Source organism: Ruegeria sp. YTSC325 (assembly GCF_059609525.1).
The window spans coordinates 57672-113655 of the sequence record NZ_JBXWLY010000013.1 but is presented as its reverse complement, the minus strand read 5'-3'; the positions used below and the strand labels follow the sequence as shown (position 1 = coordinate 113655).

The 55984-nt window shown below is 55.6% G+C and carries 56 protein-coding genes and 1 pseudogene (2 of these 57 only partly in view); 33 read left to right on the top strand and 24 right to left on the bottom strand.

The genetic code is table 11. From position 1 onward, the window contains the following. Nucleotides 1–436, bottom strand: partial view of an amidohydrolase family protein gene (locus AC2FF7_RS17450; RefSeq protein ID WP_496906031.1) — the 5' portion only. 194 nt of this gene lie to the left of the window's left edge; only the first 436 of its 630 coding nucleotides appear in the window; it begins with the start codon at nucleotides 434–436; the stop codon falls past the left edge of the window. A 48-nt stretch (nucleotides 437–484) separates the two neighbouring features. After that, on the bottom strand, nucleotides 485–1204 hold the full coding sequence (locus tag AC2FF7_RS17445; protein WP_496906030.1) for an amidohydrolase family protein: 720 nt from the start codon (nucleotides 1202–1204) through the stop codon (nucleotides 485–487). Nucleotides 1205–1346: 142 nt separating this feature from the next. Between AC2FF7_RS17445 and AC2FF7_RS17440 the strand changes: the two genes are divergently transcribed. Continuing rightward, entirely contained in the window at nucleotides 1347–2351 is a 1005-nt protein-coding gene (locus tag AC2FF7_RS17440) for an AraC family transcriptional regulator (RefSeq protein ID WP_496906029.1), read from the top strand. A 70-nt stretch (nucleotides 2352–2421) separates the two neighbouring features. On the opposite strand, the gene AC2FF7_RS17435 is transcribed toward AC2FF7_RS17440, so the two are convergent. The 4 genes from AC2FF7_RS17435 to AC2FF7_RS17420 are packed head-to-tail and all read right to left on the bottom strand — an operon-like array spanning nucleotide 2422 to nucleotide 5529. After that, nucleotides 2422–3225 (bottom strand): ABC transporter permease, encoded by an 804-nt coding sequence (locus tag AC2FF7_RS17435; RefSeq protein WP_480869593.1) that lies wholly within the window; start codon nucleotides 3223–3225, stop codon nucleotides 2422–2424. After that, nucleotides 3180–3926, bottom strand: a complete 747-nt coding sequence (locus AC2FF7_RS17430; protein ID WP_480869595.1) for an ABC transporter permease — start codon at nucleotides 3924–3926, stop codon at nucleotides 3180–3182. Before AC2FF7_RS17430 ends, AC2FF7_RS17435 begins: the two co-directional genes overlap by 46 nt. Before the next feature lie 9 nt (nucleotides 3927–3935). Next, the gene (locus tag AC2FF7_RS17425) at nucleotides 3936–4700 is read right to left on the bottom strand and encodes a transporter substrate-binding domain-containing protein (protein WP_480869598.1); all 765 of its coding nucleotides are present in this window, start codon (nucleotides 4698–4700) and stop codon (nucleotides 3936–3938) included. A 34-nt stretch (nucleotides 4701–4734) separates the two neighbouring features. Continuing rightward, the gene (locus AC2FF7_RS17420) at nucleotides 4735–5529 is read right to left on the bottom strand and encodes an ABC transporter ATP-binding protein (RefSeq protein WP_480869600.1); all 795 of its coding nucleotides are present in this window, start codon (nucleotides 5527–5529) and stop codon (nucleotides 4735–4737) included. Between the two features lie 93 nt (nucleotides 5530–5622). On the opposite strand from AC2FF7_RS17420, the gene AC2FF7_RS17415 reads away from it, so the two are divergent. Genes AC2FF7_RS17415 through AC2FF7_RS17400 form a run of 4 tightly spaced genes read left to right on the top strand, consistent with a single transcriptional unit; the run spans nucleotide 5623 to nucleotide 9838 of the window. Further along, the gene (locus AC2FF7_RS17415) at nucleotides 5623–6270 is read left to right on the top strand and encodes a TetR/AcrR family transcriptional regulator (protein WP_170755717.1); all 648 of its coding nucleotides are present in this window, start codon (nucleotides 5623–5625) and stop codon (nucleotides 6268–6270) included. After that, the gene (locus tag AC2FF7_RS17410; RefSeq protein ID WP_480869603.1) at nucleotides 6267–7451 is read left to right on the top strand and encodes a pyridoxal phosphate-dependent aminotransferase; all 1185 of its coding nucleotides are present in this window, start codon (nucleotides 6267–6269) and stop codon (nucleotides 7449–7451) included. The genes AC2FF7_RS17415 and AC2FF7_RS17410 overlap by 4 nt, the downstream gene beginning before the upstream one ends. After that, on the top strand, nucleotides 7448–9052 hold the full coding sequence (locus tag AC2FF7_RS17405) for a 5-guanidino-2-oxopentanoate decarboxylase (RefSeq protein WP_480869605.1): 1605 nt from the start codon (nucleotides 7448–7450) through the stop codon (nucleotides 9050–9052). The genes AC2FF7_RS17410 and AC2FF7_RS17405 overlap by 4 nt, the downstream gene beginning before the upstream one ends. A gap of 3 nt (nucleotides 9053–9055) precedes the next feature. After that, nucleotides 9056–9838, top strand: coding sequence for an arginine deiminase family protein (locus tag AC2FF7_RS17400; RefSeq protein ID WP_480869608.1), 783 nt, complete (start codon nucleotides 9056–9058; stop codon nucleotides 9836–9838). A 76-nt stretch (nucleotides 9839–9914) separates the two neighbouring features. On the opposite strand, the gene AC2FF7_RS17395 is transcribed toward AC2FF7_RS17400, so the two are convergent. Next, complete coding sequence (locus tag AC2FF7_RS17395) at nucleotides 9915–10694, bottom strand: MOSC domain-containing protein (RefSeq protein WP_496906028.1); 780 nt, start codon at nucleotides 10692–10694, stop codon at nucleotides 9915–9917. Between the two features lie 399 nt (nucleotides 10695–11093). On the opposite strand from AC2FF7_RS17395, the gene AC2FF7_RS17390 reads away from it, so the two are divergent. The 10 genes from AC2FF7_RS17390 to AC2FF7_RS17345 all read left to right on the top strand — a co-directional run bounded on the left by AC2FF7_RS17390 (nucleotide 11094) and on the right by AC2FF7_RS17345 (nucleotide 21581). Continuing rightward, nucleotides 11094–12413: an ABC transporter substrate-binding protein gene (locus AC2FF7_RS17390; protein WP_170724798.1), complete on the top strand. Its 1320-nt coding sequence runs from the start codon at nucleotides 11094–11096 to the stop codon at nucleotides 12411–12413. 78 nt (nucleotides 12414–12491) lie between these two features. Beyond that, nucleotides 12492–13439: a carbohydrate ABC transporter permease gene (locus tag AC2FF7_RS17385; RefSeq protein ID WP_170332156.1), complete on the top strand. Its 948-nt coding sequence runs from the start codon at nucleotides 12492–12494 to the stop codon at nucleotides 13437–13439. Continuing rightward, on the top strand, nucleotides 13436–14374 hold the full coding sequence (locus AC2FF7_RS17380) for a carbohydrate ABC transporter permease (RefSeq protein ID WP_170755712.1): 939 nt from the start codon (nucleotides 13436–13438) through the stop codon (nucleotides 14372–14374). Before AC2FF7_RS17385 ends, AC2FF7_RS17380 begins: the two co-directional genes overlap by 4 nt. Continuing rightward, complete coding sequence (locus AC2FF7_RS17375) at nucleotides 14371–14559, top strand: hypothetical protein (RefSeq protein WP_155150119.1); 189 nt, start codon at nucleotides 14371–14373, stop codon at nucleotides 14557–14559. The genes AC2FF7_RS17380 and AC2FF7_RS17375 overlap by 4 nt, the downstream gene beginning before the upstream one ends. 2 nt (nucleotides 14560–14561) lie before the next feature. Next, on the top strand, nucleotides 14562–15659 hold the full coding sequence (locus AC2FF7_RS17370) for an ABC transporter ATP-binding protein (RefSeq protein ID WP_480869614.1): 1098 nt from the start codon (nucleotides 14562–14564) through the stop codon (nucleotides 15657–15659). Next, the gene (locus tag AC2FF7_RS17365) at nucleotides 15652–16644 is read left to right on the top strand and encodes an ABC transporter ATP-binding protein (RefSeq protein ID WP_480481878.1); all 993 of its coding nucleotides are present in this window, start codon (nucleotides 15652–15654) and stop codon (nucleotides 16642–16644) included. Before AC2FF7_RS17370 ends, AC2FF7_RS17365 begins: the two co-directional genes overlap by 8 nt. Nucleotides 16645–16655: 11 nt before the next feature. Beyond that, nucleotides 16656–18278: a dihydroxyacetone kinase subunit DhaK gene (locus AC2FF7_RS17360; RefSeq protein ID WP_480869620.1), complete on the top strand. Its 1623-nt coding sequence runs from the start codon at nucleotides 16656–16658 to the stop codon at nucleotides 18276–18278. Between the two features lie 7 nt (nucleotides 18279–18285). Then, entirely contained in the window at nucleotides 18286–19344 is a 1059-nt protein-coding gene (locus AC2FF7_RS17355; protein ID WP_170755710.1) for a LacI family DNA-binding transcriptional regulator, read from the top strand. 27 nt (nucleotides 19345–19371) lie between these two features. After that, nucleotides 19372–20427: a sugar phosphate isomerase/epimerase family protein gene (locus AC2FF7_RS17350; RefSeq protein ID WP_480869623.1), complete on the top strand. Its 1056-nt coding sequence runs from the start codon at nucleotides 19372–19374 to the stop codon at nucleotides 20425–20427. Next, nucleotides 20427–21581, top strand: a complete 1155-nt coding sequence (locus AC2FF7_RS17345) for a Gfo/Idh/MocA family protein (RefSeq protein ID WP_480869625.1) — start codon at nucleotides 20427–20429, stop codon at nucleotides 21579–21581. Before AC2FF7_RS17350 ends, AC2FF7_RS17345 begins: the two co-directional genes overlap by 1 nt. A gap of 353 nt (nucleotides 21582–21934) precedes the next feature. On the opposite strand, the gene AC2FF7_RS17340 is transcribed toward AC2FF7_RS17345, so the two are convergent. From AC2FF7_RS17340 to AC2FF7_RS17320, 5 genes are read right to left on the bottom strand one after another with little or no spacing between them, the layout of a single operon-like run. Then, the gene (locus tag AC2FF7_RS17340) at nucleotides 21935–22309 is read right to left on the bottom strand and encodes a nuclear transport factor 2 family protein (protein WP_170337360.1); all 375 of its coding nucleotides are present in this window, start codon (nucleotides 22307–22309) and stop codon (nucleotides 21935–21937) included. Next, a complete protein-coding gene (locus tag AC2FF7_RS17335; protein WP_480869628.1) occupies nucleotides 22306–23202 on the bottom strand; it encodes an alpha/beta hydrolase in 897 nt (298 codons plus the stop codon). The genes AC2FF7_RS17340 and AC2FF7_RS17335 overlap by 4 nt, the downstream gene beginning before the upstream one ends. Further along, on the bottom strand, nucleotides 23199–23684 hold the full coding sequence (locus tag AC2FF7_RS17330) for a flavin reductase family protein (protein ID WP_480869630.1): 486 nt from the start codon (nucleotides 23682–23684) through the stop codon (nucleotides 23199–23201). The genes AC2FF7_RS17335 and AC2FF7_RS17330 overlap by 4 nt, the downstream gene beginning before the upstream one ends. Next, a complete protein-coding gene (locus AC2FF7_RS17325; RefSeq protein WP_496906027.1) occupies nucleotides 23681–24358 on the bottom strand; it encodes a glutathione S-transferase family protein in 678 nt (225 codons plus the stop codon). Before AC2FF7_RS17325 ends, AC2FF7_RS17330 begins: the two co-directional genes overlap by 4 nt. After that, a complete protein-coding gene (locus AC2FF7_RS17320) occupies nucleotides 24351–25541 on the bottom strand; it encodes an LLM class flavin-dependent oxidoreductase (protein ID WP_496906026.1) in 1191 nt (396 codons plus the stop codon). Before AC2FF7_RS17320 ends, AC2FF7_RS17325 begins: the two co-directional genes overlap by 8 nt. Nucleotides 25542–25655: 114 nt before the next feature. Between AC2FF7_RS17320 and AC2FF7_RS17315 the strand changes: the two genes are divergently transcribed. Next, a complete protein-coding gene (locus tag AC2FF7_RS17315) occupies nucleotides 25656–26261 on the top strand; it encodes a helix-turn-helix domain-containing protein (RefSeq protein WP_496906025.1) in 606 nt (201 codons plus the stop codon). A gap of 251 nt (nucleotides 26262–26512) precedes the next feature. Here AC2FF7_RS17315 and xylB read toward each other — a convergent pair whose 3' ends face one another. Further along, nucleotides 26513–27949 (bottom strand): xylulokinase, encoded by a 1437-nt coding sequence (gene xylB, locus AC2FF7_RS17310; RefSeq protein ID WP_496906024.1) that lies wholly within the window; start codon nucleotides 27947–27949, stop codon nucleotides 26513–26515. Between the two features lie 121 nt (nucleotides 27950–28070). On the opposite strand from xylB, the gene AC2FF7_RS17305 reads away from it, so the two are divergent. The 7 genes from AC2FF7_RS17305 (at nucleotide 28071) to AC2FF7_RS17275 (ending at nucleotide 35607) form a co-directional block, all read left to right on the top strand. Beyond that, on the top strand, nucleotides 28071–29096 hold the full coding sequence (locus tag AC2FF7_RS17305) for a LacI family DNA-binding transcriptional regulator (RefSeq protein ID WP_170356290.1): 1026 nt from the start codon (nucleotides 28071–28073) through the stop codon (nucleotides 29094–29096). A 95-nt stretch (nucleotides 29097–29191) separates the two neighbouring features. Beyond that, nucleotides 29192–30493, top strand: a complete 1302-nt coding sequence (locus AC2FF7_RS17300) for an ABC transporter substrate-binding protein (RefSeq protein ID WP_170356289.1) — start codon at nucleotides 29192–29194, stop codon at nucleotides 30491–30493. A 106-nt stretch (nucleotides 30494–30599) separates the two neighbouring features. Continuing rightward, nucleotides 30600–31466, top strand: a complete 867-nt coding sequence (locus AC2FF7_RS17295; protein WP_170356288.1) for a carbohydrate ABC transporter permease — start codon at nucleotides 30600–30602, stop codon at nucleotides 31464–31466. Nucleotides 31467–31478: 12 nt separating this feature from the next. Continuing rightward, nucleotides 31479–32309, top strand: coding sequence for a carbohydrate ABC transporter permease (locus tag AC2FF7_RS17290; RefSeq protein WP_170356287.1), 831 nt, complete (start codon nucleotides 31479–31481; stop codon nucleotides 32307–32309). Between the two features lie 12 nt (nucleotides 32310–32321). Then, entirely contained in the window at nucleotides 32322–33326 is a 1005-nt protein-coding gene (locus tag AC2FF7_RS17285; RefSeq protein ID WP_170356286.1) for an ABC transporter ATP-binding protein, read from the top strand. Then, nucleotides 33323–34096 (top strand): L-iditol 2-dehydrogenase, encoded by a 774-nt coding sequence (locus AC2FF7_RS17280; RefSeq protein ID WP_170356285.1) that lies wholly within the window; start codon nucleotides 33323–33325, stop codon nucleotides 34094–34096. Before AC2FF7_RS17285 ends, AC2FF7_RS17280 begins: the two co-directional genes overlap by 4 nt. Next, nucleotides 34096–35607, top strand: coding sequence for a mannitol dehydrogenase family protein (locus AC2FF7_RS17275; protein ID WP_496906023.1), 1512 nt, complete (start codon nucleotides 34096–34098; stop codon nucleotides 35605–35607). Before AC2FF7_RS17280 ends, AC2FF7_RS17275 begins: the two co-directional genes overlap by 1 nt. An 80-nt stretch (nucleotides 35608–35687) precedes the next feature. Here AC2FF7_RS17275 and AC2FF7_RS17270 read toward each other — a convergent pair whose 3' ends face one another. From AC2FF7_RS17270 to AC2FF7_RS17260, 3 genes and pseudogenes are all read right to left on the bottom strand, one after another. After that, nucleotides 35688–36050 carry a hypothetical protein gene (locus AC2FF7_RS17270; protein ID WP_496906022.1) on the bottom strand — a complete coding sequence of 121 codons (363 nt, stop codon included), beginning with the start codon at nucleotides 36048–36050 and terminating at the stop codon, nucleotides 35688–35690. Between the two features lie 259 nt (nucleotides 36051–36309). Continuing rightward, a complete protein-coding gene (locus tag AC2FF7_RS17265) occupies nucleotides 36310–36774 on the bottom strand; it encodes a bile acid:sodium symporter family protein (RefSeq protein ID WP_496906043.1) in 465 nt (154 codons plus the stop codon). A 19-nt stretch (nucleotides 36775–36793) separates the two neighbouring features. After that, nucleotides 36794–36928: pseudogene (locus tag AC2FF7_RS17260) on the bottom strand (glutathione S-transferase N-terminal domain-containing protein); the annotation flags it as partial. 309 nt (nucleotides 36929–37237) lie between these two features. Between AC2FF7_RS17260 and AC2FF7_RS17255 the strand changes: the two are divergent. The 7 genes from AC2FF7_RS17255 to AC2FF7_RS17225 all read left to right on the top strand — a co-directional run bounded on the left by AC2FF7_RS17255 (nucleotide 37238) and on the right by AC2FF7_RS17225 (nucleotide 44335). Continuing rightward, nucleotides 37238–38596 (top strand): DUF3179 domain-containing (seleno)protein, encoded by a 1359-nt coding sequence (locus tag AC2FF7_RS17255; RefSeq protein WP_496906021.1) that lies wholly within the window; start codon nucleotides 37238–37240, stop codon nucleotides 38594–38596. Nucleotides 38597–38861: 265 nt separating this feature from the next. After that, nucleotides 38862–39230 carry an aggregation factor core gene (locus AC2FF7_RS17250; protein ID WP_480869652.1) on the top strand — a complete coding sequence of 123 codons (369 nt, stop codon included), beginning with the start codon at nucleotides 38862–38864 and terminating at the stop codon, nucleotides 39228–39230. 42 nt (nucleotides 39231–39272) lie between these two features. Next, nucleotides 39273–39725 (top strand): TspO/MBR family protein, encoded by a 453-nt coding sequence (locus tag AC2FF7_RS17245; RefSeq protein WP_496906020.1) that lies wholly within the window; start codon nucleotides 39273–39275, stop codon nucleotides 39723–39725. Nucleotides 39726–39856: 131 nt separating this feature from the next. After that, nucleotides 39857–41368, top strand: coding sequence for an FAD-binding domain-containing protein (locus tag AC2FF7_RS17240; RefSeq protein ID WP_480869657.1), 1512 nt, complete (start codon nucleotides 39857–39859; stop codon nucleotides 41366–41368). Further along, on the top strand, nucleotides 41365–41502 hold the full coding sequence (locus tag AC2FF7_RS17235; RefSeq protein ID WP_496906019.1) for a DUF2256 domain-containing protein: 138 nt from the start codon (nucleotides 41365–41367) through the stop codon (nucleotides 41500–41502). The genes AC2FF7_RS17240 and AC2FF7_RS17235 overlap by 4 nt, the downstream gene beginning before the upstream one ends. Beyond that, nucleotides 41499–42731: an FAD-binding domain-containing protein gene (locus tag AC2FF7_RS17230; RefSeq protein WP_480869660.1), complete on the top strand. Its 1233-nt coding sequence runs from the start codon at nucleotides 41499–41501 to the stop codon at nucleotides 42729–42731. Before AC2FF7_RS17235 ends, AC2FF7_RS17230 begins: the two co-directional genes overlap by 4 nt. A gap of 110 nt (nucleotides 42732–42841) precedes the next feature. Continuing rightward, nucleotides 42842–44335, top strand: a complete 1494-nt coding sequence (locus AC2FF7_RS17225) for a cryptochrome/photolyase family protein (protein WP_496906018.1) — start codon at nucleotides 42842–42844, stop codon at nucleotides 44333–44335. Nucleotides 44336–44734: 399 nt separating this feature from the next. Here AC2FF7_RS17225 and tcuB read toward each other — a convergent pair whose 3' ends face one another. From tcuB to AC2FF7_RS17210, 3 genes are read right to left on the bottom strand one after another with little or no spacing between them, the layout of a single operon-like run. Beyond that, nucleotides 44735–45835 carry a tricarballylate utilization 4Fe-4S protein TcuB gene (gene tcuB, locus AC2FF7_RS17220; protein WP_480869665.1) on the bottom strand — a complete coding sequence of 367 codons (1101 nt, stop codon included), beginning with the start codon at nucleotides 45833–45835 and terminating at the stop codon, nucleotides 44735–44737. After that, nucleotides 45825–47219 (bottom strand): FAD-dependent tricarballylate dehydrogenase TcuA, encoded by a 1395-nt coding sequence (gene tcuA, locus AC2FF7_RS17215; protein ID WP_480869668.1) that lies wholly within the window; start codon nucleotides 47217–47219, stop codon nucleotides 45825–45827. Before tcuA ends, tcuB begins: the two co-directional genes overlap by 11 nt. An 11-nt stretch (nucleotides 47220–47230) precedes the next feature. Further along, nucleotides 47231–47911, bottom strand: coding sequence for a GntR family transcriptional regulator (locus AC2FF7_RS17210; protein WP_480869671.1), 681 nt, complete (start codon nucleotides 47909–47911; stop codon nucleotides 47231–47233). 78 nt (nucleotides 47912–47989) lie between these two features. Here AC2FF7_RS17210 and AC2FF7_RS17205 point away from each other — a divergent pair, with 78 nt between their 5' ends. Beyond that, complete coding sequence (locus tag AC2FF7_RS17205; protein ID WP_496906017.1) at nucleotides 47990–49054, top strand: AbrB family transcriptional regulator; 1065 nt, start codon at nucleotides 47990–47992, stop codon at nucleotides 49052–49054. Here the strand turns inward: AC2FF7_RS17205 and AC2FF7_RS17200 are convergent. The 5 genes from AC2FF7_RS17200 to AC2FF7_RS17180 form a co-directional block, all read right to left on the bottom strand. After that, nucleotides 49023–50003 carry a D-2-hydroxyacid dehydrogenase family protein gene (locus AC2FF7_RS17200; protein ID WP_496906016.1) on the bottom strand — a complete coding sequence of 327 codons (981 nt, stop codon included), beginning with the start codon at nucleotides 50001–50003 and terminating at the stop codon, nucleotides 49023–49025. The two genes, AC2FF7_RS17205 and AC2FF7_RS17200, sit on opposite strands and share 32 nt — an antisense overlap. Beyond that, entirely contained in the window at nucleotides 50000–50236 is a 237-nt protein-coding gene (locus tag AC2FF7_RS17195; protein WP_496906015.1) for a hypothetical protein, read from the bottom strand. The genes AC2FF7_RS17200 and AC2FF7_RS17195 overlap by 4 nt, the downstream gene beginning before the upstream one ends. A 50-nt stretch (nucleotides 50237–50286) precedes the next feature. Further along, nucleotides 50287–51375, bottom strand: a complete 1089-nt coding sequence (locus AC2FF7_RS17190; protein WP_496906014.1) for a 4-oxalomesaconate tautomerase — start codon at nucleotides 51373–51375, stop codon at nucleotides 50287–50289. 10 nt (nucleotides 51376–51385) lie between these two features. Next, the gene (locus AC2FF7_RS17185; RefSeq protein WP_170356254.1) at nucleotides 51386–53416 is read right to left on the bottom strand and encodes a tripartite tricarboxylate transporter permease; all 2031 of its coding nucleotides are present in this window, start codon (nucleotides 53414–53416) and stop codon (nucleotides 51386–51388) included. Nucleotides 53417–53492: 76 nt separating this feature from the next. Then, nucleotides 53493–54581, bottom strand: a complete 1089-nt coding sequence (locus AC2FF7_RS17180; RefSeq protein ID WP_480869687.1) for a tricarboxylate transporter — start codon at nucleotides 54579–54581, stop codon at nucleotides 53493–53495. Nucleotides 54582–54720: 139 nt separating this feature from the next. Between AC2FF7_RS17180 and AC2FF7_RS17175 the strand changes: the two genes are divergently transcribed. Further along, a complete protein-coding gene (locus AC2FF7_RS17175) occupies nucleotides 54721–55389 on the top strand; it encodes a response regulator transcription factor (RefSeq protein ID WP_480869690.1) in 669 nt (222 codons plus the stop codon). Continuing rightward, nucleotides 55386–55984, top strand: the beginning of a protein-coding gene (locus tag AC2FF7_RS17170; RefSeq protein WP_496906013.1) for a sensor histidine kinase. 769 nt of this gene lie beyond the right edge of the window; the window shows 599 of its 1368 coding nt (coding positions 1–599); its start codon is at nucleotides 55386–55388; its stop codon lies beyond the right edge, outside the window. The genes AC2FF7_RS17175 and AC2FF7_RS17170 overlap by 4 nt, the downstream gene beginning before the upstream one ends.

The following is a 55984-nucleotide window of genomic DNA, read 5'->3' as shown; positions in this document are numbered from 1 at the left end:
TATACGGGTTCATGAAGTCACCTGACAAAGCGACCACCTCGCCACCTGTCGATGTCAGCGTGACCATGGATGTGTAGGGCCCGAAAAACTCGTTGTTCAGGTGTTTTTCATAGGCAATCTGGATATTGCAGGCCTCGACGGAACCAACACAGTCGGTCTGGAACCCTCGCTTGACCGGACATTCCTTCATATTGTCGATGTAGCCTGCAAATGTGGCCGAAGCGGACTTGGCTTTGGCAAGGCTCGACGGGACGTTTGCTACCGCTGGAATATCGAGCAGTCCGGGATCGAAGGCCGTCAGGTTGGTGGTGATATACGCCCCTTTTTCGTTCATGACTTGGGCAATTTCACAGTCAAACGAGAAGCCGTGTTCGATGGACATGACACCTGCGTCAAGCGCACTGAGGATCGCTTCCTTACGATAGGAATGCGCCATGACATAGCTGCCATACTCATTTGCAACTTGTACGGCGGCTCGGATTTCCTAGGGCGACCCAGCCAGCAATTGCCACGGGTCGAAGGCCGAAACGACACCCCCGGATTGCATGAATTTCAACTGTGTAGCACCCATGCGGAAATTGTTGCGTGCAAACCTGTAAACGTCGTCCACTCCGCTAACTTCCTGCGCCATGTTCAGGCGGCTCATGTTGGTTTCTGAGCCCGGTGGAGCGGTGAAATTCGCGAAGTCAGCATGACCGCCGCGCGTTCCAATAAATGCACCGGACGGAAAGTAACGCGGTCCGTCAATTTGGCCTGCGTCAATTGCGCGGCGCAGCCCGCCATTGGCACCACCTGCGTCCCTGACCGTGGTGAAGCCCTGCATCAAATACATCTCGGCCATCCGAGCACCGTGAATCGCGAAATCTTCCCAAGTCGTGTTGGCCTCCATCGCAGGCAGAGTCGGCCCCATCAGCATCAGGTGCGCGTGCAATTCGATAAACCCGGGGGTCAGTGTCCGTCCCTCTCCGTCAATGACCGTGGCATTGGGGGCATCGATCGCATCAGTTGAGACGGCCTTGATAAGGTTGCCCTCAACCAGAACGCTCGCATTTTCGATACGCTGTTCATTGACGCCGTCGAAGACATGCACGTTGGTGAAAAGAGTTTGGGGTTCTTCCTGATCCTGAGCGTGCGCGGACGCAGAAAAAGAAAGACCGGCAGCGGCGATTACCGCCGAGCAAAGCGACATTCGTAGACCGGACATGGGTACTCCCTTCATATTCATGTTCTGCCAACTGTAGTCCGGAAAGTTTTGCCTTGGTTGCCACTTTTGAATTAGGATGTTCGAATGTGATTATAAAAATGGCCACTGAATAAAACTGCCAATGCTCACAAGGATGACGAGCTTGCCTTTCAACGCCACCTCCCGAGAGCATAGCGAGGGCTTTATTCGCCTCTCATTAGCTGCTCCGTTTCTGCAATATCTCACCGAACGTAAGATCAATCCGCAACCAGCTTTGGATCAGGTCGGGTTGAAGGCCGAACTGTTGTCTGACCCATCCGTGTTCGTTCACTCAGAGTTGGTCTACGGCTTGGTAAATGCCTTCTCAGAAGTGTCAGGGGATCGATACCTTGGACTGAATGTAGGCGAGACGTTTAACCTGCAAGAGTGGCCTCCGTTCGCTCAAGCCCTGCAAACTACAAAAACGCTGTTCGAGTTCTTTACCCGCTTTGTTGGGCTTGTCCCGCAGGAGTCCAATTCTGTGCGGCACAGCCTTATCATTAAAGCGGACAAAGCGACTTATCGTATCGATAGGCAACAGGAACCAACTGTTCCACCCGTTCAGGTGACCGGTTTTGGCGCCGCAATCTATGTACGTCTATTGCAGACCGTCGTCGGCGATTCCTGGGATTCTTCGCGCGTACGATGGGAAAGCAGATACATCAATGGTCTACCTATCGACTACAAGGGGATCGAGGTTGGCCTTGGACCCGATCCCGGAATGCAAATTAGTTTTCCTGTGGAATGGTTGTTTTTGCACCATGTCTCTGACGGCTCTGCCAAGCCGATCGCCTCACCGCAACAAGATGAAGAAGTAACCGTGGTGGCTGCATTGCGCTCTGTCTTGCGCGACAAACTGGATGAAACCGATTTGGGGCCGGAGATGGTGGCCAGGTTACTGGGAATACGGCCGGAACGGTTCCTGAAAGCGCTTCAGCAACAAGGCACAACGCTACCCCGCGAAATCAAACGGCTGCGTGTCGATATCGCCAAGGAGCACCTAAAAGAAGACCGGATGACAATTGCGGAGATTGGTCTGATGCTTGGCTATTCCGACAAGTCCCACTTCACTCGCTTTTTCCGAGGTCAAACCGGAATGACACCGACCAAGTTCCGCCTTGGCTTGTAATTAAGTAGCAAATACCTGGAGTGGTTTGCCACTGCTTAACAAGTTTGGGCCGACAAGACAGTGTCAGACTTCAAACACCTTCAAATCGGCGAAAAGCCAAAGCGATCAACCCGGCTAGGACCATATAGACCAAGGCCAACAACAAAAGCGGCTCGTATACGATAAACGTGTCAGATCGAACCCGCGAAGAGACGGCGTAAATCTCGACCACCGTGATCGTTGCAACCAAGGGTGTCGCTTTGAGCTGCAGGATCGTTTCTCCGCCCAAAGTTGGCAGCACGTTGCGCACAGCCTGGGGCAGCCATATCCGGCGGAACATCGTAAAACGTGGCATTCCAAAAGACTTTGCAGCCTCAAGCTGCCCTTTCGCTACACTGGAAAACGCACCCCGCATTACCTCACCTTCATAACCAGCGAAGGACAAGGTCAACGCAAGCACCGCGTAAGGCCATGCTTGGCGCAGGTAGGGCCACAGCTCTGACGACCTTATCCAAGGAAACTGCGGAAACAGCGAACCCAGTCCGTAATACAACAGCCAAATCTGCAACAGCAGGGGCGTGCCTCGGATTATGGTGCAAAACACTCGGGCAGGTGTTGCCAGGTACCAAGGGCCGATCGCCTGCGCCAAGCCCAGCGGCACCGCCAATAAAAACCCCAGAACGGTTGTCACCACCAGCAGCCAGATCGTCGTCCAAAGGCCCTGCAACGCCAGCGGCGCGTATTGCGGGATCCAATCCCATCGCAACGAAAAGGCACACCAGATAATCAGGGCTGCAAACAACAGCATCATAACGATCCGGTGCGGCTGCATCAGCGCTTTCACGGTGATCACGAGGAACCCCCTTTCAACGAAGGCTGACCACGGCGCGCCCATTTCTCGATACGGGCAAAAACCGCACCCGAGAAAAGGGTGACCATGAGATACAGAAAGCCCGCCGCCAGAAAGAAGGTAAAGTAAGCACGGGTACTGCTTGCCGCCTGTCGTGTTTCAAGTGTCAATTCACTGAACCCGACAACGGCCAGCAAGGCCGTATCCTTGGTCGCGATAAGCCACAGATTGGCCAAGCCTGGCACCGCAAATCCCATCATTGCTGGGATCGTCACGCGACGCATGATCATAAATGCGGGCATTCCATAGGATTTTGCCGCTTCGATTTGCCCGACCGGAACCGCCTTGATAGCCCCACGAAGCACTTCGGTGGCATAGGCCCCCTGTACAACGCCCAAGACCCAGATGCCTGCGGCGACACCGCTGATTTCAACCCGACCTCCTCCCAACGCCTCAGAGATCTTGTTGATGATATCGCTGCCGACATAGTACAGGATCAAGATCAACACCAGTTCAGGCACCGCCCTGATCACCGTTGTATAAATGGCAAGAAGGTCACGTGTGACCTTCCCCCCATAGAGTTTCCCGTAGGCACCGAACAGCCCGATTATCAGCCCCATTCCAAAAGCGCCCACGGCGATCTGCAGGGAATTGGCAAGCCCGCGCAACAGGTTGCCGCCCCAGCTTGACAGCGACAGCAACTCGGCGCTGGCGCCGAGGCCCAGTGTCTCGAATAGTCCGGTCACAACAGCGCCTTAGTAGATGCTGGTGGTGAAATAGCCCTCGGTGATTTTCTCGTGCGTGCCGTCAGCCAGGATCGCCGCGATCCCTTTGTTCAGCGCTTCCAGAAGCTCGGTATCGCCCTTGCGTACGCCTGCACCCACACCACGGCCCAGAATCGCCGGATCATCCGCAACGGCTCCCTTGATCTCGCAGCAGCTGCCATTGTCCGAGTTCACGAAATCCGCCATCGCGATGCTGTCTGCCTGGGTCGCATCAATTCGGCCTGCGAACAGATCTTGATTGGCTTCGTCCTGAGTCTGGTAGACTTTCAACTCGGCGTCCTTGAAGTATTCCTGCGCATAGGCTTGGTGAATCGTCGAGGCCTGAATGCCAATGATCTTGCCAGCCAGCGATTCAGGCGTAGGCTCAATATCAATTGATTTGTCGGCCACAATCACCGCGGGCGTATTGTAGTACGCATCACTGAAGTCGATAGTTTTCAACCGCTCTTCGGTGATCGACATCGAGGCCATGATCGCGTCGATCTGCTGACCAGTCAAAGACGGAATGATGCCGTCCCAGGCAACAGGCGTAATCACGCAGTCAAGCTCGGCCGCAGTACAAACCGCTTCGATGACCTCAATTTCCCAGCCAACCCAGTTGCCCGCGCTGTCCGGCGAGGCGAATGGTGGATAGGGTTCAGCTGCAATACCAATCTTGACTTGCTCGGCTGCAGCACCGCCTGCCGCCAGCATGGCTGCGGCAGAGACTGCAGTCAGGAATGCTTTGATTTTCATAAGTTTCTCCGTGTTGATAGCGTTTATTTTTGTTTTATCCGACCGAGCTGAGGAATTGCTTCAGCCGCTCGGATTGCGGATTTCCAAAGAGCTCGGCAGGTGGGCCCTGCTCTTCGATACGACCTTGATATAGGTAGACGACGTGGTTCGCGACCTCGCGGGCGAACTTCATCTCATGCGTGACCAGTAGCATGGTGCGCCCCTCAGCGGCCAGGTCACGGATCACGGTCAGAACTTCTCCGACCAGTTCAGGGTCTAGCGCGGATGTGGGTTCGTCAAACAGCATGGCAGACGGATTAACGGCCAACGCCCGTGCAATCGCGGCCCGCTGCTGCTGACCACCCGAAAGGTAAGCGGGAAACGTGTCCTCCTTACCGCCCAGGCCAACCCTGACCAGCAATTCGCGCGCGCGCTCGATCGCTTCTGCCTTTGGGACCTTCAGGACATGCACCGGCACCTCGATCACGTTCTCTAACAAGGTGCGGTGCGTCCACAGATTGAATTGCTGGAACACCATCGCCAGTTTGGTGCGAATACGTTCGATTTGCTTCTGGCTGGCCGGGCTGCCATCTGCCCGCATCGCGACCTCTTCGCCGCCGATGACGATTTTGCCCGACGTTGGCGTCTCCAGAAAATTGATGCAGCGCAGCATGGTTGACTTACCAGAACCCGAACCACCGATGATCGCAACAACATCACCTTGATGCGCGATCAGATCCACGCCTTTCAGAACTTCTAAATCGCCAAAGGATTTATGCAAATCCTCTACCCGGATCGCCTCTCGGCGGGTGTCGGGTTGCTGTGCTGATGCGGCAGCGGCTGTGTCCATTTTTTGCGACCCCAATTTTCCGATTGCAGTAAGCCGCGAACATCGTAATTATGCAAGCGTATAATTAATGCAACCAGCGAAAACGAACCAGTTGTGAGTGAAGAACGCAAAAAATTCAGGCGCGAGTCGGCCGAATCCCGGCAGGAAGCTTTGATTCTAGCCACGCTGGAACTGGTTGCTGAACAGGGCGTGCGCGGCGCCACGGTGCGGGGAATCGCAGAACGCGCAAATGTCACGGGGGGGCTGATCCGCCACTACTTCAGCTCCAAAGAAGATCTGATCGTGGCCGCCTACGAGCACCACATGAACACGATGACCGACCAGACCTTTGCACTTGCGACGGGCACAGAGGTCGGCGCGCAAACCAGGCTCGCCGCTTTCGTGACGGCGTCTTTGACACCACCCGTTGTCGACCCCCGCGCCATCGCCCTGTGGGCCAGCTTTCTGAACAAGGTGCAGCACGACCCACAGATGAAAGCGACGCATGAACGGACATATGCCTATTTTCGGGACCAGCTTGAGGAACTGATTGCAGCCTCGCTGAACGAAGTTGACCGGCCCGCGCCCCCTGCCCGTTTGCGGCAATTGGCCATTGCGTGCAACGCGGTGATCGATGGTCTGTGGCTTGAAGGCGGGGCGCTGCCGGACGCATTTGAACAAGGTGAACTGGTTGAAATCGGGCTGCAGTCCGTTTCCGCCATTCTCGATTTGGATCTAACGCAGGAGAGCAAGCCCAAATGAGGCTGACAGCAATCACCGAACGGCTGGCCGGATTGGGCGGCGGCAAGTGGGAAGTCCACCTGAAGGCGCGCGCATTGGCCGAGGCAGGCGCAGACCTCGTGGAAATGACGATCGGCGAACCGGACGTGCCAACACCGCAAGAGTTGTGCGACGCGGCGGCCTTGGCATTGCATTCGGGCCGCACCGGATATTCAAACGGGCGCGGAGAGGCTGGGCTTTGTGCAGCTTTGGCCGAAACATACACCGAAAGCCGTGGGCGGCAGTTTCTGCCTGAAGACATTCTGTGTTTTCCCGGCACGCAGACAGCACTTTTTGCGGTGATGCAGGGCCTCGCAGAAGCCGGGTCCGAAGTTCTAGTCGGCGATCCCATGTATGCGACCTATGAGGGTGTCATCCGCGCCAGCGGGGCTGAACCGGTTCCGGTGCCGCTGCGCGCTGAAAACGGGTTTAGACTTCAGGCTGACGATCTCGCCGCGCGTATCACGCCGCGCAGCCGGGCGATACTGCTGACCACTCCTCACAACCCGACAGGCGCGATCCTGACTGCGGAAGATATCGGTAAAATCGGTAAAATTGCGCAACAACATGACCTGTGGATCATCTCGGACGAAGTGTACGAGCATCTGGTGTTCGATGATGCCGACTTTGTGTCGCCGCTTTCTGATCCGCAGCTGGCAGACCGGGTCATCGCGGTCTCGTCGATATCGAAATCCCACGCCGCCCCCGGTTTTCGCAGTGGCTGGTGTGTGGGCCCGGCCGAGTTTTGTGCAGCGCTTCTGCCGGTCTCCGAAACCATGCTGTTCGGCAATCAACCCTTCATCGCGGACATGACGGAAAAAGCAGTACGGGACGGATCGTCGGTCGCGGCGGGTATGGCGTCCCGCTTTGCAAGCCGCGCCCTGATCCTGGAACATCGGCTACACGCCGAAACCGGGCTTGTCGTACACCGCCCAGAGGCCGGCATGTTTGCGTTGGTCAATGTATCAGCCTGCGGCATGGACGGGGACACTTATGCTTGGGACCTGCTGGAGCATGGCGTTTCCGTCATGCCTGGCTCGGCCTTTGGCGAAAGCCTTACAGATTGGGTCCGGGTCGCCTTGACGATTGACGACGAGCGTTTCGCAAAAGCACTGGACCGCATCGTTGCCCATGCAAACCTCAGCGATCGGAACGTCGCATGACCAACCAAACAGTGGGCGAAGCATTGGTCGCAGGGCTGAAACAGCGCGGCGTGTCTTGTGTCTTTGGCATTCCCGGAGTGCATACGGTCGAGCTGTACCGCGGCCTTGCGGCCTCTGGAATCCGTCATGTCACCCCTCGGCATGAACAGGGTGCGGGCTTTATGGCTGACGGCTATGCGCGCGCGTCGGGTAAACCTGGCGTAGCTTTTGTTATCACCGGTCCCGGCCTGACAAACACCCTGACCCCGATGGCGCAGGCACGCGCGGACTCCGTGCCAATGCTGGTGGTCTCGGGCGTCAACGATACAGATACGCTCGGCCAAGGATATGGCCATTTGCATGAACTGCCCGATCAGCACGCCCTTGCCAAAACTGTGGCGCTGGTTTCTGAACATGTGAGCCTGCCCGGTGATCTGGACCCAGCTCTGGAGCGCGTTTTTGCGACCTGCTGCTCGGAACGTCCCGGCCCCACTCATATTGAGATCCCACTGGATGTGGCAGGACACGCAGCCGAACGCGCCCCTATCGCCAAGACCCTACCCAGCTGGGCCCCGGACGGCGACGTGATCCAACAGGCTGCCGCGCAGCTCTTGGCCGCAAAACGCATTGTCATCCTGGCCGGTGGCGGTGCGAAAACCAGCGCCGAAGGCCTGAAAGCCTTAGCCGAGCGCCTAGACTCTCCAGTCGTGCAAACCGTCAACGCGCGTGGGTTGATGCATGATCATCCATTGACCGTTCCCGCTAGCCCCAGTTTGAAATCTGTACGCGTACTGATCGAAGACGCCGATTGCGTTCTCGCTTTAGGGACCGAGCTGGGCCCAACAGATTATGACATGTACGCTACGGGAAAGATGCCCATGATGCCCGGTCTGATACGTGTTGATGTTTGCCCGGATCAATTGGCCCGTCATGACACGAAAATTGCCATACAGGCCCGGACTGATCAGGCAATATCCGCATTGCTTGCTGCCCTGCCCGACCGGCCCGACCAGCGGGATGGCGCGGGTCGCGCCGAAAAAACCCGCGCCGCAGCTTATGAAGAGATCGGCCCAGACTACCGCGCCCAGGTCGAGATCCTGGCAGCCATGCGCGCGACTGTCCCCAACGCGCTTATAGTGGGCGATTCCACGCAACCGATCTACGCAGGTAACCTCTATTATGACCACGACCGTCCGGGCGGATGGTTCAATGCCGCCACCGGTTATGGCGCGCTCGGGTATGGCATTCCGGCCGCTATCGGTGCAGGAATTGCCGATCCTCAGGCCCCTGTGATCTGCATCGCCGGCGATGGTGGCGCCCAATTCTCGCTGCCCGAGATTATGGCCGCGGTGGATCACAACCTGCACATTACCTTTGTCTTGTGGAATAACCACGGCTACGGCGAGATCGCGACGTCAATGCAGGATGTTGGGGTTGAGGTGATCGGATGCGACCCGACTCCACCTGATTTTGCCGCCACCGCAGCCTCGTTTGGCATACCACATGAACGGGTTTCTCAGAATCCCGCTGAGATAGCGGCCGCGTTGGCTTCGGCCCGCGCGCGAAACTGCCCTTCAATTCTGGAAATCGACATTACCGGGGATCGCCCGGATCAGGAGTAACTCATGCGGAATCCGACCTTTGAATTTGCACGTGCCATCACCCGCAAGCCCGCCACGACAATTGCAGAAGGGTTGCGCGCCGAGGATATCGGCAATCCAAACCTGGACGGGATGCTGGCCGCGCATTCGGCCTATGTCAGTGCGCTGCGCAGCACTGGGGCAGAGGTGATCGAGCTTGAACCGCTTGACGCTTATCCTGATGCACAATTTGTCGAGGATACCGCACTTTGCCTTCCACAAGGTGCAATTCTGATGCGTCCCGGCGCGCCCTCTCGCATGGGTGAAGTGGCGGAAATAGCATCGACGATCCGTGCCTGCTATCACGACGTCCGCGAGATCAAAGGCCCCGGCCATGTCGAAGGCGGCGACATTCTGGTGACCGGAAAAGAAATCTTGGTGGGCCGTTCGGATCGCACCGACGCGGCAGGCGTGGCCGAGCTGGCGGAAATTGCCAATGAGTGGGGCCATGCTTTGCGTGAGGTGTTTACGCCTGAAGGCGTGTTGCATTTCAAGACCGATTGTTCGCTGATGGATGCCGAGACCATCCTTGCAACCAAGCGCCTGGATGCGTCCGGGTGTTTTGAACGCTATAGGGTTTTGCATGTCGCCGACGGTGAAGAAGCGGCTGCCAATGCAATTCGTTTCAATAATCTGGTACTGATGGCAGCAGGTTTCCCGCGCACAGCCGACACTCTGGACAAGGCGGGATTTGAGGTTGTTCAGATCGACAATACCGATTGTGCTAAGCTGGATGGCGGAATGTCCTGCCTGTCCTTGAGGTTTTGAGGGTCTCAGGGACAGGCAGGACAACTGGACTTGAAGCATAGTTTATGTCTCAAGCCTTTTGACAATCTGTTTTGGATTAGGCGAGCAGTTCCCCAGATTGACCGACCATTAGCGTTCCACCATTGGCCACCTCGACATAGACACCCATGTCCATATGACCCATCACCTTTCGAATAAGATAGGGTACATTCAAGTCCCGCTCGGCCGTTATCGGGTTAACTTCAGTTGCTGCGCACCTTTTGGTTCGCGAGAGAATTTTCAGCTTAACATCACCAAATCTCAAAACTGAACCAACGGAATCCAGCTCGGCAAACGCAGGTAACCCGTCAATCTCGATATTCGATCGGAAGCGCGCTGGGTGGACATTCGCGTTCAGTTGCTTGCCCAGTTCTTCCACAGAAGCCAGATTCAAAACGGATATCGCGTTCATCATTTTCGGTGATACCACAGACACATCCGTAAACCGATGAGGCGAAGACGAGACGAACTTTGGCGGTTCGGGATCTTTTAAACCAATCTCCGACGAAAGAAAATTTGCCGCGCTCATCCGGTCTTCGGGCGTTCGCATATTAAAGCGTTGTATCTTGCTGTTAGCATTGATCTCAAGAGCTTGGGTCTCGGGATCAAAATTTGTTTGAATGCCGGCCAGAGCAGCCTCGTTTAACAAAACGACAAAACGATCTTTCGGCAGTGGCTTGGGGTTCTGCTCATCGAAACCCGAGTTGTATCTAGCAAATCCGAACAACCGATCACCAGGAATGCCCTCTCCTGCTCGCAGCGTCACAGTTTGCATAGGCTCCGAACTCAAGCCTTTTACTGGGTAGCGGCTCATTCGGACGATAGAGAGATTTTTCATACGTCTGCACCTTACCAATCGAGTGACCCAATACCCAGAGCAGGCTGCGCTGTTTGACGCTATCTACAATTCGCAAAGGTATCGACCAAATAATCTGTGAGCGCTTCAGACGCGGCTTAGCTAAACCTACTGGTTGCATGATGACTGCGATCACGAGCTTCGCCAATTTTAGTCGATATGGCTATTTAGAATATCTCTGCCAAAACTACTCATGCACAAAACTGATTTTATAATATAAATAATAATCAGACACTTATAGCAAACCTTTGCGATTTTCTCCTGTCTATTGAGGTACGAACCTCAAAAATTTCTGGACTTGAGGTGCGTACCTCAAATAGCCTTGGTCATATGCCGCGATTCGCACATCCTCGATTGACGGCGCAAAAAAGGGAGGAATGGATGACTTACACAAAACTGGCTTCGGCCAGCGCAATAGTCCTTGCCGCTACTACTCTTTCTACCAAGGCAAATGCTGAAGATCTGACACTATGTTGGGCTGCGTGGGATCCGGCCAACGCGCTTGTCGAGCTGTCAAAAGAATTTGAAGCAGAGTCTGGCCACACGATGAACTTCGAATTTGTTCCATGGCCAAATTTTGCGGACCGGATGCTAAATGAGCTGAACTCTGGGGGTAAACTCTGCGACCTGTTAATTGGTGACAGCCAATGGATCGGCGGTGGTGCCGAAAACGGTCATTATGTCCAACTCAACGAGTTCTTCGATGCTGAAGGCATCAGCATGGACGACTTCGCGCCAGCCACTGTCTACGCTTATTCGACCTGGCCCAAGGGTACACCAAACTACTATGCGCTGCCTGCGATGGGCGATGCGAATGGATGGTTCTACCGCAAGGACTGGTTTGAAAACCCCGATATCCAAGCCGCCTACAAAGAGGCGACCGGTCAGGATCTGCGCGAGCCTCAATCGCAGAAAGAGCTCTTGCAGATCGCGCAGTTCTTCCAAGGTCGTGAGATCGACGGCAAGACGGTTTACGGAGCCGCAATTTTTACCGAGCGCGGCTCGGAAGGAATAACAATGGGTGTGACCGGGGCACTGTATCCATGGGGCTTCAAGTATGAAAACACACCTGGCTCGTATGACATGGAAGGTGCCGTAAATTCACCAGAAGCAGTTGAAGCACTGGAATTCTACAAAGAGTTCTACGAAACGGCTACACCTCCGGGATACACCAACTCTTATATGGGTGAGAGCTTGGACGCCTTTAAATCCGGTCAGGTCGCCATGGCGATGAACTGGTTTGCCTTCTTCCCTGGTCTATATGCCGACCCCAATACCGGCGGTGACAAGATCGACTTCTTCGTGAACCCACCGCAAAATCAAGCGGGTTCAACACTGGGCGGACAAGGAATTTCTGTAGTCAGTTACTCCGACAAACAGGACGCCGCGCTCGAGTACATAAAGTGGTTCGCGCAGCCAGACGTTCAGGCCAAATGGTGGGAGCTGGGTGGTTACTCGGCACATAACTCAGTGCTGGAAGATCCCGGTTTCGTTGATAGCCAACCGTTCGCGGGTGACTTCCTTGAAGCAATGGGCGGTGTGCAGGATTTCTGGCAAGAGCCTGCTTATGCCGAGCTTCTGCTGGCAATGCAGAAACGCATCCACGACTACGTGGTTGCTGACCAAGGCACAGCTCAGGAAGCGTTGGATCTTCTGATCGAAGATTGGACGGAAGTCTTCGAAGACGAAGGCAAGCTGTAGCCCGGACACAGGCAGGAGCGGGTGCAATCCCGCTCCACCTCACCCGTGAGTCCGAAACCAACAAGAACTGGCAAAGAGATGTCTGACAGGACCGTAGATCGCGTTGCGCAGGCAACGCCCGAGCGAGTTGCGCGAAAAATCCGGGGATTATCCGATCGCGCGATCGCCTGGATATTCATCTCCCCAACGATATTTCTATTGCTGGCGATCAATATCTTTCCGTTGATCTGGACCATCCAGTTGAGCTTTACCAACTACAAGGCCAATCGGATCGGGCGTGAAGTCAAAGATGTCGGCCTCAGGAATTACGAGCGTATCCTGACGGACTCTGACACTTGGTTGAACATGCAGGCGACCGCGCATTTCCTGTTCTGGACGATCTTTTTTCAAGTTCTGATCGGGTTCACGCTGGCATGGTTGATCAACAAAAAATTCAAAGGCAACGATCTTTGGACTACGATCATCGTGCTGCCGATGATGCTGTCTCCGGCGGTTGTCGGAAACTTCTGGAAGTTCCTGTATCAACCTCAGATCGGCTTGTTTAACTACATAGTGTCCTGGTTTACCGGCAAGGACCCATCGAGCTTTGAAATGCTGGGATCGGTCACGTTGGCCCCATGGGCGATTGTGATTGTCGACACCTGGATGTGGACCCCTTTCGTGATGCTGATCTGTCTGGCCGGTCTGCGCAGCATTCCAGATTACATCTACGAGGCGGCTGAGATCGACAGGGCCAGCAAGCTGCGGCAGTTCTTTACGATTACCATCCCGATGGTGCTACCGTTCCTTATGTTGGCGGTGCTGTTCCGGGGAATTGAGAACTTCAAGATGTTCGACCTGGTGGTTCAGCTAACTGGCGGTGGTCCGGGTTCTGTTACGGAACTCACCTCGATCAATCTAAAACGAGAGGCGTTTGAAAAGTGGCGTACAGGCTATGCCTCGGCCTATGCGATCATCCTTTTCGTCACCGTGTTCGGCCTTGCGTCGATCTACGTCAAAGCCCTGAACAAGGTGAAACAGAGATGAGTGGTTTTTCCGTCACTGAACCTTCGAACCGGTCCAAGTGGATCGCAGGCTTTCTGGTCATCACTTATGCGCTGATCACGATGATCCCGCTGGTCTGGATTTTGCTGACTGGCTTCAAATCCCCGGCCGATGCGATCAGCTATCCGCCCAAAGTGGTCTTTGACCCAACGCTTGAAGGGTATGTGAATCTCTTCACCACGCGCACGCGGCAAACGCAGGAGTTTCTGGAAGCCAACCCGCCGCAGAACTGGGCCGATGAGATCGTGCGCCAATACGACATGGTGATTGTCGGGCCATCAAAGTTCGGTGAGCGTTTTATGAATTCGGTTATCATCGGGTTCGGCTCGACCTTCCTGAGTATTTTCCTTGGCACGCTGGCCGCCTATGCGTTCAGTAGGTTCAAGGTCCCGCTCAAGGACGACCTTCTGTTCTTCATCCTCAGTACAAGGATGATGCCGCCGGTTGCTGTTGCTATCCCAATCTTCCTGATGTTCAGGAACCTTGGATTGAGCGATACGCACCTGGGAATGATCCTGCTTTATACAGGGGTTAACATCTCACTGGCGGTTTGGTTGCTGAAGGGTTTCATCGACGAAATCCCACGAGAGTACGAAGAAGCCGCCCTTATAGATGGCTACACGAGGTTTCAGGCATTCTACAAAGTGGTGCTGCCGCAAGCCGCCACAGGCATCGCATCAACTGCGATCTTCTGCCTGATCTTCGCGTGGAATGAATACGCATTTGCCGTGCTGCTGACCTCCGCGAACGCGCAAACAGCGCCGCCATTTATCCCGACCATTATCGGTATCGGTGGCCTGGACTGGCCGGCTGTGGCGGCAGGTGCCACGATCTTCCTTATCCCGGTCATGATTTTCACCATCCTAATGCGCAAACACTTGCTGCGCGGGATCACATTCGGAGCCGTGCGCAAATGAGCGAGTTTCTTACCGGATTACTACGACTCCGCCGCGGCCCATGGGAGATGGTCGCAACCATCCTAATTGCACTGGGTGTCTTCATGCTGATGCAGCCCTTTGTCCTTTGGGCCTTCACCTACTCTTTCATCGTCACGCTGATCGGAACCGTCATGTTCATCATCGTCAGCCATTTCCCGGAGTAGAAATGGCCCAGATCGTAGTCAAAAACGTAAAAAAGATGTTCGGCGACTTCACCGCTGTACGCGAAAGCTCGTTCACGATTGAGGACGGTGAGTTTTTCATGCTTCTTGGGCCATCCGGTTGCGGAAAGACGACGACGCTGCGGATGATCGCAGGGTTGGAACTTCCAACCTCGGGTGAAATCTACTTGGACGGTGAAGAGATCAGCCAGCGACCGCCATCAGAGCGAGACATCGCTTTCGTGTTCCAGATGTTCGCGCTGTATCCCCACATGAACGTGCGCAAGAATATCAGCTATCCACTGATATCGCAGGGTATGCCCCGCGCCGCTGTAAAGGCCAAAGTCGAGGAAGTCGCAGGAATTTTGGGGATCAAGGACATCCTCGATAGCCCAGTAGGTGGACTTTCAGGCGGCGACAGGCAGCGCGTGGCGCTGGGGCGCGCGATTGTTCGCGAACCCAAGGCGTTCATGATGGACGAACCACTTGGCGCTTTGGATGCCGAATTTCGCGAGCATATGGCAGAAGAACTGCGCGCTCTGCATGATCGCATGGGCGCAACCACTGTGTACGTTACACATGACCAGCTGGAAGCCATGCAAATGGGCGACAAGATCGTGGTGATGAACAACGCTGTGATCGAGCAATTCGGTACTCCTCAGGAAATCTACGACAAACCGGCGACAATGTTCGTTGCAGATTTTATTGGATCTCCTTCGATGAACTTCCTGCCGTTTCAGGGAAAGGTCGCGCCTGGCTCGGAAATGGTTCGACTGAATGGCCATGACGAAGCCGTGCCCAAACTGATGGAAGGGGCGGAAGGTGACCTGGTTTTCGGCGTTCGTCCCGAGCATGTTTTTCTGTCAGACGACAGCGCCTACCGGGCCAAAGTCCTGGCAGCGGAATATCTGGGAACCACCCAGATCGTGACACTGCAAAGCCCGAACGGAGAGCTGAAAGCCCGCATTGGTGCGCGTGAAGTGGTTAATCCCGGCGAAACGGTAGGACTGGAATTCCGCTCACCTGCAGTAACCCTGTTTGAAAAGTCTACCGGACGCGCGTTGAGGTCCGCTTTGAACGACGAGGTGCTAAGCAATGGCTGAAGTCGTTTTGCAAAATATCTCGAAGTCATTCGGTAGTCTAAAAGCGGTGGATGGTATATCGATGACGATCCCCAACGGTGCTTTTGTGGTGTTGTTGGGGCCGACGGGCGCAGGGAAAACAACGACGCTAAGATTGATATCCGGGCTTGAGAAACTGGATTCAGGAACGGTGCACATTGCCGGTCGTGACGTTGGAATAGATACTCCTGCCCAGCGTGATGTAGCGATGGTTTTCCAGCAATACTCGCTATACCCCCATATGACAGTACGAGAGAACCTGTCTTTTCCCCTGCGGTCACCGATCCTAAAAACACCCGAGGATGAGATCACCAGGAAGGTTGGCGAGGTAGCAGAAATTCTCCAAATTCCGCACAAGCTGGATAACAAAGCAACTGAGCTGTCCGGCGGCGAAATGCAGCGCGTTTCAATTGGACGGGCGCTTGTGCGGGACCCCCAGATATTCCTGATGGACGAACCCCTCAGCTCTTTGGACGCCAAACTTCGAGCGGACTTGCGTGTGGAACTGAAAAGAATTCAGGCAGACCTAGGATCAACCTTACTATACGTGACCCATGATCAGGTCGAAGCCATGACAATGGCGACGCATATCGGTGTTTTGGAAAACGGCAGGCTGGTTCAGTACGGTACCCCTCGCGACATCTATGAAAATCCCGGAAGTGTGTATGTTGCCAGCCGCTTGGGACTGCCACGGATCAACATCCTTCCGTCCGCGTTGTTCGGAGGCGATCACAAAGGTCCGCAGATTGGTCTTCGCCCGGAAAACATCATCGAAGGTGAAGGCACGGATGCACGTGTAGTGCGTGCCGAACACTTGGGAGATCAAACGCGGCTGCACCTAGACTTAAACGGCCACCCGGTTGTGACCCTGATTGATATCCATCAGGACTACCCCTCTGGGAAAGTAATAAAAATCCGACCACACAACCCATTGTATTTTGACGCGTCCGGCACGCGAGTGACTTAAGGAGCAAAAGCATGGCCCAGTTCCTCAACACGAAAGAAACTCTGGTGACAGAGGCCATAGATGGTCTTCTTGCGTCATCCGGAGGACAACTTACCCGGCTGGACGGTTACCCGCACATCAAAGTCGTCTACAGGTCCGATTGGGACAAGTCGAAAGTCGCTTTGGTTTCGGGCGGAGGGTCTGGGCACGAGCCAGCCCACGCGGGTTTTGTTGGCGCTGGTATGCTGACAGCAGCAGTATGTGGAGAAGTATTTGCATCCCCGTCAGTTGAGGCGGTTTTGGCTGGCATTCTCGCCGTTACGGGTGAGGCTGGGTGCTTGCTTATCGTGAAGAATTACACAGGTGATCGGTTGAACTTTGGTCTGGCGGCTGAGCGCGCCCGCGCATTGGGCCGCAAAGTAGAGATGGTTGTTGTCGATGATGACATCGCCCTGCCCGACCTTCCGCAACCGCGTGGCGTGGCAGGAACGCTGTTCGTGCACAAGATCGCTGGTGCGCTTGCTGAAGATGGTGCTGACTTGGACACCGTCACCAATGCCGCAAGAACCACTATAGCGAAGGTCGTCAGCATCGGTATGAGCCTGGACACCTGCACCGTCCCAGGTTCTCCGAAAGAGGACAGGATTGCGCCCGGCAAAGCGGAACTCGGCTTGGGCATCCATGGCGAGCCCGGTGTACAGCAGGTGGAATTCTCGAATGCTGTATCGGCCATGTCCACAGTGGTGGGTAAGCTGAAGCAACGGGTGGGTTCCGGGGATTGTGTGGCGTTGATCAATAACCTTGGCTCTACAACACCATTAGAAATGGCTGTCCTCACACATGCCCTGTCTGAGACTGATATTGCCAGCCATATAATTGGCCCAGCACCAATGATGACATCGTTGGATATGCACGGATTTTCTGTTTCTATTCTGCCCGTAGATCAACACGAATTGTCAAAACTAGAAGCTCAGGTTGATCTGGTTGCTTGGCCCGGTGTCAAATCCATCACCCCAATAAAAGTAGCGCCTTTGCCTGATGGTTTGACTCCGATCGATCCAATTCCTTCGAATAATTCTGCGACGAAGGAAACGATCTCGCGTTTGTCTGAACTTCTCATCAACGCTGAGAAGAACCTGAACGAGTTGGACGCCAAATCCGGGGATGGCGACACGGGGAGCACTTTGGCGACTGCAGCAAGGGCGTTGCAAGGTAGCCTTGACCGAATGCCGCTTGCTGACTTGACACAACTGTTTCCAGCGTTGGGCAATGAATTGAGCCAGACGATGGGTGGTTCTTCCGGCGTAATACTTGCAATCTTCTTTAACGCCGCTGGAGATGCCTGTGCGAGCGGCGCTTCGGTACCGAAGTCTTTGGTCGAAGGTCTGAACCGCGTTAGCCAAGTCGGCGGCGCCAAGGTCGGTGACAGGACCATGATTGACGCCTTGGCACCTGCGCTTGCCGCACTCCCATCTGGCCTTATTCACGCGGCAAAGGCAGCTCGCGAAGGTGCAGACAACACGGCCAAAATTCGCCGTGCGAAGGCGGGCCGGGCAGCCTATGTTCCCGAAGAAAACCTAGTTGGACATAACGATCCCGGCGCTGAGGCTGTTGCTTTGTTGTTTGAAGGCTTAGCGCGGGAGATTGAAGGCTGAAGAACACGTGGAAGACCAAAAACAAAAACTAGAATTGGTTAAAAAGCCAACTGTCAATGACATCGCGCGTGTTGCGGGTGTCAGTCTGGCGACTGTTGACCGGGTCTTGAACAGACGCCCCGGCGTGCGGGCCGTAACCGTACAGAAAGTACAAAAGGCAATTGATGAGCTGGGCTATGTGCGCGACACGGCTGCGGCCAACCTTGCGCGAAACCGAGTTTACAACTTCCTCTTTGTGTTACCGGACACGGATAACGAGTTTGTAGAGGCGATTAGCAGTCAGATCGCAGAGCAATCTCGTGACCAATTCATCGAGCGGACACGTACTTCGATAAAGAAGGTGGCTCCGTTTGAGCCGCAGGATATCGTCAACATTCTGGATACTGTCGAAAGCTTGGACGTTGATGGAGTTGCCGTTTTCGGTCCTGAAACACCTTCTGTCCGCGACGCCGTAAAGAGGGTCAGAGATAAGGGTGTTCCAGTCGTCGCCTTGGTGTCTGACTTGCCGAGTTCTGAGCGGGACCACTTTGTGGGGATCGATAACGTGTCTGCAGGACGCACAGCCGCCCAGTTGATGGGGCGATTTGTAGATCGCAAAGGCAAAGTACTGGTCCTGACAGGCTCTCGTTTGGCACGCGATCACCTAGAAAGGCGTCAGGGTTTTGATATTGTTGTGGCAGAGGATTTCCCTCATCTCGAAGTCGTGGCATCTGTCGAGGGCCGGGATGACCCAGATCTAATCTACACTTTGCTGCCCGAAATTTTTGAAACCTACCCGGATCTGGTCGGAATTTATTCGTCTGCTGCGGGCAATGCTGGTCTGATTCAATTTCTTTCCGAGAACAAGCTCAGCGAAGATCTGGTGATCATTGCTCATGAGCTCACACCGCTTAGTCGGGAAGCGCTTAGGCTGGGTACATTTGACGCTCTAATCTCGCAAGACACCGGCCACATCGTTCGTTCTGCCGTACGTCTGCTGCGCGCAACTTCGGACAAGGTTCCATTCAACAAAGCGCAGGAACGCATCCGTATCGACATCTATCTGAAGGAAAATTTACCGCCATAGAGGCATAGGTTTTGGGGAGGAATTATTATGAAGACGATCAAAGGTCCAGCTTTGTTTCTTGCGCAATTTGCGGGGGACGAAGCACCGTTTAATTCGTGGGACGCGATCACCAAATGGGCGGCGGATTGTGGATACAAAGGCGTTCAAGTGCCCAGTTGGGACGGCCGGCTATTCGACCTTGAACAGGCCGCGTCCAGCACCGGTTATTGCGATGACTTCAAAGGCAAAGCCCAAGAAAATGGCGTCGAAGTTACCGAACTTTCAACGCACCTTCAGGGCCAGCTAGTCGCCGTTCACCCAGCCTATGACAGTGCGTTTGATGGCTTTGCAGCCGAAAGCGTTCGGGGGAACCCGAAAGCCCGCCAAGAATGGGCCGTAGATCAGGTTAAAAAGGCACTGTCAGCATCAAAAAACTTGGGCATTTCAGCACATGCAACATTCTCAGGCGCATTGGCATGGCCCTATGTCTATCCTTGGCCTCAGCGACCTGCAGGCTTGATTGAAACGGCGTTTGATGAACTCGCTCGTCGTTGGGTACCGATCCTTGATCACGCCGAAGAATGCGGCGTTGATGTCTGCTACGAAATTCACCCTGGAGAGGATCTCCACGACGGCGTGACCTACGAAATGTTTCTTGAGAGGACGGGCAATCACCCTCGCGCGTGCATGTTATACGACCCGTCGCATTACGTTCTTCAGTGCCTCGACTACCTGGACAACATCGACATCTACAAGGACCGAATACGCATGTTCCATGTTAAGGATGCCGAGTTTAATCCAACCGGTCGTCAGGGCGTTTATTCCGGGTATCAAAGCTGGGTAGATCGGGCCGGACGGTTTCGGTCGCTTGGTGATGGTCAAGTGGATTTCGGTGCAGTCTTCTCAAAGATGGCCGCGAATGACTTTGATGGCTGGGCTGTGGTCGAATGGGAGTGCTGTCTCAAACACCCCGAGGATGGTGCGCGCGAAGGCGCTCGGTTTGTGTCAGATCACATTATCCGTGTGACCGAGAAAGCTTTTGATGACTTCGCGGATGGTGGTGCCGACGAAGCCGCAAATCGTGCAATGCTGGGGATTAAGTGATGGTCACAGGACGCAGTGAAGAAACGTCAGGACGCATTCGGCTTGGCATGGTTGGCGGCGGAAACGACGCCTTCATCGGCGGCGTTCATCGCATAGCCGCGCGACTGGACGACAAGTTCGAGCTGGTTGCTGGAGCTTTGTCTTCGACACCACAGAAATCTCTTGAAAGTGGTGAGGCATTGGGCCTCGAACGAGTTTATGAAGACTTCAAGCAGATGGCGATAAGGGAAGCCCGGCTGAAATCTGGGATCGAGGCGGTGTCAATCGTTACGCCAAATCACGTCCATTATGCAGCCGCACGTGAGTTCCTAAAACGCGGTATTCATGTCATTTGTGACAAGCCACTCACCTCGACCCTTACTGATGCAAAAAAACTGGTCAAAGCGGCAGAAAGCGCGAACGCCCTATTCATTTTGACCCACAATTATACGGGCTATCCGATGGTTCGGCAGGCGCACGAAATGGTTGCCAACGGTGATATTGGCAAGATCCGCGTGGTTCAGGTTGAATACCCACAGGACTGGCTGACCGAACAGCAGGACTTCAAACAGGCGGAATGGCGAACCGATCCCGAACGCTCGGGCGCGGGTGGATCAACCGGCGACATCGGAACCCATGCTTACAACCTTGCCTGCTTTGTGACCGGGCTGACAGCGGAAAGCTTGGCGGCGGATTTGCAGGCCTTTGTGCCGGGGCGCAAAGTCGATGACAACGCGCATGTCTTGCTTCGTTTCGAAGGCGGAGCGCGTGGGATGCTGTGGTCTTCTCAGGTGGCACCCGGCAATGAAAACGCACTTCGTTTGCGCGTCTATGGCGAAAAAGGGGGATTGGAGTGGTCTCAGGAAGATCCCAATTACCTTTGGTTCACGCCATACAATGAGCCCAAGCGCCTGATCACCCGAAATGGAGCTGGAGCTGGTGACGCTGCCAATCGGTTGAGCAGAGTTCCTCCGGGCCATCCAGAGGGATATCTAGAAGGTTTCGCCAACATCTATGGAGAAGCTGCTGAGGCGATCCTAGCTTTCCGAAACGGGATTTCACCTGACGCTTCGATTGTCTATCCAACGGTTCACGACGGGCTCAATGGTGTTAAGTTTGTAGCCGCTTGCGTGCAAAGCTCTTCAAGGAATGCGGCTTGGGTCAAGTTGGAATAAATCCCGGTGCAACGTTCAGATCACACACCACTGCGAGATCTTCGAAACCGGAAACGAAAGCTGGCGCTTTAAAAAACAGCGGAAAACGTTAATACCAAACCCCGCAGGCCCGCCACAACTGCGTTAAATGGAGGTTGCGCCGCGCCAGGCCTGTTCATCACTAAGGCGATCAAAATTGGATGACGACTGACATAGCCTTGATTTTGTAAGCGTTGCATGTAGCCCCGGACCAGGGTCTTTCGACGACAGAACCGTCGCAGTAAATTGGCCTCACGAACATGATACAGCACCCAAAACGATGGCTGGTTTCTTCAGCAAGTCTTTAGAGATTTGATCGCAGCGAAGTGAACTGATCAGCTTGTCCGTTGTTTGTAATAGGTGTCTTTGTGCACAATTAGCCCATCGCGATAGGTCAGGATGTCGACGCTGAGGAACTCTTCTTTCGAACCATCCTTATGCGTCGCGGTGCGCCGGTATTCACAGTAGGCTTTGTTGCCCGAGATCGCGCAGTCTAGCGTTTCCCAGTGCACGTTTTCGACTTTTTCGAACAGCGCAGAAAATGCACCCCGGATCGTTTCGGCGCCTTCCAGACGCACGCCATGCTCGTCCGGTCCGACGGCGTGATCAAATGTGGCGTCGTCTGCGAAATGCTTCATAACGGCATCGATGTCATTGGCATTAAACGCGTCGCCGACGGCGTCGACGAGGTCTCGGGTCAAAGCGGTCATGATTGCGGTCCTTTTCCTTGAAGCATATCGCAAGTGTGCGTGAAGAACGGGCTTGCCGGGTCGACAAGCACGTTCAATTCGTCAAAGTGATCGACGTCCGGGACGATGTAGAGGCCGACCTCGCGGTCTGCGGTCCCATATTTTTCGACATACATCCGAGCTTGCCGGTGAAATTCGTCGGTTTCCGCGCCACCGACAACGACCAGCTGCGGTGCATTCGTGATTGGCGGGTGGTTGGTCATCGGGCTTTCCGCTTCGGCCTCTTTCGGCGTCATCCGGATACCGGCATTCAGCGCTTCAGTCAGGCGCACCGGTTCCAGATAACTGAGCGGGGACACCGGGATGCCGGATTTGATCAGGTCTGCAGGAAGATCGTCGCCAAGCGAGGGCCAATCGGTCGCCATCATCATCTGCGTAATATGGCCGCCAGCTGAATGACCCATCACGGTGATACGGTTTGGATTAAGACCCAAATCACGCGCATTGCGCCAAATAAAAGCCATCGCTTCGCGGATTTCTTCGGAAATACGCGTGATGGTTACCGATGGGCACAGGTCATAGCCGACGATTACAACATTGCACCCTGCCGCGACAAAGGGCGGAGCGATGAAGCTGTAAATCGACTTGTCGCCGCGTTGCCAATAGCCGCCATGGACATACACCAGTGTTGGGGCATCCACATCCGGACAGCGGAAAACATCGAGCTTTTGTTTTTCACCTTCGCCATAGCGGATATCGAGGCTGCAATCGGATGTGGCGCGCGCGGCCTCGCTGTCGCGGCTCCATGCGGGAATGACAGTCTCTTCATAGTCAGGCCGCCCTGCCCGCAGATTGTATTGCGCGTCGAACTCATCAGGACTGAAGCGGGTGTGATAGGTCAGATGATCTTTCATGGCGAAGCCTCGGGTTGGGGTGCTGGGAAAAATGCACCACGGCAATAGACAAGTGGGGGGATGGGCACGTGGGTGTAGTTAACGACACGACCCAGAAGGATTTCATGATCGTCGGCATCGACCCTGCTGTGAACCGTGCATTCCAATTGCGCCGACGCTCCGGGGATCAGCGGGGTCGCGGTTCCAACGGTCCATTCGGTATCGGTAAACCGGTTTTCGACATCACTGGCGAAGTGCATCGCCAGGTCTTTCTGATCGACCGACAGGATATTGACGGCGAAATGATCGCATTGCGACAGCGTCGGAAAGACCCGGCCAGACTTTGCGATGCAAACCGAGATTACCGGCGGCTGCAACGAGACCGACGTAAAGGAATTGGCCGTCAATCCCCATGGCGCGCCGTCTGCGTCATAGGTGGCAACGATTGTCACCCCCGTCGGAAAGGCGCCAAGGGCACGGCGATAGTCTCGGACGTCCATCATAGCACCCCTTCGCTGGCACAGGCTTTTTCCAGCGCAGCCCATTCATCGGGGTTGGTCCCGAAATGGCGCATGACGTGATCGCGGTACGCGGAGCGGGTCGCGAGTCGCTGGTACCAGGCCTCGACATTTGGCAAGGACGGGCGGTCGACCTCGACGTTGAAGTAACGATAGGCCACACAGCCCAAGGGAATATCGGCCATCGTAAAGCTGTTGCCGCAGATATAGGCGCGATCTGCCAGATGTTGATCCAGAAGGGTCAGGGCCTGATGCGCCTCATCACGCAGCTTTGCGATCTTTTCCGGTTCGCGCTGGTCGGGTTGCGTGCGCACTGTTGCGAAGAACAGATAGATCACTGGCCCAAAGGCGCGGCTGGCCGACCACTCCATCCACTGATCCGCCATCGCGCGGGTCTGGAGGTCGGACGGGCTCAGCGTTCCCGCCCCGTAGCGGTCGCATAGGTAGCGCACGATGGCGAGGCTTTCCCACAGCGCAAAGTCTCCATCCCGGATAGCCGGGATCATCCTGTTGGGATTGATCTGAGCGTACTTATCGGTGTCGAGCTTGCCAAAGCTGCCCCCGGCCAGTTGCAGCGTGTAGTCCAACCCCAGCTCATTCGCCGTCCAGATCACCGGAATGACGTTCGATGAATAGGGACGCCCCCATATCTCAAGCATGTTCCGGCATCCTTTTCTGAGCGATAGATTGCGTGCCAAACTTGGGAACCACGTGCTCGAACAGGCGATGCCAGCTGGCGAGGATCTTTTCGTAAGGCACACCGGTATATTGCTGCATCAGCATGAGGTGATCGAGGCCGATGGTTTCCTGCCGCTCGGCAAAGCGATCCGCGACGTATTCGGCATCGCCCACCACAATGATCCCGCGCTTGTTGAGGAAATCAAACCAGTCCATATCCTCATCTTCGGGCGTCATCTGTTCGCCGACATCCAGATAGCCATGCTTGGTCCATTCCCCTTTGGGACGCGACCCGCCGAGGAATTCATAATAGGCATTGATCGGGCCGCGGATCGTGTTCACTGCCTCTTCCATGCTTTCACCGACATAAAACGCCGTGCAAACGCCAACGCCCTCGCCCAGCTTTACTTCACGCCCTTCGCGTTGCGACAGGGCCTGACGATAAGGCTCCCAACAGGCCAGCGTTGCCTTGGGACCCGCCGCCATCGAGATCACGCCCCAGCCTCGTTCGCCTGCCAGTTTGAACGTGGGCGGAGCGTTCGACATCAGCCAAACCGGCGGATGCGGGTTGGAATAGGGGCGCGGATGCACATACATCGCTTTGTATTCGCCGTCTTCGTCGTGGTAGCGCGGGTCCAGAGGATCAAAGAACCGGTTGGTCTCTTTCCATCCGGGAACCGGGAACTGATAGAACTCTCCGTGATGGGTGAACGCCTCGTTGGTCCAGGCTTTCAGGATAATCTCAAGGCTTTCCTGATACAGTTGCATCACCTTAGCATTGTCGCGCCGGTCCGCGTCCTTTTTGAACTGGACGGTCGAGCGTTCGTTAATGCCCTTGGCAACGCCAAAATCAAACCTGCCTTGGGTCATATTATCCAACATTGCAGCATCTTCGGCGACACGCAGGGGGTGCCAATCGGGCAAGATGATGGGGGCTGTGCCAACCCGCAGTATCTTGCAGTGCGCGGCCACATGCGTACCCATCTGGATCGGGTTGGGCGGCGCATTCATATAGCCATTGTGAGCAAAGTGATGCTCGGTAAACCATGCGGTCGTGAAACCAGCCTGCTCGGCTAAGGAACACTGTTCGAGGATCATTTCCAGCGTGCGCGCCCATGGAATCGTCTCGCCGGGGCTGAAATTGGCAATCAAATCAAAGCGCATAGCTTCCTCCCGTGCAGTCCAAGCGTGGTTGATTTTTCCCCTATATTTCAACTAAGTTGATTTTGTATCGATAAGTCAACTGAAATTATTTATCCTGAAGACATGAAAAATGACGTGTCCCAGACCGATGCCCAAAGGCTTGGCAGTGAAATTCGCGAAGTACGTAAAGCGCGTGGACTGACCCTGCAGCACCTGTCCGAAGCGGTGTCATGTTCCAAAGCCTATCTCAGCAGGATTGAACTTGGCGCGGCCAAGGTATCAGAGGACCTGCTTGCAGAAATTAGCGATGCGCTGGCTGTTGACCCGGGTTGGTTCTTTCCCACACAGGCGGGAGAAGGCCCGCTGGAACGCAAGCACGTCGTGCGACGCGAAAACCGCAGGGCGCTGTCTGCGATGTATACGCGGTCAACAGATGAACTGGGCTTTGAGGACGAATTACTTTCCAGCACGTTGTCCGGCCAGTGTTACCTGATACTGTCTCGATTCCGTCCCGGCGCAGGACAACCGCCCGAGCCGCTGGAAGGTTATTCCTTTGAAGGTGAGCAACACGCCATCGTCCTAAACGGTGAAGTTGAACTGCGTCTCGGGGGCGAGATCATTTCTTTGCGTGAAGGAGATAGCTTCTCTTACCCGTCCATGATCGCGCACCGCTTTCGCAACAAGACAGAAAAAGAAGCGACAATGGTCTGGGCGATGTCACCTATACGCATCACCTGGTGACGTTTGGTCTTGTTAAAGGCTATCCAAGAAAAGCTATGCGTATGTAGCGGTCGCAAACGTTTTGGCCGCCGTTCGTCCCACCTGCTTGCATTCGACGGTGACCAAGGATTTAAGTTCGGGCATTGCTACCGTCCGCTCTGTCAATTCGAGCAGCAGCGAGCTGCGTATTTAAGATTTTCTTGTTTGTTAAGACAGCAATGATCCCGCTTCGGGACAAAAAGTGGCGTAGATTTTATTGAAAGTGCTGACGACTATTCGGTCAGACGGACGGCCTTGTAAAGCTGCCGAAACCGCGTCAATCTTTCGAACAACGGTGCCAAATCTGCGGGCTCGAACCTGTCGGTTGATGGCGGTTGAACTGCAAGATCAGTTCTCTCCAAAGCGCCTAAACCCAAAGCTGCCAGCCTTGCCGCACCATAAGCCGGACCGGAATCTGCCCCAGCTGACCGCACAATTGGCTTTCCGGTCACCGTCGCGATCAGCCTCAACAACAGATCTGATTTGCTGCCTCCTCCTATCGCCGCGAGCTCCGGCAAATCTTCGATTGTGCCGCCGAAACTCTGCGCCGCATCGGCAAAGCAGAAAGCAATCGCCTCTACCACGGAACGGCAGATGTCTGCGCGTGTTGTGGAATCCTCCAGTCCAAAGAAACAGGCTCGGATATGCGGGTCGCCATGAGGGCTGCGCTCACCCGTCAGATAAGGTAGAAAGACTGGAACTCGATCCCTGCTGGCCGTTTCAGCAAGCGCGACAACCTCGGCCGCGGACAGTTCCAACTGGCTGCCTATCCATGAAATCGGCCGTGCACCATTCAACATTGCTGCCATTTGATACCATCGGTCGGGCAGTGTGTGCGCAAAAGCATGCACATAACGTTCGGGGTTCGGCTTGTAGCTGTGATCTGCCACAAACAACTGGCCAGAAGTCCCCAGGGATATAAATCCGCGACCCGGTTCGGTGGCGCCCAAAGACACAGCGCCTGTTGCTGCGTCTCCGCCTCCGGCAACAACTGGAGTTCCAGGTTTCAAGCCGGTCTCAGTCGCGGCTTGCGCTGTCACAGTCCCAACGACACTGTGCCCATCGAACACCTGCGGCAGCCAATCCAATGCTACATCTGTGGCTTCGGCGATACCTGCGTGCCAGCCGCGCGACGCCTGATCGAGCCACATTGTCCCAGCAGCATCGGACGTATCAGTTCCCAATTCGCCATGCAGCCGTAAACCGATGTAGTCCTTGGGCAGCAGGATGTGAGCCAGTTGGGCATAGTGCTTTGGCTCATGCTGTTTTAGCCATGTAATCTTGGGCGCGGTGAAGCCCGGCAAAGGGAGGACCCCAGCGATTTGACCAATCTGCGGCAAGGCCTGTCGCAGTTCGTCGCATTCCTGCGCCGCTCTGCTGTCATTCCACAGGATTGCCGGGCGGATTGGGCGCAGATCACGGTTCAGCAATACGGCTCCGTGCATCTGACCTGACAACCCGATTGCCTTCACCTCTGACAGTTTGGCTTGCTTAGAAAGCTGGCCTAAAGCGTCGCGTGTCGCCTGCCACCAAAGATCCGGGTGCTGCTCTGACCAACCGGGTTTAGGAGAAGAGGTCTTTGTACTCACCGAAGACGTTGCAAGAATTCGACTGGAATCCGCGCAGACAAGCTTGACCGCTGACGTGCCGATATCGATCCCGAGATACATTCAAACCCCTTACCTGCACAAAAGTCCGGAACTTGTCTTGCTATTGATCTTTTTAGCGCGCGCAAAGAATATGTAAAAATAGGATAAGATCAAGGCGGCTGAGATCCGCAGGCAGACTGGCATGACCAAGATAAAGAATATGGAAGAATTCGCAGCCCTCAGCGGGATCTCGCGTCCCACTGTGTCTAAATACTTCCACGATCCAGACAGTGTTCGCCCATCGACGAGGGCTCGCATCGAAGAGGCGCTGGAGCGGTTCGACTACCGTCCGAACATCTATGCTGTGAACCAGAACCGTAAACTGACAAAGAATATTGGCATCGTCGTGCCCTATTTGGCCGATCCATTCTTTGCCGAAATTGCGCGGTATCTTGAGCAAAGCTGTATCGCAGCGGGGTATCGCCCGTTTCTGTTCAGCTCTCACGGTGAACAAAAGTTGGAAAACGAAATCCTGGACGGTTTGCAATCTTTGAAACCAGCAGGCGTGTTGTTTGCGCCCTTGGGACGTATCTCAGACAAATCTGCAATTGAGAAATTCTGCGCTAGCGTGCCGACAGTTCTGTTTGACAGCAACCTCGACGGTTTGGGCGCAGCGTTTATCGGGTCCGATAATTTCAGCTTTGTGTCTCAGACCGTGGAATACATGACCCGTACTGGCGAGCCGCCTTCGTTCTTCGAAATGCGGACACCTGCAAACCCCAATGCAAACAAACGGCGAAAAGCTTATATCGAGGTGATGGAACGTCTGGGTTTTGAGCCGCATGTGATCAAAATCGAAGGCACTGGTTGGGCCTTTGAAGAGATTGGGCGGCTGGGCGCGCTCAAGGTGCTGGATGAACGCAAGTTGCGCACGGATTCAGTTCTGTGCAGCAATGACCGATTGGCCATCGGCTTTCTGGCGGCGTGCTTTGAACAGGGGATTCGCGTCGGGCGAAAAGACGATTGCGCTTTGCGTGTGGCTTCAAATGACGATCATCCCTTTGCAAAATTTACCTGCCCGTCACTGACTACCGCGGCGCACGATTATGATAATGTGGCGGCGCGAAGCGTCGAAACACTTTTCGAACTCATTGAAAACGGAGGGAAATTTGAAAATCGGACGGAGACTCTTTTCCCGGCTCGGTTGGTTTTAAGAGAATCCGCATAACACTACAAAATTAACGCGCGTAAAGTTTTTATTGACTGCGCGACAATTTGCGATCTAACCTCTCTGCACGACATCCAAGCTCAGGGAGGACAGGGATGTATCTGAAGCACGCACTTCGTGCGGCGACTGCAATGACTTTCGTCGCAACGGCAGCGGCCCATGCGCAATCCATCACTATCGCGACTGTAAACAACGGCGATATGATCCGGATGCAGGGCTATACAGACAAATTTACCGAAGCGACTGGAATTGACGTCGAGTGGGTAACGCTGGAAGAGAACGTCTTGCGCCAGCGCGTCACCACCGACATCACCACCAAGGGCGGTCAGTTCGATATCATGACAATCGGGATGTACGAAACCCCGATCTGGGGTGCGAACGGCTGGCTGGTTCCGCTGGATGGTTTGTCCGAGGACTATGACGTTGGCGATATCCTGCCCGCAATGTCAGGCGGCCTGAGCCATGAAGGGACGCTCTACGCGGCGCCGTTCTATGGCGAAAGCTCGATGATCATGTATCGCACCGACCTGATGGAAAAAGCAGGCATGGAAATGCCCGAAGCGCCAAGCTGGCAATTCATCAAAGAAGCCGCGGCGGCCATGACCGACCGTGACGCTGACATCAACGGTATCTGCCTGCGCGGCAAAGCCGGTTGGGGCGAAGGTGGCGCGTTCATCACAGCCATGTCCAACTCGTTTGGCGCGCGCTGGTTTGACGAAGACTGGAAGCCCCAGTTCGACCAGCCAGAATGGGCCGACACGCTGAATTTCTACGTTGAAATGATGTCGGAATCTGGTCCCGCAGGCTATGCCACAAACGGGTTCAACGAGAACTTGTCCCTGTTCCAGCAGGGCAAATGCGGCATGTGGATCGACGCGACCGTTGCGGCGTCATTTGTGACCAACCCCACAGACTCGACCGTAGCGGATAGCGTTGGTTTTGCACTGGCACCTGACACCGGATTGGGCAAGCGCTCCAATTGGCTTTGGGCTTGGGCATTGGCTATTCCGGCCGGCACACAGCAGGAAGACGCAGCCAAACAGTTCATCGAATGGGCAACGTCCAAAGACTACATTGAGCTGGTTGCCGAAAACGAAGGTTGGGCAAATGTTCCGCCGGGTGCGCGCACCTCTTTGTATGAGAACCCGGAATACCAGAAGGTTCCCTTTGCCAAGATGACGCTGGACTCGATCCTGTCCGCTGATCCGAACAACCCGACGGTCAAGCCGGTTCCATATGTTGGTATCCAGTTCGCTGCGATCCCGGAATTCGCAGGCATCGCGACCCAGGTCAGCCAAGAGTTCTCGGCGGTCTATGCCGGGCAGCAAACGGTCGAGGAAGCACTGGCCAAGGCACAGGCGTTTACCGCAGAAGAAATGGAAGCCGCAGGGTACTGAGGTCTTCTCCCCGCGGGCGGGCAGTAATCTGCCCCCCGCCTTACCCTTCCACAATTCGCGTTTTTCTCGCAGGCTGAGTTACGCCTGAACAGAGAGGGTTTGCGTTATGGCTACTCAACATTCCCGATCCGTTGCTCGCCTGATGATGGCACCTGCAGTGGTCCTGCTACTTGGCTGGATGCTCGTGCCGCTGACGATGACGCTATATTTTTCCTTCAAGAAGTACCTGCCTCTGCGGGGCGGTGATCTGGGCTGGGTCGGTTTAGACAACTATGTTCGATTTGTTTCATCCAGTTCATTCTGGCCGGCAGTTCAAGCAACACTTGTGATTGTCGGAGGGGTCCTTGTCATCACTGTTGTTCTGGGCATCCTTCTCGCGATGCTTTTGGATCAACCGATGTGGGGTCAAGGTGTTGTCCGCATTCTTGTAATCGCTCCATTCTTCGTCATGCCCACTGTGTCCGCTTTGGTCTGGAAGAACATGTTCATGGACCCGGTCAACGGCCTGCTGGCGCATCTGTGGCGCTTTTTCGGGGCCGAGCCAGTCTCATGGCTGTCCGAAGCATCCATGACCTCGATCATCATGATCGTTTCGTGGCAGTGGCTGCCCTTTGCGACGCTGATCTTACTGACCGCTATCCAATCTCTGGACAGCGAACAGCTGGAAGCGGCCGAAATGGATGGCGCACCGGTTCTGAAGCGCTTCTACCACATCATTCTGCCGCATCTGAGCCGCGCGATCACCATCGTAATCCTGATCCAGACAATCTTCCTTTTGTCGATCTTCGCCGAGATCTTCGTGACCACCGGCGGCGCATTCGGCACCCGTACACTCACCTACCTGATCTTCCAGCGTGTGTTGGAGAGCCAGAATGTTGGTCTCGGATCAGCCGGAGGTGTCTATGCAATCATCTTAGCCAACATCGTAGCGATCTTCCTGATGCGCATCGTCGGCAAGAACCTGGACGCGTGAGGAGGTAAGACCATGGCCCGCACCGTCACAACCCGCCGCAAATCGCTCAATACCGCCTTGGCCTGGGCCGTTGGTCTGCTGATCTTTTTCCCGATCCTCTGGACCATCCTGACCAGCTTTAAGACCGAGGCGCAGGCGATCGCCAGCCCACCGCTGTTTTTGAACTTCAACTGGACGTTGGAAAACTACGCCATCGTGCAGGAACGCTCGGACTATATGCGGTTCTTGTGGAATTCGGTCATTATCGCCGGAGGCTCGACTGTTCTGGGTGTCATCATCGCGGTGCCCGCCGCATGGGCAATGGCCTTTGTGCCGTCCAAGCGCACCAAGGACATTCTGCTGTGGATGCTGTCCACCAAGATGTTGCCTGCAGTTGGCGTTCTCTACCCGATCTACCTGCTGTTCATTCGGCTGGGCCTGCTGGATACGCGCGGAGGGCTGGTCGTTGTCCTGATGCTGATCAACCTGCCGATCATCGTCTGGATGCTCTACACCTATTTCCGTGAAATCCCCGGCGAAATTCTGGAAGCCGCGCGGATGGACGGGGCGACGTTGAAAGAGGAAATCCTCTATGTGCTGACCCCCATGGCCATCCCCGGCATCGCCTCGACCGTTTTGCTGAACTTCATCCTGGCCTGGAACGAGGCATTCTGGACCCTCAACCTTACTGCCGTCGACGCGGCCCCGCTGACGGCCTTCATCGCCAGCTATTCCAGCCCCGAAGGCCTGTTCTTTGCCAAGCTTAGCGCAGCTTCGACAATGGCAATCGCACCAATCCTGATCCTTGGCTGGTTCAGCCAGAAACAACTTGTCCGCGGCCTGACCTTCGGCGCTGTGAAATAAGGAACACGACACATGGGACGTATTCAACTCAAGTCCGTGACCAAAAGCTTCGGCGATGTGCAGGTCATTCCGCCGCTGGACCTGACCATCGAAGATGGCGAGTTCACCGTCTTCGTCGGCCCCTCAGGCTGCGGTAAATCCACCCTTTTGCGTCTGATCGCTGGATTGGAGGATATCACCTCGGGCTCTATCGACATTGACGGCGCGGACGCCACCGATGTCCCGCCCGCGAAACGAGGGCTGGCGATGGTGTTCCAGTCCTATGCTCTGTATCCCCATATGACCGTGCGCAAGAACATCGCCTTTCCCCTTCGTATGGCGAAACTGGATCAGGCCGAGATCGACAAGCGCGTCGAAGGCGCCGCCAGCGTCCTGAACCTGACCGACTATCTGGACCGCCGTCCAGGACAACTATCGGGCGGCCAACGGCAGCGGGTTGCCATCGGGCGCGCGATTGTGCGCGAACCGGCGGCATTTCTGTTCGACGAACCTTTGTCGAACCTCGACGCGGCGCTGCGGGTCGGCATGCGGCTGGAGATTAGCGAATTGCACGAACGCCTCGCCACCACCATGATCTACGTGACCCATGATCAGGTCGAAGCCATGACGATGGCCGACAAGATCGTCGTCCTTCAGGCCGGAGTAATCGAACAAGTTGGCAGCCCGCTAGAGCTGTATCGGACACCGCGCAACCTGTTTGTTGCGGGTTTCATTGGCTCCCCAAAAATGAACTTCATTGAGGGCGACGAGGCCGCAAAACACGGTGCTCAGACCATCGGAATACGGCCTGAACATATCACAGTCTCAGAAACCGAAGGGGACTGGTCCGGGGTGGTGAGCGTTTCCGAACATCTGGGTTCGGATACATTTTTCCATGTCCACGAGACCGGGCTGGCTGACACAATCACTGTCCGCGCTGATGGCGAGGTCGGTTTCCGTCACGGCGACCGCATTCACCTGACACCACGCGCCGATGTGATACACCGGTTTGATGCCAAAGGCTTGCGGATCGAATGACACGTCTGGCTGGCAAAACCGCCCTGATTACTGGGGCCGCGCGCGGCATAGGGCTGGCCTTTGCGAAAGCCTATGTTGCGGAGGGAGCACGTGTCGCCATAGCCGATATCGACATCCAGCGTGCGCAGCAAGCCGCGACTGAGATCGGTACTGCGGCTTTGGCCGTGGAAATGGACGTGACAAACCAGCCGAGTATCGACGACGCCATCGCCTGCACCGCAGCTCAATTCGGCCCGATCGATATTTTGATCAACAACGCAGCGATCTTCACCGCCGCCCCGATTGTTGAGATTGAGCGCGCCGACTACCAACGTGTCTTCGACATCAACGTCGCCGGCGCCTTGTTCACCATGCAGGCCGTCGCGCGCCATATGATCGCGCATGGCACCAAGGGCCGTATCATCAACATGGCGTCACAAGCAGGGCGGCGCGGTGAGCCTCTGGTCGCCGTTTATTGCGCCAGCAAGGCGGCGATCATTTCCCTGACTCAATCTGCAGGGCTGAACCTGATCGCACACGGGATAAATGTGAACGCCATATCTCCGGGTGTGGTGGATGGCGAGCACTGGGACGGGGTAGATGCGTTCTTCGCAAAACACGAAGGAAAACCCCCCGGACAGAAGAAATTAGAAGTGGCCGCAGAAGTTCCCTACGGCCGCATGGGCCGGGCCGAAGACCTGACCGGGATGGCGGTGTTTCTCGCCTCGGACGAGGCAAAATACATCGTTGCACAAACCTACAATGTCGATGGCGGAAATTGGATGAGCTGATGAGCCCTGTGACACACGCAACCCCACCGATCCAACTGCGGCGAGACAAGCTTGCAGAGCTGCCATCTACCGTTGGAACTCCTAGCTATCAGCATTCGGACTTGACGCCCGGTATCGTTCATATCGGCCTTGGTAATTTCCACCGTGCCCATCAGGCTTGGTACATTCATCAGCTCATGCAGCAAGGCAAGGCCCGCGATTGGGCCATCATCGGAGCAGGAGTACGCAGTTATGACGCTGAAATGCGCCAGAGGCTGCTAGCGCAGGGCTACCTGACCACTCTGATTGAGCTAGACCCTAAAGGCGTATCGGCGGAAGTCATAGGCCCGATGATCGACTATCTGCCGATTGAGGCAGGAAACGCTGCACTGGTCCGCGGGATGGCTGATCCGTCTATCCGCATTGTATCTTTAACTGTGACTGAGGGCGGCTATTTTCTGGATGCCAACACCGGCGCTTTCGACGCGGATCACGATGATATTCTCCACGATGCGGCAAACCCAAATCGCCCCCGCACCGCTTTCGGCGCAATTGTTGCAGCGCTCGGGATACGTCGTGCAAATGGCTTGACCCCCTTCACCGCGCTGAGCTGTGATAACCTGCAAGGCAACGGCACTATCCTTCGAAACTGTATCGTTGGGTTAGCGCGCCTGTCGGATCCTGATCTTGCCGATTGGATCGACCGGAACGGCGCATTTCCCAATTCGATGGTAGACTGCATCGTGCCAGCGACTACAGATCAAGTGATTTCTCAATGCCACGCGCTTGGTGTTGACGACCACGCCCCAGTTTCACATGAGAACTTTCGCCAATGGGTCATCGAAGATGACTTTTGTGCAGGGCGTCCACCTTTTGAACAGGTTGGGGGCACACTGACCGATGATGTTCACAGATACGAGGCATTGAAGCTACGCATATTGAACGGAGGCCACCAACTGCTTGCGAATGTTGGCGAGATACTAAATGTCCCGACGATTTCAGCCTGCATGCAAGACTCCGACATACTTGCGTTTTTTAAAAAGGTTCAAATCGAAGAAATTCTACCCCATGTCGACGCTGTTCCTGGAACGACCCCGCAAGAGTACCTTGGGCTGGTTGAACGTCGATTTGAAAACACGGCAATTCACGACACAACGCGTCGGGTCGCGTTCGACGGATCGGCGCGTCACCCTGGGTTCGTGCTGCCGTCGATACGCGATGCAATTGCTTCAGGCGCTTCCATAAAAGGACTAGCTCTAGCTGAAGCTTTATGGTGCAGGATGTGCGCTGGGATTCGCGAGGATTGCTCAGAAATCGCCGCCAATGATCCTGTTTGGGAAGATCTGAGAAAAACTGCGCTAGCAGCCAAAACTGATCCCGGACTTTGGCTTGCCCAGGATCTGTATTGCGGGGAATTCGGCGATGGCTCAAAGTTTGCCGTAGCCTTTGACCATTGGTTAGGCGGGATTTGGAAAAATGGGAGCAGAGCGGCCCTAGCTGAATATACTTCTCATAGCTCTTCTTCGAACTAGCTTCCCGCAATTCCAATCAAGCAGCTGGGGCGCACACTGGTTCTAGCCAAGTAAAACAACGTCAATTTTTGAGACAGTACCTAACAAACGATGCAGCTACAGTGATTTTCAGCTTCGCGCTCAGCCTTAAGTTTAGACATGTCTGCTTCAGGTCGAGGCCAGTCATCAGCAACCAATGAGCCAACGGCAATCCTAAGACAGGACATCACCGGTGCGGGGTTGCGACCAGCGGTTTCAACAATTTCCACGCCGCCATCAATGATCACTTTGATCAACGCCGGATAGTCCGGTGCGTTGACAGTTGGCAGGAAGGTGACGTTCACGGCGACTGGTTTATCGGACATGTCCTTGCATTGCGCGATCTCATAGGCGAGGTCGGCGGGCGTCTTTTGCGTCAGCCCCGTGATGGTGCCCAAACCACCTGCATTTAAAACGGCGGTCACCAGTCTCGCAATTCCTGCTCAGTGCGTTCCGGTTTGAATAATTGGATGCTCAATTCCAGACATTTCAGTGATTGCTGTCTTCATATCGTGAGCTCCTGCAACCTCGGTTCTGGCCGTGGGTTTTCAAGCGCAACAAAGACTGACGCATTGTGGAAGCAAGAATATCCCATCTGGGTTAAACACTCAGCCTGCCCTAAGCGGGCAGGCTCTTGGTGATTTTGTTAGTTCTCTTGGTCGCCCATTTCTGCTTGTAGATGGGTCACTCTGCAGCGACGCTTTCCATTGCGTCACCTCTACTTCTCCAACGGAAATAGAACATGAATGGCAGAACGACCAGATACATCGTGATCGAATACAAAGCCGAAGGCAGCGCCATGGGGACTTCCCCGAGTGAAGAACTCGTGCCAGTGATCACAATGGCCAGTGTGATACCCAGAGGCGAGTTTTGGACGCTGGTTTCGATACCAACCGTTTTGCCCTCGCTCTTGTTAAGCCCGAGAATTTTACCAAAAGCCAAACCAATTAGCATCAGCACCAACGGCAGGGTCATGGTCGAATACCCGAGGGTGGGCATGTAAGCGATGATCAGATCTTGGTTTGCCACAAATAACGCGAGGATCAGCAGCGCCCAAAAGACGACTGCCGTATTCTGAAGGGGATGCTCCAGCCTACGCGCCATGTTGTTGAAGAGGTGCCGCACGATGATGCCGGTTATGACGGGCAAAGTTGTGACGAGGAAGGTGCAAGAAAGCTTCTGGTTTGTCCCGCAAGAGAACTTCGCGCAGCTCGACTTTTACACTTGAACTCGCAAGTGCGAGCCGGGCTCTTATCGCGTAAGGGCATCGACGAAACGTCCAAAAGATTGGGTAGTTGTCCACACTAGATTTTATCTCCAGACCTATCTGGCTGGTCAAACCTCCAATTGATGGTCAATTGGTACTCCTGCTTACTCTTTATGGGCAGACAAGTGTGGCGATCCTGCGGTCCCAACAAGTAAACGCTGCGATGGCGTCAACGTCAGCTTTGCGGCTGCGGCCGCTATATCAAAAACGAACGTTGACCGTTTGAGGGCCGCTGAGTGCGGACCTCAAACGTCAGGTTTGCTGTAGCCTAATGCAAACGTGAAGCCACGATCCTGTATTCCCGGCTTAGTATCTCCGAAGGGATTTCCCTTCGAAGGAACTAATATGCTTCGCCACCTGTTAGCTATTGCCGTCGTACTCTGTTTCGCTTCCGACATGCTTTGGGCGCAGACCGTCGGGCCGTCGCGGGACTATGTGGCGGCTGAGTTTGGGACACCACCGACGATCCAGCAAGGACCTTTGGATGGTTCTGTAAAAGACGCGTTGGAAGAGATTTTATCGATCGCAGTAGCGCAGGCTGCATGGGACCCTGCAAAGGCTGCGGCGTTTGATACAATCGCGCAAACGTATGATCCTCGACTGGTTTGGATCATCACCGACATGCAGCGTTTTGCTTGGAGGCCAGAATTCTATGCTGCGCTGACACGGGCCGCGGCGACGATCCTCGACATTCCTTTGAATACCGGACTTCGGCGCCCGGAGATTATCAACAAGATGATCGCGTGGGACATTCCCGCCTATCCGGGCTACCTCGCCCATAAGCGCCATGTCTTCACTAACTATGTTTCCGGTTGGGACAAAATCTTTGTCGAGGGCGATATCGCATGGCAACTCGTGGATTGGGGCGGGGTTTACATCGATGCGCGTCCCCATGACTCGACTGATGATGTCTGCCATTGCATCCCTGCCGTCGATAATCCCGAGATCAGTACCGCAGCCGAGGCGACTTGGTTGGAAGATGATGATGTTATCTTCGGCATCGTGGTGAACGGTCAGGCGCGCGCCTATCCTCGGAGGATAATGGAAGTACGTGAAATGGTGAATGACACACTCGGGGGGCGTGATCTTGGTATTCCCTACTGCACGCTTTGCGGAGCCGCGCAAGCCTACTTTACTGATCGATTACCGGCAGGTGTAAAGCGGCCCATTTTACGAACGTCTGGCCTGCTTATCCGCTCGAACAAAGTCATGTATGACATCGAAACACATTCTGTTTTTGACACATTCCTTGGCAAGGCCGTGACGGGCCCATTGGCTGATATCGGGCTCCAATTGGAACAAGCGACGGTTATCACGACTAATTGGGGTTCTTGGCGCGAGGCTTATCCGAACACAACGGTCCTGGTTGAAGCTTTGGCCCTAGGTCGCGACTTCAACCTGCGCGAAACACGCGACGCGAATGGCCCAATATTCCCGATAGGAGACGTCGATCCACGCCTGCCTGTGCACGAAGACATAATCGGCACAATCACGGCCAACGGAACTCCAGTCGCCTTTCCCCGTGCAACAGCCGTGGCTGCATTGGTTGCAGGGCAAGACGTCGCGTTTGAAGACGTGAGATTGGAACTATTTGCAGAGGGTGTAAGGGCTATCGGATTAAACGGCGAAGAACGGTTGAGCCATCAGGCCTTTTGGTTTGCTTGGTCGCAGTTTTACTCGGAGACCGTCTTATGGACCGAATAGAGTGAACGTTTGCTTCGTGAGAGCTGCACTGCATCGGCAAGCGCATCGGTCAAGGTCCGGAACGGGCCGCAAGTGACAACTTGCTGATTATCTGAAGGATGGGACCAAATTCGAAATCCAGAAAACTGTGTAGGACGTAATGTACGTATAGAGACAATTAAGAGGTCGCGATGTTTCGTTCATACTTGCTGGCAACGGCAATTGGCTTTCTTTCGACCGGAGCGCTCCATGCTGGACTTGAGGTGCGCTTTGTCGAGGGTGCGATTTGGGTTCCTCGACCCTGAGAGTAGACCTTTCGCCATCTTCCGACCGTCTGATTTTTGATGTGTCGGAGGCTGGCGCAGGGATGGAGGTGTTTCAACCTCTTGAAGTTATCGATGGCGCAGAAGCTTTGCTCGATGTGCCTTCGGTTGTGGACGGACAGGACTTCATTGACCTCCAGATTGTGTCCCTCCAGATCGGATCCAGTATTTCCTTTACCATCGACGTCGATGACACCATCGGTCAGAGGGAGATCACTGTCAGCGGTTCAGAGATTGCCGGCGCCAAAGTGACATATGCGAAAGAAGGTGAAAGCAGTAACGCGGTTTTCTCTTCTGACGCGCAAACCTTGCTGTCGATCCCAGATTGCTGATGGCCGTTCGTGTGGTTAAGTCATACGAATGAGGTTTCAAAGATGACAAAACTGTTGATACGGGTTGGCTTCTTAGTCCTCGTGTTGGGTGGTGGCATCCTGATAGGAGCACTGACTGCACCGGGTGCATGGTACGCGAACCTATCCAAACCCGTGTTCAACCCGCCCAACTGGATCTTTGCTCCGGTTTGGTCGCTGCTCTATGTACTAATCGCCTGGGTGGGATGGCGTCAGTTCGAGGCGGATAAAAGCTCTGTCAAAATGAAGCTATGGTGGGCGCAAATGGGCTTGAACTTCCTATGGTCACCAGTCTTCTTCGTATTGCATCTGCCTTGGTTCGCCTTCGTTGTCATTCTATCGCTGTTGATCGTGATTGCCGCCTTCATTCAACAGGTACGCAGATCAGATCCGATCGCAATGTTGGCCTTTCTACCGTATCTGACCTGGGTAGCCTTCGCTTCGGCATTGAACCTATTGATCGCGATTTTGAATTGAACACAAGCAGAGTGCGTACCACTACCTACGTCTGACTGCTTCACGGAAGTCGGAACCCGTTCACTTGGACAGGTACTTGGTGCGGGCTAGTTATATCTGCATCACGCAATAAGTGAGTGAGGGCATGGCAAGTGCAAGTGCAAGTGGTATGGTTCAAACGGGACTTGCGTGTGGAAGATCATCGGGCACTGGCACGAGCCGCTCAGCTTGGACCAACTTTGCCAATATACGTTGTCGAACCAGAGCTTTGGCAACAGCCGGATGCCTCCGCAAGGCACTGGAGTTTTGTTTCTGAAACACTCACAGAATTAAGGGCAGATCTTGCTCGGTTGGGCCAGCCTTTGGCTCTGCGGTTCGGTCCAATTGTAGACATTTTGGATGAGTTAAAGCAGGCCGGGCTGTTGCACGCTCTTTGGTCCCACGAAGAGACCGGTAACGATTGGACCTATCAGCGAGATCTGAAAGTTGCCGCATGGTGCCGAGAACAGGGGGTGCCCTGGACCGAAGTACAAAACCATGGCGTCTGGCGAAAACTCAGATCGCGGGATGGGTGGGCGACCCGCTGGGACAGGCTTATGGCTGAGCCAATCACACCTGTGCCCGCATTGCCGCCAGTTGACCTTGAACTCGGGCACATACCGACGGCACGCGATCTGGGCTTGGCTAGCGATCCTTGCCCGCAACGTCAGGCCGGGGGTAGACGCGCCGGTTTGGAGCGCCTTGCTAGCTTTCTGGCCAGTCGCGGTCAGAACTATCAGTGCGAGATGTCCAGCCCGGTGTCGGGTGCAGAGGCGTGCTCCCGGCTTTCTCCGTATCTCGCCTGGGGTGCTCATTCGATGCGTGAGGTTACGCAAGCCTGCGACGCGCGTCGTCGGAGCCTTCCGCAAGGGGCGCGAAACTGGCAAAAATCTTTGCGCTCTTTCTCTGGTCGGCTGCACTGGCATTGCCACTTTATCCAAAAGCTTGAAGACGACCCCCTGATCGAATTTGAGAACTTGCACTCGGTTTACGACGGTCTGCGTCCGCAAACCCCAAGCACCGAGCTTCTAGGCGCATGGAGTGCGGGGGAAACCGGATATCCGTTTTTGGATGCATGTATGCGATCTCTACAGGCGACGGGATGGCTTAACTTTCGGATGCGCGCGATGGTAATGGCGGTGGCAAGTTATCATCTATGGCTGGATTGGCGTGCACCTGGACTGCATCTGGCGCGTATGTTCACCGACTATGAACCTGGCATACATTGGAGCCAGGTCCAGATGCAATCGGGCACTACGGGCATCAATACAGTGCGCATCTACAACCCGGTCAAACAAGGATATGATCAGGACCCGGCTGGGATATTCATCCGAAGATGGTTGCCTGAACTTGCTGAAATTCCCGATAGATACATTCATGAGCCTTGGAAGTATGAGGCTTCAACCCAAGTGGTCGGGCGACGCTATCCTGTTCGTATTTTTGACCACCTTGCGGCGGCAAAAGCCGCACGCAAACGAGTCTGGGCAGTACGACGTGGCCCCGAGTTTCGCTCGGAGGCCCAAGCGATTGTTGCCAAACACGCCAGCCGAAAGACAAACCGCAAACAACGCTCGAAAAAGGACACTGCAACCCAATTGAGCCTGCCCTTCGGAGATGCTCTATGAAAATGCGTAAGAAATCTGATCTGCCCCAGAAAACCTGCACCAGATGCGGTCGTCCGTTCATATGGCGCAAGAAATGGGCGAAGGTTTGGAATGAAGTCCGCTATTGCTCTACCCGGTGTCGGCGAGCGCCATGAGCGGTGTGCTTCCGGGACTAGCCTTTAGCGACGAACCGATCGCGTTCACCCCAACACGTGCAGCCGGGTTGCAACGTCTTGAGCGCTTTGCGGCGCGCACCGGTCGCCATTACGCAAGCACGCGAAACTACGACTTCGGCGCTGAACGGCGCACGAATGTTTCGGCTTTGTCACCTTGGATACGGCATCGGCTCATAACTGAAGAAGAAGTGCTGATACGTGTACTAGCCTCGCATCGCCTCGGGCAGGCTGAGAAATTCGTGCAAGAGGTATTTTGGCGCACATATTTTAAGGGCTTTCTGGAACAACGACCCAGTGTCTGGTCCATGTACCAATCCGAATTGGTCAAAAGCTATCAAGCGTTGGAATCTGATCCAAGCCTGCAGTTGACCTACAGCCAGGCCGTGTCCGGCGCGACCGGAATCGACTGTTTCGATCACTGGGCGACAGAGCTGATCCGAACGGGATATTTGCACAACCATGCGCGCATGTGGATGGCGTCGATCTGGATTTTTACGCTTCGCTTGCCATGGGAACTGGGTGCGGATTTCTTTCTCAGGCATTTGCTCGATGGTGATCAGGCGTCGAATACACTCAGTTGGCGATGGGTCGCTGGGTTGCACACGAAAGGCAAAACCTACCTGGCCCGCCCCGAGAACATCGAGAAGTATACCAACGGTCGTTTTAGTCCGACAGGTCTTGCACGAGTGGCTGTTCCTTTGACTGAAGCTGCCAATCACCCAAGGCGACCAATCGCGCCATGCAACGCGCCACCTTCGGCACCTTATTTGCTTTTGCTGACCGAAGAAGACCTAAGTAGTTACGATATTATGCCGCACGAACCGGCAGGTGTGTTGGGTCTGCTGGCGACTCATGGTCGGTCTCCGCAGCCAATTGGCGAGGCGGCGCAAAGATTTACGAAGGACGCATTGCGCGGCATTCTGGCGAGCACTGACGTGCAGCCTCAATCCGCCGATGACTGGAGTGTCCCAATCTTCGCGGCCGCCCAGCGGATCGGGGTCAGAACCGTCGCCACCGCCTATCCTCCCATTGGTCCCGTACGGGCGCGTCTGGATCGAGCCGAATCCAAATTGGCCGAGGCGGGCGTGCTACTGCATCGGGTAAGACGCAACCACGATAGTATCGCTTGGCCCTACGCCAATGCGGGCTTCTTCAAGTTGAAAACGAAGATCCCCACCATTCTGGCAAATCTTAACTTGTTGCGATGAAGCGGCGCGCGCCGCATAGCCGACGATCGCCGACCCGACAAATGACCAACCATTTGCCAAAGGAGCCACGCGGCATAGTTCGTTGGTAAATACAGCGCTCCGGAACGACCATGCCCATTGCCACGATCCTTCTGCCCAACCAGCTTTTTGCCGATCATCCGGGCTTTTCAGAGCCCCCGGATCAGGTGATTCTGTTCGAGGATCCGCTCTTCTTTGACGATGCGAGATATCCTGCGCGGATGCATAAGCAAAAGCTCTGGCTCCATCGCGCCAGCATGGCACGCTATCATCAGGATTTGATCGCCAAAGGCTTGAACGCCGATATCTACCTTTATGAGAAGCGAACAGATGCGTGCTTGGGTCTGTTGCAACAGCTGGCCAGGAACGGTGTCGATCGCGTGGTGATGGCCGACCCAGTGGACTTCATCGCTCAAAGCCGCTTGAAAAAGGCTGCGGAGGCCGTGGGCATCTCTCTGGAAATACGCCCATCACCCGGCTTTCTGAACACACCAGCAGATAACGCAGAGTGGATCAACGGCCGCAAACGTTGGTTTATGGCCGAGTTCTACAAAAGCCAGCGCCGTCGTCTGGATGTATTGATGGACGGTGATCAACCTTTGTGTGGCCATTGGAGCTTTGACGAAGACAATCGCAAAAAGGTTCCCAAAGCGATGCTCGGGAGTCTGCCCTGGATTGATTGGCCAGCACATGACGCCATTGATCACGCTGCAAAGAATAGTGTGATCGCAGATTTTCCGGATGCGCTCGGATCGTTGGACACGCTCTACTACCCGACATCCCACAGAGCGGCTGCGGATTGGTTGAAACAATTCCTGGAACGTCGATTTGATCGGTTTGGGGACTTCGAAGACGCCATCGTCGAAGGGGAAAGCTGGTTGTGGCACGCCGTTCTGACCCCCGCGCTGAACATCGGGCTGCTGACGCCCAGACAAGTACTGGACGCGACGCTTGAACACGCACAGACACGGGATATCCCCCTCAACTCGGTCGAGGGGTTTGTCCGACAGATCATTGGCTGGCGAGAGTTCATGCGCGCCACCTATGAAGACCTCGGCGTCGACATGCGGACCACAAATCATTGGGGCCACAGCCGTAAGATGCCCGCCTCGTTTTACGATGGCACCACGGGCATCGACCCGATTGACGACACAATCAGGCGCATTCTGCAGACCGGCTATTGCCATCACATCGAACGTCTGATGGTGCTGGGTGGTTTCATGTTCCTTTGCGAGATCGACCCTGATGAGGTCTATCGCTGGTTCATGGAGATGTTCGTAGACAGCTATGACTGGGTCATGGTCCCAAACGCCTATGCCATGAGCCAGCATGCAGATGGCGGACTTATCACCACCAAACCCTATTTTTCGGGTTCAAACTACATCCGAAAGATGAGTCATTGGAGCAAAGGACCTTGGGCAGAGGTCTGGGATGGCCTGTATTGGCGTTTTATCTTCAAACATCTGGATAAACTTGCACACAATCCGCGCTGGTCAATGATGTGTCGAGCAGCAAGGCGGATGAATGCGGAGATCAAGGAAAAGCATCTAAGCGTTGCGGATGCTTTCCTGGATCAGCAGCCCTGAAAGAGCTATCGGGCATCGATCTATGAATTACCCGGTTCTACTAGGAAATCCATCCTAGGAAAGATAGACAGCCGACCATCTGAGCCATAGGCGACCGAACGAAGACGCTGCCTTCTCCCTCGGGCAACCCTATTTGACAATACCTTGTGCTCAGCTGCGCCTGAGGGCTGCACAAATATTGTCGAATAGCATTGCCTCGCCCCCATCCGCGTTCGCCACGTGACAGATCAGCAGTAACAGGCGCCTTCGGCGTCTGATCTGCAAATCAGCCCTTAATTTGCCCAAAAGGAAGTCAGGATCAACGCAAACAGATCCTTCTCCAACACTGGACGCCACCCGCATTGCCGCAACACTTCGTTATTCGATATCAAATGCGATTCAATTGCATTTTCTTTCGCGTCAGGCAGGAGATGTGGGCTGCTGGCGGACTACGGACGCTTCTCTTTTCCGTTGCGCATCCCTGACCAGGGCGGCAAGCCGATAGAAACCGTGAGCCATTTTTGTGTAGGGCGTAAGGAAGAAGAGCGCCAGGACTGATCCAAGATGGACAGCAAGCAACACGGGCATAATTGCCGACCAACCGAAAGCGTAGAGAACAAGCCCGCTTAACGCTACAAAGCCAAGCAGTAAGATGAATCCGATATCTCCACCCCAAGCTGAGACGTCGCCAAGATTGCGGTCCGACTTCTGTTTCAACAGGACCATCGCGCAGCAACCGAGAGTGAGCAAAACGCCCCCTTGTACGCCAAACAGCTTTGGCAATGACCAGAACCCGTAAGGTGCGTGATGGTCGAACCCGTAGTGCATGATCGTAGCTACTGAGGTTGAGGCAAAACACAGCAAAAACCCGTACATGATTGCATGATGCACGTGGCGGCGGGCGTGGCTAAATCGGTCTTCGTCCTCGAAATTGCAACCCTCGCCGTGGCCTGCGGCCAAGTCCTGCATCTTGCCAGCGCGTTTGAACGCAGCTGTCAGATCAGACATTTGGATAGGTTTGCCACCAACCTCCGTCCAATAGCGCCTCAGGCTGATAGCCAAGCTAAAGAGTGGCAACAAGAATGCAGGCGCAAAGATGGCGACCATCGCATTGTGGGACAGGACAGCATAGAACCCCTCTCCTCCGCTTGATCCAATGGCGCGAATTGCCCAGAACAACAGGGCAAATCCAATCACCAGAGCCAAGGCAATAGCCCCGCCGTGAGTGTGAAACCGGCGCGCCAGAGGCTGCGGCCAGGCGAAGCTTTCCCAGCTGTCCCGCCGCACTTCGGCCAGAGCTTTCGGCAGGTTCAGGTCAAACTCGTGCGGAGCTGTGTACTGACAGGCGTAGTAGCACCCCCTGCAGTTGTGACACAGGTTGGCCAATTGCGTGATGTCCCCATCCGAGAACGCGCGTTCCGCGTGCAGCGACGGGAAGACCGAACAATAGCCCTCGCAGTAGCGGCAGGCGTTGCAGATCTCGGCCTGACGGCGGGCTTCTTGAATAAGATCAGTTTGCATAAGCGGCTGCCTCACGTCCTGCAATGCGTCCAAAAACGGTTCCAATGGTCATGCCGAAACCGGCCAGATACCCCTGCCCCAGGATCGAACCCGCCATCGTCTCGCCCGCGGCCCATAGGTTTTTTATCTTGCCGCTGGGAGTCGAACACTGAGCCGTATCGTCGACCTTCAGCCCCAGATAGGTAAAGGTAACGCCAGTGCGCAGCGAGTAACCATAGAATGGCGGTTCGGAGATCGGGCGGGCCCAGTTGGTCTTGGGTGGGGTCAGACCGGAGGTCGTTACTCCGTCCAACTCGGTTGGATGAAATCCATTGGTGTCGCCGCATGCTTCGTTGAATTCAGCAACGGTTGCCTTCAGCTTGTCGGCAGGCAGGTCCATCATTCCAGCCAGGTCTTCCAAGGTATCCGCCTTTAGCGGCGGAAAGACCGAGGGCATGAACAGGTTCAGCGACTTGGCATCGATGATCACGTAGCCAACTTGACTCGGCTGCGCCGCCACCAGACGTCCCCAGATCGCATAGCGCTTGGGCCAAACGTCTTCGCCCTCGTCATAGAACCGCTCGGCATTCTTGTTCACGACGATTGAAAACGGAACGCAGTCCAAACGGGTAACGATGCCTCCGTCGAACTTCGGCGCACGCCCGTCAATGGCGACAGCGTGGCATTGGGTTGGATCGCCGACACTCTCGACGCCTTGATCCAAAAGATCAGCCAGCACAACCCCCCGGTTATATGGAGTACCCCGGATCAGGAAGTTCTTTGCAGGTTCACCCCATGCACGGGTCAGCCAATCGGTGTCGGCCTGAAACCCGCCCGAGGCAACGATGACCGCTTTGGGCGTGATGCGATGAGACTGGCCTGCATAGGCGTAGTCGACCCACTCGATCCGATCACCATTCAACTCCAGATGCGTGACAGCAGCTTCGTACAGAACATCGACACCCAAACCCGCGGCAGTTCGGTAATAGGCGTTCACCAGAGACTTCCCACCCCCCATAAAAAACGCGTTGGTCCGCGCCAGCGACAGTGTCCCAGACAGAGAGGGTTGGAACCGCACACCGTGTTCTTCCATCCACGGCAGGCATTCCTCGGAGGTTCGGATCGCGAGGCGAGCAAGATGTTCGTCGGTTTTGCCGCCAGTGACCTTGAGCAGATCTTCAAGATACTCATCTTCACTATATTCTTCGATCAGAGGGCCCAGAGGAGCACCATGCATACAACGAAAATTGCGCGTATGGCGTGAGTTCCCCCCACGATAGGGTTTTGGTGCCGTCTCGAGGATCAGAACACGGGCGCCTGCCTCGGCAGCAGTCATCGCCGCGCAAAGGGCTGCATTCCCACCGCCGATCACAGCGATATCATAAGCTTCCTTTTGGGTTGCCATATCCTGTCTACCTATTGATTTTCATCGGTTGTCCGGTCGCGTTCTTGCAACGCCCGAATACGCATCCGTTGTGCGGCCTGAATATGCGCGCGCATCTCTGTTTCAGCCGCTGCACCATCGCGGGCCTTTAAGGCAGCCATGACACGCTTATGCTCTGCCACTGCTGTCTCGGCCCGATCACCGTCCAGCAATTGAGATGGCCCAAGGATCAACAGCGCTTTTTGCAAAGACAACATAGACTTGGCAAGAAACCGATTCTTTGCCGCATCCAAAAGTGTGGCGTGAAAAATCCGGTTGATCCGAGCCGCCTCCGAGCCGGTGCCTGCCTCGGCCAAGCGATCGTTCAAAACGCCCAACTCGTCCAATTCGACTTCCGACGCAGCACGCGCTGCTAAACGGGCCGCAGTACCCTCGAGCACCGCGCGCATCTCATAGAGTTCCATTACTTCGGCGTAATCGAGGCTGCGTACGGTTGCGCCCTGCCGGGGCACATGAGTGACTAGCCCGTCGGCCTCCAACTGACGGATAGCCTCCCGCACCGGTGTGCGGCTGACCCCTAATCGTTCTGACAGCTCAATCTCACGCAGGCGTTCGCCAGGCAGCAGTGTGCCCTCGCGAATCTCGTCCAGTAAGCGCTGATACGCAGAATTGCCTTGTGGGCCAGGCTGTAAGGGGTCGTCTTGAATGGTCATCGAGCGCTCACTTGTCTTCTTGCGTCCAATTGTATACATTTGGATACATAGCGAGTCAATATTGTTGGAAGCCGCGCCTTGCCCACCCAAGACAAAACACCCTCTCTCCTGACAAAGCGGGCCGTAACACTGGTCCTTGCACTGCTGGGCACCGGCATTTTTTGGGCATTGAATCTGCCGCTACCCTTTCTGTTCGGCCCAATGAGCGCGTGTCTCATAGCCGCCCTGGCGCATGCCCCAATGGAAGGTTTTGGTCAGGTCTCGGTTGCAGCGCGCACCATACTCGGCGTTGCAGTTGGGGCTTCGATAACCCCTGCCCTATTTGTAGAATTGCCGAAGATGGCGGCGTCTATCGCACTGGTCCCGTTCTTCATCCTGCTGATCGCGTTGGTCGGAGTGCCTTTCTTTCGCAAGTTTTGGGGATTTGACTCCACGACGGCGTTTTACGCTGCCATGCCGGGCGGACTGCAGGACATGATCATTTTTGGAACCGAAGCTGGCGCCAACCCGCGTACGCTATCCCTGATCCACGGTACGCGCGTGCTGATCATCGTAACTCTGGCCCCTCTATTTCTGACGGTGTTCTACGATGCTCAACTCACCAACCCAATCGGAGAGCCTGCGGGCGACCTGCCGATGCATGAGTTGGCGCTGATGGTACTGGCCGCCCTTATAGGCTGGAAAGGCGGTGAGCGGATCGGCCTGTTCGGGGCATCCATCCTCGGGCCAATGATCCTGACGGCAGCCCTGTCACTGGCGGATTTCATTCATACCCGACCACCCCGCGAGGCCATCCTTGCAGCGCAATTCTTTATTGGCTGTGGAATAGGCGTGAAGTTCGTGGGCGTCACATGGGTCGAACTCCGCCGGGTGGTTGCAGCGGGCTTCGCCTATGTCGTCGTCCTTGCCATCCTTGCAGCCGTTTTCACCGCCGTTGTCACCACACTGGGACTGGGTCAACCGGTCGAGGCCTTCTTGGCCTTTGCCCCCGGTGGACAGGCCGAGATGACGGTACTGGCCATCGTTTCGGGCGCGGATCTGGGCTTTGTGATCACCCACCATCTGACAAGGATCGTGCTGGTTATCATCGGCGCGCCCATAGCGGCCAATCTTATCCTGCGCTGGTCCAAACCTCGGGGTTGATCATGTGAATAGGGGCACCTTCAGCATAGGCATTCACCTGATCAAAAATATCTGCGAATTGCAGGTCGAATTCGTCCACAGTCACAAAACCTATGTGCGGTGTCGCAATCAGGTTTGGGTGCGATAGCAAAGGGTCAGTCGGGTCGGTGAGCGGCTCGGTATCGAAGACATCAATTGCGGCCTTCCCCGGGCGACCGGCGTTCAGCGCGTCCAACAAAGCACGCGGAGCGATCAGCCCGGCCCGGGAGGTGTTCACAAACATCGCGCCCGGTTGCATCTGCGAAAAATCTGACGTTGTGATGATACCGTTCGTGTTGGGCTTCAGGCGGACGTGGACCGAGACAACATCGCTGTTGGCAAAGAACGCTTCGCGGCTTGTGGCAATCTGCACGCCGTCGGCCTGCGCGCGTGCCCGGCCTGCATCCGAAGACCACCAGACCACATCCATCCCGAATGCCTCGGCGTAGCCAGCAACAGCGCGGGCGATACGGCCATATCCATACAGCCCCAACTGCCGCCCTCTCAGGGTCTTGCCAACTCCGGCCTGCCAATGCCCCGCTTTGACAGAGGCCATCTGCGCAGGCAAGTCTCGCATCCCGGCCATGATCAGTGCCCAAGTGAGTTCGGCTGCGGCGTAGGACGGCGTCCCACCATGCATGTTCGAACACAACAACACACCCTGATCTGTACAGGCTTCGACATCGACATGAGGATAAACGCTGCGCTGACTGATAAGTTTCAGGTTCGGTAATTTCTCCAGCAAGGCGCGGGTGACTTTGGTACGTTCACGGAACAGGACAAGCACCTCCGCGTCCTGCAGTCGCTCGGCCAGAGTGTCAGTGTCTTCGACATGATCCGTCCATACCGTCACCTCATGACCGGTGAGTTTATCAAAGCAAGGCGCGCCGCGCAACGTGTCAAACCAATCATCAAGAATGTGGACCTTCATCGGCTTTCTATACCCTGCTCGGTGTTGAGTTTTCTTGGCGTCGGGACAAAATGACATGTGTCGAGAGCAGCAAGTGCATTGCGGACCCGTTCGCTATGATCCAGCAGATGGTTGAACTGCTCATCGCAGCCAGCAATCGGTGTCGGGTAGTCCGCGATGTCCCGCCGAAGAGCCGACTGCGCCAACCTGAGTTCTTGACGCGCGATAGCGAGGCATTCCGAATAGTTGTCCATCGCGTTCTCCCATTATGTATACCACAGTATACCATTTGGGTGACACCTGATCAACTCCCGTTCCAAACAGACCCAGGCACATAAACATGCCCGTCCGCCAGCTTGCGCGCGGTCCGTACTAGGCCCGCCGCGTCCACCGAGAACCCGTCGGCGGTGGAGAAGTCCACCAACACGTCGATCTTGCCCGAAGCGTGTTCCAGAATGACTTCTGCCGGGCTGTTAGTCGGACGATCCAGCAAGCCGTCCGCAACAGTCCCGGGCGTTAAAGCGCAAGAAGCCATGCACTGTGCCCCGGTGACAGCCATGGTCGGGTGGGCCTTCCACGGCATGAAATACCGCACTGCAAGCGTTCCGCCGTCTCTGGCAGGCGCGACTAGGCCGAATTTGGGTGTCACTGACTTGGAAACATCTCCCATGCCCATCTGTTGCCCGGCCTCAATCCGAACAGCCTCCATTCGGTCAAAAAAATTTCTGTCGGCGTCCAACTCTTCAGCGCTTTCATAACCCGTCAAACCGAAGTCGGTGGCGCGGGCGATGGCCATCGGCATGGCGACATCCATGCAAGTCAGTTCGATGCCCTGAACAGTATCGCGCAGGTTGCCCGTAGGCAGGAACGCTCCGGTGGCCGAGCCGACCACGCCCATGAAGCTCAGCTGCACCGGCGCTGAATGACCGGGAACACCGACAATCTCCGCATCGCCCTCATAGGTCAATTCGCCCCCGGGTGTATTCACCTTGGCTACAACCCGAGCCCCAGTGTTGACGGCCCGAATGCGAATTTCGGTTTCATCGCCTTGCGGATTGAACAGCCCCATTTCGATGGCGGCAGGAGCAACGCCGGACAGGATATTGCCGCAGGTTGGTTTGAAATCGACCAGCTTGTCCTCTACCGAGACCTGCGCGAAGAAATAGTCGATATCGGCCCAGTCATCCTCGCTGACCGATAGCATCGCGACCTTCGTAGTCACCGCCGCGCCGCCGCCGATGCCGTCGATGTTCAGCGACTGCCCGGAACCAAGGGCGGCGATCAGCACCTCGGCCAACGTGTCCAGATCCTCGGGCAAATCTGAGCGGCGAAAATACGGGCCTTTTGACGTACCACCACGCATGAAGATGTAAGGGATTGCGGTTTGAGTCATTTTGAATCCCTCACTTCAACGGCCAGGGTAGGCTGACCATGTCTTGCAACAGACCCGGCGGGAAATCGCGGTTCAGCGCGCCCGCCATCAGGCACATGAAACCGATGCCGCAGGCGGTCAGGATCAGTGTCATCTGCCAGCTTGCCCCGGCGCGGATACGGAAGAACGCTATCAGGAAGCCCAGCAGAGCGAGGATGAAGCCCACCACCCAGGTTGCTGCGATCAGGCTGGCGAACCACCCCAGCGTTGACCACAGACCATGGGGGGCGCTGGCGTCCTCACCGGCGATTTCCTTGTCGGCAAAGATCGCGTCACCTTCGGGACGTCGCATCATCTGGATCAGAAGGATCACGCAACAGAATAGCGAGACGCTGCCGATCACCAGCGGGATGATCTTGTCGGTCATGTTGTAGTCGGGGATCATGTTGGCGTTGACCAAAGCGACGATCAGATAGGCCATGATCACCAGCAGAAAGATAAGCGGCGCGCGTTTGGTACCTGCGTGAACGTCTCCTTCGGACATGATCATCTTGGCTTGTCGGATGCCCAGAATGACTGAGACCACGGTGACCACGATCAGGACGATCACGATCGGGCTGAAGACGTATTCCATGCCTTCGCCAAAGCTCTTACGGAACCGGAACGAAGCGATCTGGAATGCCTGGTTGGTGAACTTCTCAACCGGGTTCGACAGAACGAAACCGATCAGGAAGGCCGGGCGCGACCAGTCGAAACGGCGTAAAAAGATGCCGATCAGGCCGATCACGAACAGGGCCAGCAAGTCTTCGAAGTTTTGGCCGGACTGGAACGCTGCAAAGCTGATCAACATGAACAGGAACGGCGCCAGATAGGTGAAACGGATCGTGGTCAGCTTGGCGATCCCGCCCGAGGCCGCGATGCACAGGATGGTCCCGACGACGTTGGCCAACGCCAGCAGCCAGACGATAGAATAAGTGATGTCGAGATTGTCCTTGAGCATGCTCGGACCGACCTCGATATCGCCCGACCCCAGCAAAGCCACCGCGCCAATGAAAATCGCCATCGAGCCTGAACCAGGGATGCCAAACAGCAGAGTTGGCACCAGTCCTCCGCCCTCTTTGGCGTTGTTCGAGCTTTCCGGGCCGATGACGCCGCGCACTTCGCCTTTGCCGAAATTGCTCTTGTCCTTGGTGGATTGCACCGAGTGACCGTAGGCAATCCAGTCGACAACCGAGCCACCGAGGCCCGGAATGACCCCAACAACCACACCGATTATCGAACAACGAACCGACAGCCAGATATTGGCGAACCAGTCTTTGACCCCGTCCAACCAACCGGCGCCCAGCGAGGCTCCTTTGGCAATTGACCGATCCTGCCGCAGCAGTGAAACGATCTCGGGCACGGCAAAGATACCCAATCCCACGATGACCAGTTTCAGACCGTCCGTCAGGTAGGGAATGTCATAGGTCGCCATGCGCAGTGAGCCGCCCGCGTCAGCCTCACCAATCGTGCCAACCATCAGGCCCAGACCGGCGGCAGCGACGCCTTTCAGTGGGATGCGTCCTGCCAAAATGGCAACCATCGACAAGCCCAGAATGGTGATCATCAGCATCTCGGGCAGACCAAAGGCCAGAACGATGGGCCGCGCGACCAGGATGAACATGGTCAGAAAAGTTGCGCCGACCAAACCGCCGAAAAGTGATGAAGCAAAGGCCGCTGACAGGGCCCGCGCAGCCTCGCCCTTTTTCGCCATAGGGAAGCCGTCCAGCACGGTTGCCTGCGAGGCTGAGCTACCGGGGATACCCATAAGAACTGATGCAAAGGTGTCAGAGGTCGGAACCACCGCCACCATCCCGATCATCAGGGCCAGACCCAGGATGGGATCCATGCCGAACATGAAAGGCAGCAGCAGCGAAAGGCCGGCGATGCCACCGAGGCCCGGAAAGACGCCCACGGCCAACCCCATAACGACGCCGAGAATGAGATACCCCAGAACGATGGGTTGCAGGATCAGACCCCACGCGTCGCTGAGCGCAGGTAGAGCGGTGGCGAAAACCTCCATAGCGGCCGCCTTTCATAAATTGTCTTGTACTTAGAAAAGCGCGCGCCCTTCGTTGGGCACGCGACGACGTGTCGGCTTAATTCAGTTCGACGCCGTAGGCCTCTTTCAGCCAGTTCAGGACGTATTGCTTGGCATTGTCATCCACATTTGTCGCTGTCTGCAGTGCCGCTTTCGAACCGTCACCTACAAACACCGGATACTTGCCGACGCGCTTCGAGGAGATATCGGCAAAATCGCCCCGCTCGGTCACAGCTTGGAACGCTGCGGTATAGGCGTCGACGACCTCTTGCGGCGTGTCACCGGGCAGGAAGGCCAGCTTCTGAACCGGGAAACCTGCCACAAAGAAGGCTTTCCATGCGTCCCATGCTTCGCCGCTGGTTTCGCAGCCATCGGTGGCCTCACAGACCTCCTTGAAAGTCGGAATGTCCGGGAAGGTTGGATCGCGCACGATGTTGCCATCGGCGTCCAGCGCACCCCACGTCATCATCGGCACAGCTTGACCAGCCTCAACCAGCGGGGCCGAGCCGCCCAGATAGCCCGAGGATGTCTGGTAGTCGATATTGGCCTCACCACGTTCGAACATCAGGCGACCGTCACCGCGGCCCTTAATGCCAAAGACCGGCTCAACATTCATGCCCAGCATCTGCCAGGCCAGCAGCGGCACAAGGTCTAAACGGGTCGCGCCCTGCGAGCCGTAGATGAAATTGGTGTCTTTCAGCGCATTGGCGGAACCATCAAACTTGGCCCCATCTTCGGCGTTCAGATAGGCGACACCGCCGGTGCCCGACGCCATAACCGGAATCCAATCGTTGTATTCATAGCGCACACGCGGGTCGCTCAGCAGATACGGGAACTGTGTCGAGCCAGAGGTGCCGAACAGCAGAGTGCCGTCGTCATGGCTCTGCTCCTGAAACCAGTTAGCACCCTTGGTCGATCCTGCACCGGGCATGAATTTAACCACAACGGTTGGCTGACCCGGCAGCGCCTCGGACAGAAGCGGGGCAAAGAAGTTGGCCCATTTGGCCGACCCACCCGTTTCCGAGAACGGAATGACCCATTCGACGGTCTTGCCCGAGAAATCGACCTCGGCAGCGGCAGGCGCGGCGAGTCCGGCGGCGGCGATCAGCCCCACGAAGGCGCGACGAGTGAAGTTGGAAATGGCCATTGGTTCCTCCCTGTTGACCAGACAACCACGTTGACGCCCTCCGCGCCACCGTGATCGCAAATAGAACTGTGGGGTTGATTCCCCCTCCCATCTGGCAATCATGGACCGCCAACCTTGCGCGAAACTTGCAGGAGCCCGAATGCGGATCGTAATCGTCGAGGACAATGAGACCCTTGCTAACGCCATTGCCTATCGCCTGCGGGATCGGGGCCATGCTGCTGACGTGCTGACAGATGGCGATGCCGCCGATCTGTATCTGGAACAGGAAGGTGCAGATCTGATCGTTCTGGACATCAACCTGCCGGGTCGGTCAGGTCTTGAGATCTTGCGGTCGCTGCGCCATCGGGGCGACAGTGCGCCTGTTATCCTGCTGACCGCGCGCACCGAGACCAGCGATCGCGTATCAGGCCTGGATATGGGCGCTGATGACTACCTAGTGAAGCCCTTCGAGATGGACGAACTTGAGGCCCGCATCCGCGCCCTGTCCCGCCGCAAACAACTGGAGTACGGCACGCGTGAGACCATCGGAGACCTGGAATTCGACCGCACCGCCCGGCAGGTCAGCGCAAAGGGCCAAGTGCTCGATGTGCCGCGTCGGGAAATGGCAGTGCTTGAATGCCTGTTGGAACGACGTGGCCGGATCGTCCCCAAAAGTCAGTTGACCGACTACGTCTACGGCGTGGGCGCCGATGTTGACGATTCAGCCGTCGAGCCGCATGTGTCACGACTGCGAAAGCGCCTTCAGAATTTTGGCATCCAGATCAAGACGGCCCGTGGCCTTGGATATCTGCTTGAGGTGAAAAAGTGATCCGGCACGGTTCGCTCAGGCTTAGGCTTTTCATTCTGATCCTGACGCCATTAGTGCTGCTCGCAATCCTGCTTGGGTACTGGCGCTACACGGTTGCTCAACAAACGGCACAGGAGCTTTTTGACGACAGCCTGTTGTCCGCCGGTCTGGCCATTTCACGCGATGTGGCGGTGTCAGAAGGCGATGCCTTGTCGCCCACCACGCGCAGCTTGATCCGCGACGCGTCAGGCGGAGAGATTTTTTATCACGTGACCGGACCCGGCGGTATTTACGTGACCGGGTACGCGTATCCCCCGGCGACAGAAAACCCGTCGGAGCAAGACATTTACCAACCGCATTTTTTCGAAGCTGTTTACCGCAGCGAGCCGGTGCGTGTGCTGAAAATGACCGAACGGGTCACACTGGGTAATCTGGCGGGCGATGCGACGGTCACGGCATGGCAACGTCTCGCGGATCGCAACAACTTTGCCAATGAACTGTCGATCCGCGCCGCGATTCTGATGGGGATCCTTCTGGCCACGCTTGCCGTTGTCGTCTGGTTCGGTGTCGCGCGTGGCTTGCGGCCATTGCTGGATCTACAGGACGCCATTGATAT

What these genes read in the sequence shown, in the direction of transcription:
- AC2FF7_RS17445 (WP_496906030.1), bottom strand. Translation starts at nt 1,204, where the DNA reads ATGTCCGGTCTACGAATGTCGCTTTGCTCGGCGGTAATCGCCGCTGCC.
- AC2FF7_RS17435 (WP_480869593.1), bottom strand. Translation starts at nt 3,225, where the DNA reads ATGGGCGCGCCGTGGTCAGCCTTCGTTGAAAGGGGGTTCCTCGTGATC.
- AC2FF7_RS17425 (WP_480869598.1), bottom strand. Translation starts at nt 4,700, where the DNA reads ATGAAAATCAAAGCATTCCTGACTGCAGTCTCTGCCGCAGCCATGCTG.
- AC2FF7_RS17420 (WP_480869600.1), bottom strand. Translation starts at nt 5,529, where the DNA reads ATGGACACAGCCGCTGCCGCATCAGCACAGCAACCCGACACCCGCCGA.
- AC2FF7_RS17410 (WP_480869603.1), top strand. Translation starts at nt 6,267, where the DNA reads ATGAGGCTGACAGCAATCACCGAACGGCTGGCCGGATTGGGCGGCGGC.
- AC2FF7_RS17405 (WP_480869605.1), top strand. Translation starts at nt 7,448, where the DNA reads ATGACCAACCAAACAGTGGGCGAAGCATTGGTCGCAGGGCTGAAACAG.
- AC2FF7_RS17400 (WP_480869608.1), top strand. Translation starts at nt 9,056, where the DNA reads ATGCGGAATCCGACCTTTGAATTTGCACGTGCCATCACCCGCAAGCCC.
- AC2FF7_RS17395 (WP_496906028.1), bottom strand. Translation starts at nt 10,694, where the DNA reads ATGAAAAATCTCTCTATCGTCCGAATGAGCCGCTACCCAGTAAAAGGC.
- AC2FF7_RS17390 (WP_170724798.1), top strand. Translation starts at nt 11,094, where the DNA reads ATGACTTACACAAAACTGGCTTCGGCCAGCGCAATAGTCCTTGCCGCT.
- AC2FF7_RS17385 (WP_170332156.1), top strand. Translation starts at nt 12,492, where the DNA reads ATGTCTGACAGGACCGTAGATCGCGTTGCGCAGGCAACGCCCGAGCGA.
- AC2FF7_RS17380 (WP_170755712.1), top strand. Translation starts at nt 13,436, where the DNA reads ATGAGTGGTTTTTCCGTCACTGAACCTTCGAACCGGTCCAAGTGGATC.
- AC2FF7_RS17375 (WP_155150119.1), top strand. Translation starts at nt 14,371, where the DNA reads ATGAGCGAGTTTCTTACCGGATTACTACGACTCCGCCGCGGCCCATGG.
- AC2FF7_RS17370 (WP_480869614.1), top strand. Translation starts at nt 14,562, where the DNA reads ATGGCCCAGATCGTAGTCAAAAACGTAAAAAAGATGTTCGGCGACTTC.
- AC2FF7_RS17365 (WP_480481878.1), top strand. Translation starts at nt 15,652, where the DNA reads ATGGCTGAAGTCGTTTTGCAAAATATCTCGAAGTCATTCGGTAGTCTA.
- AC2FF7_RS17360 (WP_480869620.1), top strand. Translation starts at nt 16,656, where the DNA reads ATGGCCCAGTTCCTCAACACGAAAGAAACTCTGGTGACAGAGGCCATA.
- AC2FF7_RS17350 (WP_480869623.1), top strand. Translation starts at nt 19,372, where the DNA reads ATGAAGACGATCAAAGGTCCAGCTTTGTTTCTTGCGCAATTTGCGGGG.
- AC2FF7_RS17345 (WP_480869625.1), top strand. Translation starts at nt 20,427, where the DNA reads ATGGTCACAGGACGCAGTGAAGAAACGTCAGGACGCATTCGGCTTGGC.
- AC2FF7_RS17340 (WP_170337360.1), bottom strand. Translation starts at nt 22,309, where the DNA reads ATGACCGCTTTGACCCGAGACCTCGTCGACGCCGTCGGCGACGCGTTT.
- AC2FF7_RS17335 (WP_480869628.1), bottom strand. Translation starts at nt 23,202, where the DNA reads ATGAAAGATCATCTGACCTATCACACCCGCTTCAGTCCTGATGAGTTC.
- AC2FF7_RS17330 (WP_480869630.1), bottom strand. Translation starts at nt 23,684, where the DNA reads ATGATGGACGTCCGAGACTATCGCCGTGCCCTTGGCGCCTTTCCGACG.
- AC2FF7_RS17325 (WP_496906027.1), bottom strand. Translation starts at nt 24,358, where the DNA reads ATGCTTGAGATATGGGGGCGTCCCTATTCATCGAACGTCATTCCGGTG.
- AC2FF7_RS17320 (WP_496906026.1), bottom strand. Translation starts at nt 25,541, where the DNA reads ATGCGCTTTGATTTGATTGCCAATTTCAGCCCCGGCGAGACGATTCCA.
- xylB (WP_496906024.1), bottom strand. Translation starts at nt 27,949, where the DNA reads ATGTATCTCGGGATCGATATCGGCACGTCAGCGGTCAAGCTTGTCTGC.
- AC2FF7_RS17305 (WP_170356290.1), top strand. Translation starts at nt 28,071, where the DNA reads ATGACCAAGATAAAGAATATGGAAGAATTCGCAGCCCTCAGCGGGATC.
- AC2FF7_RS17300 (WP_170356289.1), top strand. Translation starts at nt 29,192, where the DNA reads ATGTATCTGAAGCACGCACTTCGTGCGGCGACTGCAATGACTTTCGTC.
- AC2FF7_RS17295 (WP_170356288.1), top strand. Translation starts at nt 30,600, where the DNA reads ATGGCTACTCAACATTCCCGATCCGTTGCTCGCCTGATGATGGCACCT.
- AC2FF7_RS17290 (WP_170356287.1), top strand. Translation starts at nt 31,479, where the DNA reads ATGGCCCGCACCGTCACAACCCGCCGCAAATCGCTCAATACCGCCTTG.
- AC2FF7_RS17285 (WP_170356286.1), top strand. Translation starts at nt 32,322, where the DNA reads ATGGGACGTATTCAACTCAAGTCCGTGACCAAAAGCTTCGGCGATGTG.
- AC2FF7_RS17280 (WP_170356285.1), top strand. Translation starts at nt 33,323, where the DNA reads ATGACACGTCTGGCTGGCAAAACCGCCCTGATTACTGGGGCCGCGCGC.
- AC2FF7_RS17275 (WP_496906023.1), top strand. Translation starts at nt 34,096, where the DNA reads ATGAGCCCTGTGACACACGCAACCCCACCGATCCAACTGCGGCGAGAC.
- AC2FF7_RS17255 (WP_496906021.1), top strand. Translation starts at nt 37,238, where the DNA reads ATGCTTCGCCACCTGTTAGCTATTGCCGTCGTACTCTGTTTCGCTTCC.
- AC2FF7_RS17245 (WP_496906020.1), top strand. Translation starts at nt 39,273, where the DNA reads ATGACAAAACTGTTGATACGGGTTGGCTTCTTAGTCCTCGTGTTGGGT.
- AC2FF7_RS17235 (WP_496906019.1), top strand. Translation starts at nt 41,365, where the DNA reads ATGAAAATGCGTAAGAAATCTGATCTGCCCCAGAAAACCTGCACCAGA.
- AC2FF7_RS17230 (WP_480869660.1), top strand. Translation starts at nt 41,499, where the DNA reads ATGAGCGGTGTGCTTCCGGGACTAGCCTTTAGCGACGAACCGATCGCG.
- AC2FF7_RS17225 (WP_496906018.1), top strand. Translation starts at nt 42,842, where the DNA reads ATGCCCATTGCCACGATCCTTCTGCCCAACCAGCTTTTTGCCGATCAT.
- tcuB (WP_480869665.1), bottom strand. Translation starts at nt 45,835, where the DNA reads ATGCAAACTGATCTTATTCAAGAAGCCCGCCGTCAGGCCGAGATCTGC.
- tcuA (WP_480869668.1), bottom strand. Translation starts at nt 47,219, where the DNA reads ATGGCAACCCAAAAGGAAGCTTATGATATCGCTGTGATCGGCGGTGGG.
- AC2FF7_RS17210 (WP_480869671.1), bottom strand. Translation starts at nt 47,911, where the DNA reads ATGACCATTCAAGACGACCCCTTACAGCCTGGCCCACAAGGCAATTCT.
- AC2FF7_RS17200 (WP_496906016.1), bottom strand. Translation starts at nt 50,003, where the DNA reads ATGAAGGTCCACATTCTTGATGATTGGTTTGACACGTTGCGCGGCGCG.
- AC2FF7_RS17195 (WP_496906015.1), bottom strand. Translation starts at nt 50,236, where the DNA reads ATGGACAACTATTCGGAATGCCTCGCTATCGCGCGTCAAGAACTCAGG.
- AC2FF7_RS17190 (WP_496906014.1), bottom strand. Translation starts at nt 51,375, where the DNA reads ATGACTCAAACCGCAATCCCTTACATCTTCATGCGTGGTGGTACGTCA.
- AC2FF7_RS17185 (WP_170356254.1), bottom strand. Translation starts at nt 53,416, where the DNA reads ATGGAGGTTTTCGCCACCGCTCTACCTGCGCTCAGCGACGCGTGGGGT.
- AC2FF7_RS17180 (WP_480869687.1), bottom strand. Translation starts at nt 54,581, where the DNA reads ATGGCCATTTCCAACTTCACTCGTCGCGCCTTCGTGGGGCTGATCGCC.
- AC2FF7_RS17175 (WP_480869690.1), top strand. Translation starts at nt 54,721, where the DNA reads ATGCGGATCGTAATCGTCGAGGACAATGAGACCCTTGCTAACGCCATT.